The following is a 57,671-nucleotide window of genomic DNA, read 5'->3' as shown; positions in this document are numbered from 1 at the left end:
TGGATAGATGCCAAATTTAAGATATGCAAATTAAAAATTATAATTAAGTCGACCTCAGATTGAAGAATTTATAAACAAGATGGAATATTTTTAACAAATTCTTTGAAAAATCCGAGTTCAACAAAAAAAGAATTGAGATAATTCAGATTTGAGTCGGAGATATATAAATAGGTTTCAAAAAAGCGTTCAAATTAAAAAAGATGAAATTTACTCATAAGAAAAAGAGATATGAAAAAATTTATTATGAATTAACAATTGCATGTGAAAACCCTTACAATAAAATATGCGATTATTCCACTTAAAGGCTTCAGTACCTTTATTCTCTCACCTTTAGCAAAAAAATCAATTAAATCTATCCATCTTTTTAATTAAAATATCTTTATTTTCATTTTACAAGCTGACTTTTTTTTGGAAAATGTTTATTCAAAAAAAAACGATTGCTTAAAAATCCACCCCATGCACAAGAAAACATCGCAAATGCACCTATTAAATCTAATAAACCAACAAAAAGTTTTTCTCCATTCATTAAAGCAATGATATAAAATGCCAATTCTATTAATAAGATACTTATAAACGATATCCAAAAAGCTCGTTTCCAAGTCCCAGCAAATAATCCAGTTAAAAAGAAGGGAAATATAATAATAAAAATTATATATTCATAAGATTGTTCATTTATTACTTTTGTTTCCATCAAGTATTGATAAATAGAATTAATCGTTGGAACAAAATAAGTAATTGAAAAAGTTAATCCAAAAAGAAGCAATGCTAAAAGGATAAAGATTGATTTAGTTCTGGGAAGTGTTATTGGAAACTTTCCTCCTCTAGTTATTTCACTAATTGGAAAATCTTCAATAAGATATGAATTCTTTTCTTCATCCTTCGGATATTGCTCGTTGAAAGCTTTCAAGATTTTTCCATTTAGTTTTTTTGCTGGAATTTCCCCATCGCCTTGATCATAAATACCGACTGCAAATCTTTCTTTCATCTTCTTTTCATATGTTAAAATCATAATTCCATTTTCTAATTCTAACACTTGCATTTCATCCATGAGCGTTTCTTTTGAAAATTGAATTAATACTGTAATCAATCCTGAAAGCAATTGAAAATTAATTTGATGCTCCGACACTTCTCGGTGCCATTCATAAATACCAATTCCACTTTGTTCTAAGATGAAAAAATCCTTTAACATGATTATATTATTATTTAAATGAACAGTTATTAAAGAATATCTTCTGTAAATACAAATTAACCCTAACTATCAACATTAGGAATATTATAACAAATAAAGATAAGGTGATTCTTTTTTTAGTGAATTAAGTTAGCTTTGATTAATATCAAACAATTCTACACTAATCTGTATTGATTAAAAAAATCTTATTCTCAGTGAAAATTTAAATCCAGATCATTCGTATAAACAAGATTTACGAAAATAAATTAAATTTTCTTAACTAAATTTTCATAAAAAAGGGTTCTCATTACTGTAAATATCAAAATGGGTCAATTTTTTTATTTATGAGAAGGGTAAATATTCGATATTATTGCAGTTTGAGAACCCTTAGTTATTATCATTCAATTTTTAATTTAAATTCTGATGAACCATTGGTTCCTAATCTCAATTGATTCAATTAATTTCAAATATATTCTTCTTATTCGATAATTAATCTTATTCATTATTTTTTTTTCTTTTTCCAATTTTTAATTCTTTCAATCTTTTTAAATTGTTCATAAAGATAATCCTTAATTATATAACTTGCTTAACTTTCTTTGAAAAATGCCCAAATTAATCCGTATTAATTTAGCAAATAATGATATTCAAATTGAAGAAATAAATGAAGATCATCACTATTATTATTTCGGTGGGAGAGCTCTTTCTTCAAAAATTATATCTGAAGAAGTCAATCCTCAAGTAAATCCATTAGATGAATCTAATAAATTAATTATTGCTGCGGGTTTATTAACAGGAACACCTTGTCCAAATTCTGGAAGAATTTCGATTGGGGCAAAAAGTCCATTAACCACAGGTATTAAAGAATCAAATGTTGGTGGGAGAGCTCCCGCATTACTTGGTCGGCATGATATTCGAGCTCTGATTTTTGAAAAAAAGGCAATTTCATGGAAAATCTTAATTGTAGATGGAGAAGGTAATCTTAAACTTCAACCTGGTGACCATTATCAAGGAATGAATAATTATGAATTAGCAGATGCCTTAAAAAAAGATTTTGGACCAAAAATTGGTTTATTTTCAATAGGAACTGCAGGTGAAAAGCAGTTAAAAGCAGCATCTATTGCTTCAATTGATTTGGAAGGTTATCCTTCACGACATGCTGGACGAGGAGGCATGGGTGCAGTGATGGGCTCAAAAAAATTAAAAGCAATAATTATAATGCCTCCAAAAAAGAATAGGTTGACTTATATAGATTCAAAATCTTTTAAAAATGAAGCAAAATCTTGGGGTTTATCTGTATACAAAGCAAAACGACTTTTTTCGCAATTTGGTACTTTAATCGGTCTAACTACTATGAATTCGCTTAAGGCTCTTCCGACTCATAATTTTAGGCGTGGATCATTCAAGGATGTTGAGAAAATAAGCGCAGAAACACTGTATGATTATATTCAAACCAATCATGGCAAATCTGGTCTTGCATGTTCTCCTGGTTGTGTTATTAAATGTTCAAATTTGGTAAAAAATTCAAAAGGATATCACATTACTTCAAGTTTGGAGTATGAAACAGTTGCATTAAATGGATCAAATCTATTAATTAAAGATATTGAAAAATTAGCAGAAATTGATCGTGCTTGCGACGATGTAGGTGTTGATTCAATCGAAATTGGTAATGCAATGGGAGTATTTATGGAAACGGGAAAAATTAAGTGGGGAGATGCTGATAACGTTATTAAACTTATAAATGAAATTGCTATTGATAACCCAGATAGTCTTACAATTGCAAATGGAGCAGTAAATACTGGAAAAGTGTTTAATATTAAACGAGTGGCTCAAGTAAAAGGGCAAGGAATTCCAGGATATGATCCACGATCGTTTAAGGGGATGGGCGTTACATATCTAACATCACCAATGGGTGCTGATCATACAGCTGGTGCAGCTATTACAGGTAGAGTACCTTATCCAGATAAAGAATATGGAAAAATAACCGAAGCAGAGCACAAAGTTGAACTATCAAAAGGATTACAAATATTCACCATGATCCACGATTCTATTGGTCAATGTTACTTCATGAATCCGACATTTCAATCGACTCCTCATATTGTTAGATTGTTAAATGCAAGGTTTGGATGGAATCTGACACCAGAAAAGCTGATTGAATGGTCAAAAACATGGTTGAAAATTGAAAGAGATTATAATGAAAAAGTAGGACTATCTCCGATAGATCAATTTCCAGAATTTATGATAAATGAACCTCTTGAAGATAACCAAGAGCGAAAATGGGATGTTTCTGAAAGTGAATTAGGAAATTTTTGGGGAGAATTTTAAATTGAATTCAACTAATATTTAATCTTAATTAAGGATCATTGATTAAAATGCGATTTGCAACGATAAATTATAAAAACAGTGAGCAATTGGCTGTATATATAAAATTAAACCAAAATAACGAAGTTTTTTTTATACCAATTGAAGTACTAAACACTTTTTTCAATGTAAATTGGGCTCTATCCATTGAAGAACTCTTGAATTCTAATTTTTTCGATGAATTTTTAAGTTGGATCCAAAAGAAATATCAAGAAATTCAGAGGAATATAATCTCTCAAAATTTAAATGCAATTTTAGCTCAAGAAGTTAAATTTTGTCCACTCTATCGAAATCCTTCAAAAATTTGGGGTATTGGACTAAATTATAAGGATCATGCTAGAGATTTAAATGAAATTGCTCCAGAAACGTTCCCAGCCAGTTTCATTAAAGGAAAAAATACAATTATAGGTTATCAAGATCCTATTATCATTCCTGCACTTTCCCATAGAACTACAGGTGAAGCAGAATTGGGAATAATTATTAAAAAGAAATGCAAAAATGTTCCGCGTTCAAATTGGAAATCAGTGGTGGCAGGATTTGTTCCTATTTTGGATATGACAGCAGAAGATATTTTACGACAAAACCCTCGTTATCTAACGCTAAGTAAAAATTTTGACTCCTTTTTCAGTTTTGGACCCATTTTAATAACTCCTGATGAATTTCCTGAAATAGCTAAGATAAAAGTTTCCACTGTTATAAATGGGCAGATTCATGCCAGCAATTTCATTTACAATATGACGTTTCCTCCAGATTATTTGGTTTCTTTTCATAGTAAAGTAATGACACTTTATCCAGGTGATATAATTTCAACTGGAACCCCGCGTGCAGTGCCATTAAAAGATGGTGATGTTCTTGAATGTCTTATCGATGGATTTCCGACTCTTGTCAATCCAGTCATTAAAGAAAGTGAAAAATAATTCGTGTATTTTAATCAAATTAAATTGTTGAAAGTTGAAAGTTGAAAGTTGAAAGTTGAAAGTTGAAAGTTGAAAGTTGAAAGTTGAAATTTTAGATCTTAGAATAGATCTTCAGCAATATTTTAATCTGTTTTTTTGTAGATAAATTATCCCAATCATCAAGAACAAGATTGAAATGTGTAAAAAGCTGTTTCTTTAGTAGTGTGTAATATTCATGCTCAATTTTACGTTCCTTTTCAACAATTTTATTTATAAATTCAATAGGTAAAAATAACTCATTGTTTTCTTTTTTTTTTTGAGGAAGAGCTTGAAATAAGGAATTAATAATTCTACATGAATCATACATATTATGTAATTGAACAGAATCTTCTAATATGCAATATATAAATGGGAAAAAACGGCATTGGTCAGGGCGCGCAGAATACACATTACATTTTTTCGATTTCGAATTGTAAAATGGGCAACCTTTTTTTTTTTGCATGCGAATAGAAAACACAGGAACGAATTTTGAAATTTCTGTTAATAGAAAATTTTCATCACGAATAAAATATTCATATTCAATTATTTTTAGATATCTTGAAATGAGTAATTTTGGATTTATTTGAAAATTTTTGAGCAAGCGGTGAAAATCTAGTGGAAATATTAGTACATCTCCCTCTTGTGAGGCAGTACAACAATTTCCACAATTATTACATTTCTCCATTAGTTTTTTTCCAAATAGATGATAATTTTCCATAATTAACTCAATAAATTTAATGATAACATAACTTTTATTAATTTATATTTTCTTGTTTAAAACCAAACTTATTCGCACTAACTGGTTGGATAGAGTTCAATTATGGAAATTGAATAACCTTATTATATTTAAATAAGAAATTTATATATTTATTGATTTTAAACTTATTTGCACTAATCTATTCCATAAAAATTAACTAAATTCCAATTCAGGTAAATTACTCAAAATTGTAAATGTATCTTTATGAATGAAAATGCTTCTGAAATGATTTTTTAAGCTTCTCTTGAATTCTTAAGGCGTTTTTTAAAATAACTCTTTATTTGCAGAACAATAAAATAAGAAAAAGAAAAAATGTGTTATAAAATTCTGTTCCAATTAATTTCCAAAGTTAGAAATAGAATTTTTGCATGTAAAATCTTCAAAACAACTTTTATGATACCATTTGTCAGATCTTGCATGGTAGAATAGATATTCACCTTCTATTTTTCTACAAATTACACATGGTTCTTGTTTTTTGATTGCAATTTTGTTTTGTGGATTGTTTGTAGTAATTGATTCTTCAGTCATTCAATAATCCCCTCATAAAAATTTGTCGGCAGTTGTTGGGATTTCCAACAAATCGCTGATATTTTTAGTAGATCGTTCTAAAATAAAAGAATTTCGTTCCAAAGATATTTAAAGGATGAATATTCTATTGTTTATAAAGAAATATCTATGCTCCGACAAAATTATTGCATTAAGTTTGATAAAAATTTCCGAAAGTATAAAAGATCTTTTGAATAAAAAAAAATAATTGAAAATTTCTTTATAGGAAAAAAAAACTTATTCGCACTACATAAAAAATGGTTTTGGCATCTTTACTATTAAAGAAATTGAAAGGAGAATTATTATCATTCTTATGAAATTTTAAAAATTTATAATGGAAAGTAATAAAAAATGATTAAACTAAATGAAAATAAACGGGAGCGGCATTGGGGATATTTCTTTATGGGGATTTATATTTTTATATTTTTATTTTATCTTTTCTTCGATGGTTGGCATTTTGAATGGCTACATTATGGATATTCCGGCGCAAATCAACATTTTGACTTTAATATTTTTGGAGATATGCAATGGGAAATTATAGACGGAGAAAGAGTATATTATTCAACAAATAATTTACATAATTTAGTATATATTTGCTATTGGACAGGTACAATCTCATATTTAGCACTTATTACTGGTAATAAATGGTTAAGACAAGGTTCAGTGGCAACGATGGCATTTCCTGTTATGTCCGCTTTCAGTACAATAAATCCATTTGTTGCATCAGATATTTTTACATGGGATATTTTCTATTATCATTCATATATACTCCAGATCATATATGATTTGAATCATTTATGCGGTATCATTATGGGAATTTATAATTATAATGCTTTGAATAAGAATAATGAAAAAATCAATTTTAAAAAGATAACTCCAACAATTCTTTTTACTTGGTTGTTATTTATTTTAGCAAGAGTTTTTCTACAGAAATGGCCATATTGGGCACCCGGTAATGAATTAGGAATGATAAGTACAAATCAAATCAATAATATGCCGTTTGTTTTTTACGGATTGGAATATATCATTGTTATTGCTTTACTTTATTTCATTAACGGAATTCTTTATTTCGTAAATCCGAAAATAAAACGCACTTGGGTTAGAACACTTGCTCCATTTTTAGTATTTGCGATAATTACAGTAATTTTTGTTCAAGTTGGTCTAATTGAATTACAAGAAATTCCTTATACGGCTTTTATACAGTACTAAAAAAGTAATCTTTTTTATCATATAGATATTTTTTTCGAATTTATTTTATCTATTTAGTTATTTCTTTTTTCTCTTGCATAGTATAGTGATTAAAAGAGTCGTTGCAATTCCAACACTTGCACCAATTAAATATGGTTGATAATCAAAATTAAATATTGACATTGATTCATTATTTTGAAATACTACGAATATTGATATTTGTTGTTGATTACCTGATTTATCAATAGCTATTGCTGTTATATTATGTACTCCATTTTCATAATTTTTAGAATCTAAATTGTAAGTTATTATAGGATATGGATAAAAATCTGACATAATTGATTCATTAATTAAAATACCATCAAGAACGACTTTAATTAAATTAAGCGCTTGATCATCATCAGCTTTTACAGTTATATTGAATCTATCACTGATTCTTGTATTTGAATTTGGACTTTTAATGATTATTGATGGTGAAATCAAGTCTAACGGTGCAATACCTTCATCATTTAAAGAAATTTCTGTTCTAAGAGGTTTTGAACTTTTTCCATCTTCTACTTTAGCTTCAAATAAAATTCTGTAATCTCCCTTTCCATCACCAAAAATTCCCGGATATCTTCGAGTATCTATTGTAATGCTATAATTTTTTTCTCCATTTTTGGATGAATCTTTATTAAAAGTCAGATCAAAATAACTAAAATCTGAGAAATCATCATCAGAAAAGTAATATGTGCGGTTTTCATCTGTTTTGGGTGTAGGCCATTTAAACCACCATGGAAAAATTCGAGCACGAATAAATTCCATCTTAGAGTTATTTTCAGCAACAACCCATAACGTAATATTTTGTTGGTTAAAGGGTAAAAATTTCTTTATACTACATTTAATTAAATTTACATATTTAAGCGATGCAATCGGCGTTCCAAGTGAAATTTCTTCTACATCGTAGCCATCACCACCATTGGGCAAATCTCCTGTAATGCTGTTTACCTCATGTCCGGTGTTATCATGATTGTCATCAATCCATGGTTTTTGAATATCGCTTAATCCCCAAAGATCTACACATTCGGTAGCATATTCAAAACAATAGCCCAATTTATATCCCATTGTTAAAGCGGCCCAAAAATGCTCTGAAAAGACCGCGTGTGTAAGATCTGGATTAGGATATGCATTGTGATATTTATCAGTTGAACAAATGATTATTCTCCCATTTTTACTAATATGTTCAATAAATGATCCTGAATGACATGCTTCATAAATTATTAAAGATCGCGCCATTGTAGTTGTACTTTCAAGAGTATCTAAATAACTATCTAAATTATCTCCACTTAAATCAACCCCTGGAATGCACATTGTATTGAAACCTCCATGATCTAGTAAATAAAGACCAAGCGCGTTATTTTCATCTACTTTATTTTTTGCCCAAGTAGTTATTGCATATTCAATATTTCCTTTTGTTGATTCAGCATCAGCATTAGTTGGTAAAGAGCCATCCCAGTCTGCTGCGAGATAATAAATATCATTTGAAGAAAATCCGAGATTAATTATTGAATTATATACACTATTACAACCTTGTTCAATCATATAATATAAATCATGATCTTCTTTATCACCTGCAACGATTATCCATGCACCTATATGTAATGTATACGCTTCAGCATTTTTTGGAGATGAAGGATTATAAAATGAATCTTTTTCTGCTGAATATGTGGATTTTGATGCAAAAATATCAAAACAAGATATTTCTAAAGAAAGGAAAATTAATAAAAGAATTTTATAGTTGATTTTTCTCAATATTTTTCTCACCACCACAATATTTGATTTTACATATTAATATTTCTTTTTACAGTATAATAAAAAAAGCACCAAATCAGTAATAATTGTTCAAATAATAATTAAAAAAAAAACTAATCTACACTAATATATACTCAATACAAATAGAAAATTGAATAAATTGGATAAAATAAAGGATATAGAAAAAATAAAATGAATTTAGATATAAGATAGAAAAAAAAAATAAGATTTCTTGAATGTAATCAAAAATATCATTCTAACTTTATATAAAAATTATTAATTATAATTCAGAAATAATATTTTTAATTTTTTTATCTAAAGATTTTAGATCGAAAACTAATTTTCCTGCTAAAATTAAAGTATTAGAAAGTTCCATAATCTTTTCGATCAATTCGTCTTCTTCTAATTTATCGAGTATATCAAGAGTTTTATCCAATTTATATACTTGTCTTTGGTAAGAGGGTAAAGTAATTGATTTTGATAATTCTTTTGAAAAAGATGAAATTAATGATCTAACATCTTTTTCATATTGTGGGATCTGTGTAAAAATTTCAATTTTCTTATTTAAATATTGAATAATTCCTTCATCTTCAATTTTTTGAGCGAAATTCAAACAATCTCCCAATAATTTGCGCGCCTGTCTATAACTATGCTCTTTTCCCATTGATTTACTTTTAAGATAAGAAGATACTATTTTTTCAGGAATTGTTTTTGCCAGTTTGATTAAATTTTGAGCTTCATCAAATTTTCCATTATCAATTAGTTTATTCGCTGAATGGCCTATTTCTTCCTTCAAAATAGTCTCATTTTCAAGTTTCATAAGAATATTATTCCTAAAATCAAAAATTTCTTTAAGGCTTCCATTTAAATCTGAATTTCCATTAATCTCCATTTCTAGATTTTTAGCCATTTCTTCTGAATAAATTTGGGCAATTTCTAATGATTCTTTAGAATCTAGAAGAAAAACTAATAAAATAGAACGATCTTTTTTAATGGGTTGAATAAAATATTTAAAGGGAAAAAGACGGATATTCATTGTATAATTATCATTTGAAGAAAAATACCGAATCATAATTTCATTTACTGTCTCTTGTGGAGGTTCATCCTCTTTTTCAGGGATGTATTGTGCTAAAATTGACCATTTCGGTATTATTTGAGTTGGGTTTGAATAATTGTCTCCTTTATGTCCTTGTATTTTATTGCTATTTTGGTCATTTGATAACATTATTTGAACAGAAAACAGTATTAGTCCTTTAATCATCTGGATCACTTTTCCTTTCCTATTTCTAATCAAGAATTCATAACTAATTAAATATTACTTTAAAAATAAAGAAAAAATTAGATTTTTGAATTTTTGAATTTTTGAATTTTTGAATTTTTGATTTTATTCAACTAAAATTTTTTACCCACATAAGCCAATAATAAAGTGAAGATTGGAAATTATACTATTTTTATTTCAAAAACAATACTAAGCTGGGTGAGAAATATCGGGAAAAAATCAATTTATAAAACTGCATTTATGAAAGCTCAAAAAACTATGGATATTAGCAAAATTAAAGAAATTCTTAAAAAGAATCTACTTTTGGTTCACGATAATACTGAAAATTACACAGAAAGGGATGCCCAGCATATTGAGTTTATTATGAATTTATTTACAAAAATAAGAAAATTACGAGAAGAAGAAGTTTTATTAATATTTTCAGAATGTGAGGAACTTTATTTAACAAAAAATTTCGAATTGGCATTATATTTAATTGGTTTTGCAAAAACGATTGTAAATCAATCAGGATTACATAATTGGTTTCAGAAAATTCATGTATTAGAACGTAAAATTGCCAGAAGTTTAGAAATTGTTGAAAAATATAAATCTTATTTTTCAATAGACTTGAAAAGTATACCCATTATTCAAATCCAGCAAATTCATAATCAATTAGAAATGCAATTCCAAGAATTAGAAGAAGATCAATCTCGACAAGATGCAATTCATCCAGATATAAAAAATGATTTTAAAATAGTATATTCCAAAATAGCAAAATTTATGGAAGATCATGGAATTCCTCGTTTAAATATAGAAGATACAAAGAATTTAAGTATGTGGGGTTCTACAAAAAAGAATTTAGATTTAAAAAGTAAAGAAATGAAATTTAAACGATATTATTCTAATGCAGAAAAAATTCTAAAAGAAAATACTCCTGAATCATTTCAACAAGCTCATGAAGAATTCCTAAAAGCATATAAAATCGTCCAAGAAAATCCATTCACATTCTCGTTACGCCAAAAACAAGAAATAATTGAAAAATTAGATAAGATAAATTATCAAAAATCTCTTGAAACAAAAAAAACACCCCAATTATTCCAAGAAATTAACCAATTGTGCAACAATTTTCAATTTGATGTTGCTTTAAAGAAGCTAAAACAACACAAACAAAAATTACAAGCTATGGGTGTAAAGCAAGATGATATAGATCTTAATGAATTTGAAAATCGCATTGAAAAAAATAAGGAAATCTATTTGAAATTGCAAAAAATCGAAGAATCTTTACAAAAAGGTGATATTTTAGGCGCAAAAACTAAAATTATACCTTTTAATCAATATTTTTCTCAAATTCGTAATAAGATAAATATATTTTCGACATTACTAAATCGTATTATATTAATTCAAAATTCCCTTCAATCATCTTCAACAGATTCATCTAAACAAGTTAAATCTTCGTTTTTATTTGATCCTTTTCAAGATGAAATACCTAAAAATGAACAAGATTTGGATAAACAGGAAATTTTCTCAAAAAAAGAAATATTCAAGCAAATTTTAGCAGAAAAGGGACAAATATCCAAAACTGAAATTTCAAAGATACTTAATATTCCAACAGATGAACTTCTCCATTTTTTAATGGAATGTAAATCAAGTATTGATTTTACTGTTCAAGGACCTCTGATTTATTCAGAAGATAAGCAATTTTCTGTTAAAAACAAAAGAATACAACATTTAAATTCAAAGCCAATATCATCAGAAACAAAAAAGACCAGAATTAGAAAGGAAAAGGAAAAAGAAGATGAAGATCTTCTGGATACTCTAGAGAATCTTTTAAATGATGATTAATAGAGTGATGAAACTTTTATAATACATTGTGTTTTTTCAAAAAACTTTTGATTGTATCTTCATCTTTATTGAAGATTTCAGAAATAACTGTAATTGTGGTACTTTCATTCATCCCCATATTTGTATAATCTTTATACAATTGGATCCAAGTTTGTTTGTCACTTGCATATTCTTTTGGATGTGTTTTTTCAACATGGCGCCAGTATGGGCGTTCCGTTAATATTTTACCGCAATATGGACATTTTCTGGTTGCTTCGGGAATTTTTATCACCAAATATTTCTTTTAATATATATAAATCAAACATCTTTATCTTAAATGTTTTCGGATGAGAGTTATCAAGAATCAAAGTCCAGTTGAATTTTTATTATTTATATTAATTTAAGTTTATTAAGAAGTTATAGCAAAGTTTTCCCGCATTATAGATAACTTTACCAAAAGGATTATATTTTTCTTTTATGAAGCTTTCATTAGCTTGTTTCCTGTTGTATTTGGAAAATTTTTAAAGTTCTATGCCGAAATGTTCTTGTGAAAAAATAATGGAGGCTAAAGAAAACGTTTTTAGAAACATATAATTTTTCCTTAAAAACAAACAGACGAGAAGAATTTGTACAAATAACTCAAAAAATAAAAAAAATATTAAAAGAAACCAATGTTAAAACAGGATTTGCAAAAGTATTTTGTCCCCATACTACTGCTTCTGTTTCTATAATTCAAAATGCAAATCCTGATGTTTTACGAGATATAAACACTATTTTACAACCACTTATTCCACATAAACAATTACTAAATGTGGAAGGAAACTCAGATGCTCATTTTAAATCAACACTGTTTGGAAGTTCTCTTGATATTCCAATCGAAAATGGTGAATTAATTCTTGGATCTTGGCAGGGCATCTTTTTCTGTGAATTTGATGGACCTCGTGCAAGAAAAGTCTATGTGCAGATTTTCGGTGAAAATGTTTGATTCTTTTAATCAAAATATAAAAATAAAATACATTTTTAATTGAATTCTTTGAATTTTTTTTTTAATGAGGTTTCGCAATAATCTTTCTCTCTTATCTATCACTCTGATAAAATAGCATTCATTTAGATGGTGAAGATTAATGTGAAAAGTCATGTTTTTTTTTAATAATTAAATTTCCATTTTCAATACTATTATTATTTTTAAAAATAAAATAATTTTAGTTGATTATTTATGCTCTTTCAAATGAAAAAGTACTCAAGTAAAATTCTATCTCCAATTGGTCGAAAATGCCAAAATATACCTGCAAATTATTTTACACTTGCTAGTTGCTTAATTTCAATTATCGCAGGTATTGGATATTATTTACACAATTTAGTAATTACATTTAGTGCACTACTTTTTATCGAGTTTTTCGACCAATTAGATGGTATTATTGCAAGATTACAAGGTCCTACAAAATTTGGTGCATTTTTAGATTCAACTTTAGATAGGTACGGCGATCTCGCAATTATTATTGGAATCTGGGCGGGAAATTATTTAGAAAATTGGTTTATTTGGTTTATCCTTTTAGGTGTGATAATGACGTCATACATGAGGGCTCGAATCGAAGCATTAGGAATTAAGTCGTTGGGTGGAGTCGGGCTTTTTGAAAGAACGGATCGTATTCCACTCTTATTATTTGGCGTAATTGGTCAAATCTTTTATTCTCAATCAATTCTGATTTCTTTAATCATTCTAGCAATTGGTAGTAATATAACAGCTATTCAACGATTTTTATTTGCACGAAAGCATCTGAAAATAATTCAAAATTTAGAATCTAATTCCCAAGATTGATTAGATTTTTCTTTTTAATATTTTTAATCTTTAGAACAATTTCATTAATTCTATTTTTTAACCAATCATCATTTGGTGTTTTCTTAAATTTTTGAGTGTATTCTACTATTTCTGCAAACAAGGGATAGTAGAATAATTTTAATTCATCTGATATGTCTGAAATTTTAAAATATATCTGATCTGACTCATCTAAATAATTCTTTGAAAAAATACAACGATATGGTTTTGCATTTTTCCAAGTTGTTCCAAGTAATTTATAAATTTCATTATTATCTGATATATTAAAAAGAGGTTGGAGAAGTTTTATATTATGACTGCGAAGAAATGGTGGAAAAAGAGAGAGAACTTCAGAAACTTGATTCAATTTTAATCGTGAACCATGAGCTGAGCGTTCTCCAGATACTAAAATAGAACTTCCAATATGGTGAAGAAGGGGAACACGCATCATATGAAAAAAAAGATGGCAGGCAGGACAAGGTGAATAGGCACCAAATAATTTCTGAACAATAGTCATCGGTCGAATAATCACTTTTTCAAATAATTCAGCGACATCTATATAATAAAATCGCATTGGTATTTTGCAGTATCGATTATAAATGATCTCCTTAATTTTCTCAAAATGTTCTTTTGGTTCATTGAAATTTCCATAAAAAGCAGTATGATACATTCCAAATCCAACAATTTCAGAAATAGAATCTTTATTAATTTCGCTAAATTCATCTAAAATTTTAATTATCGCTGCTACACTATCTTTACCTGCAATCTCAACGCCCATTCGTGTTGATTTAGGGTTTTTTGAAGGTATCTCTTTTAAAAATCGATCTATTGTAAATAATTGAGTGAATTTAACTTTAGGTTCTGAGTTTTGATTTTCCATTGAATAGCTTCCTTTTTTCTGTTAAGTTTTAAATCAATTTTATCAATTTTATTAATTTTTTTACTCATTATACATTAATATTTCTATTTTTTTAACTCGTTCCCAAAAATCGATTAATTCTTCGTCAACAAAATTTGGACATATTTCTAACACAAAAAATCGCTCTTGTGTGGTTGGTACTTTCAAAATTTTTTCAATCCACTTTAAAACTTGATGACAATTTTCGAAAAATCGTTTGTAGTCAAAGGGAAATCGGTTATGTTCAGGTAAATTTTTAGTGTATGGTAAAAGATGTTGATCAGAAGATCCGTCATTAGCATGAACATGAAATACTTGAACATTAGGGAGAAATGCTGATGAAAAATGGACCCAGTCATCAGTTCCCATACCATCCCTTTGTTGAAAAAGCAAATAGTACCCAAAATCAAAGCAAAATCGGAAATGATTAATAAGAATTGTGTACCCTTTTTTTTTTAAACTTTGTCGGATTTTTTTTCTAAGTTCTAGCAAATGCTGTAAAGATTGGAAATAAGCACCGCTTTCTTGAGCATTTTCAATATATAAAGTAATATTGTTTTGATGAATTAAATCTAAAATTTTTAAGTGGCATAAATTTTCGACAAATTCATCACCCAAATCTTGTGGTTTTTGAGGTGGATGTATTATTATTCCGTTAGCATCGTAGTTTCTGCACCATTTTATTTGTTCGAGAAGTATATTATGAAAATTTTCGCTTGGTGGGAGAAATTCAGTTGTACTTGGAATATGAAATAAAATTGCTGGATCAAAATTAAGTTTCTTTTTTGCATTATTGAAAGCTTGCGATACTTCATGGTTAAAGTATTTTCTTCCACCATTTTTGAAATGTATTGCAGGTTGAATCCAGTCAGGAATATTAGCTTTTTTTTGAATATTAATGATCCATTCAAATAATCTTTTGAAGGTAATTTCGATGGTATTTTCTAAATTATTCTCATGAATCTTTTTCATTAAGGGTGATTTAAAAAAATGTCTATTCCATTTGGATTGCGGTTCAAAGAGTGAAATATCTAATTCATATCCAATATGTATTTGCTTATTTGATTTGAAATTCATAGAAATCAGAATTATGGTTATAAGAGATATAAAAATTTGTTGTTATAATAAAGTCAAGAAGAATATTTCAAAAATTGTGAGAGGACGATTAAAATTTGCAATATAATAACTATCTAAATTAATTGCATTATCAAATTCATATGTGTATTTTTTAGTGAAAATCTCGCAAATTTCAGGTTGTCTTGAAATAAAAAGACCAATAAGTGCATTATCTGGAGAGGTAGAATACTGAATTAATTCTTTATTGTTCTTTAATAGAAAATTAGTTAATACATTTTTAGTTACTTTTATTTTAATTGAATCAAATTTAAGTTCATTTTTTACTAAATCTTCAATAAAAGAAATCTCCTTTTCTTTGAATATCTCTAATTTATTGTGTAAATATTCTTCTGTTATTAAAACTTCTAAAGTAAGGGAAGGAATTGCTTTTTTCCATTCTTTACAATATGAAAGAAAGGTATTTTGTGATTTTGAATCAGAAACAGATAAATTCTTAATTACAATTTTAAAATTTTCATTAAATGAAGTCTTTATTATATCACCTTTTGCTATACGGAAAGATTTAGCTTTGCCAATTATTTCATTTTTAAAAAAATCTGGTGTATAATCATCAGAATTTATATTTACAAATTCAACAGGAGGGACTGAAATACTTTCTGGATTTAATTTATACTCATCTACAAAATTATGAAAGCAAATCTCACAATTTTCTATTCTCCGGTCTGCTTCTGTTCTAATCTGCTTTATTTTTTCTGAAATCAAAATTTCCCATGATGTTATTGGATCCTTTATATTGACAATCATTGGTCGGTTATAAACTTGAATTAGACCAAGTTTTTCAAGTAATTGGATTACTTTATAAGTTCTTTTCAAACTTAGTTCGCTATTATCAATGAATTCCTTAATATCTTCAACACTTTGCTTTTGAAGGAGTAGATCATAAATATATTCAATTCCTTTTTCGCGAATATCAATTGAATGAAAAAGATCAACCAAAAATGCAATTCTTCCCTCTATATTCATGATAACCCCACTTAATGTAATTTTAGGAGTTCAACCCTTTTTAGCATATGTTCTGTCAAACTTTGAAAAATAAATTCTACATTCTCGCCGGATTTTGCTGATGTTTCAATATATTCGGTCAAATTATTTTGGATTGCGGTTTGAATCCCGTGATCTTCTGGAACCTTTCGAATTGATGTCAGATCTTTTTTATTTCCAACTAAGAAAATTGGTATTTGACTATTTTTTTCTCTAACGATACTAATCCAAGAATCAAGTGCATGTAACGTTTCAGGGCGTGTAAGATCAAATAAGAATATTGCACCGGATGATCCAAGACAATAGGTTGGAAGAAGAAAACGAAAACGTGATTCTCCGCCGAGATCCCAAATCTGGAGTTTAATATATTTATCTTTATAATGAATTGTCTTTACAAAGAATTCAACTCCAACTGTAAGTTTAATATCTTCGGAGAATATTCCATGTACGTATCTATCAGATAAAGATGATTTACCTGTAGAGGCAGACCCAAGCATAAGAATTTTGAACGTATAATCAATATCTCTTGACATTTTTTTTCACTGTTATCATCGGCGAGAATAATAGAAGCCACTTTCAGAACAGAATTATGTAAGTGTTTAAATTATTTTATATGTATTAACAAAAGTTGGTCAACTTCCTTAATTAATTTAGTGTTCTTTAATCAAAAAATTTATCATTTGCCAATTTCTAAGTAAGAAATATATTATGGTTGAAATAAAGTTCGACCCAAATTCTCCGTACAGAATCAATATTATTCGTAACTGGAAAGATAATTTGGAACAGATTTATTCTATAAGCATATTCTTGTTAATTTTTCTTATTTTCTCCATTTTTGCTTGGATTAAAGATCATCCTTCTGGTTTGGCATTATTACTTTGGGATATTATATTTTTAGGAATATTACTTTGGTTTTTTTTACCTACTAAACAAATGGTTATAGATCTTGATAAAAATGAATGGAAAATTCAAATAAAAATAACCTTTTTAATAATTCCAATTTTTTCACAGAAAATTTCAGATCTTAGTTTTATTTTAGTAGAAGATATAACAGAAGATAATCGAGACACGAATAAAAAGCTCACCTTAAATGATCTAAAGTATCATTCATCTCTGCAATTTTTAGGATTTGCAAAAAATGAAGGAGAATTTAAAGATTTTCGAGAAAAATGGATCTTCTCAAAAAGAAATACTTCAAATTTCCGCGTTCATTTACGCGAAATTAAAGAAAATACACGTATTGCACAGACTTTAGTAGAAATATTTCAAGGATTGAATATTCCAATCGAATTAATGTTGAAACGAAAAGTTTATCAAAATGGAAAATTAATTAATCAAAATTGAAAATTAATTAATCAAAATTGAAATAAAGGATATTACCATTTTTTTAATTGTTCTTGAATAATTAATTTTAATGGAGGGTACTCTTCACGAATAAGAGTTTGACTGAGAATCTGTTTTGCTTTTCTACCCCCTAATTCTGAAAGCGCTTCGATTGCTGCTTTTCTAACTGCCATATCATCGTCTTCTAAATATGGAAGAATTTTCGTAATCCATTTTCTATCTCCTGTAGTTCCTAAATTTTTTAATGCTTTTACTCTTATAAGAAAATCAGGGTTATTTAATTCTGCTACAGCTAATCTTATATTATTTGGATTTAACTGATTAAGAACTTTCTTAACAATAGTTAATTTCTTTTCACTTCTTGTTCTTAAAGCATTTTCTAAAATAGGTTCGCTAATTATTGGAAATTGAATAATTGTTTTTATAGCTTCTTGCTGCAAAGGAAGATGTGAATGATAAATAAGTGGAATTGCCAAAGGAATAAGAGATTCATCATTAATTTTTTGAATAATTTGTAAACCCTTGATTTGATAAATAGGTCGGTTAGCATGAATTAAGAAATTGATACAATTTTGCTGAAACCATTCAGGATCATCCGAGTGAATTATATTTTCTAAAAAGAAAGGTAATATTTTTATTGGTAAATGAGAAAGAATTTGATTCATATATTCTTTAAAAATCGAGTAATTTTGGTTTTCCATATCATTTATCAGCAGTTTTAGAAGATATGTAAGTTGATTATCTGACATAGATGATAGAGAAGTTTTATGCCATTGATCGAGATATTGGAAAGCTTTTGTGGGATGGTTAGGATGGTTAAGTTTTTTATTCATAACTATAGCGTCCTATAGATGAAATAATTTTTGATTTATATTCTTAGTACAATGAATTATTTTGAGCTTGATATTTAACTGTTTTATATATTTCTCAAAGATTTAGTACTAATTTATTTTATAATGTTCTAAATTTGAAAAAAATTTAAATTCTTTATTATTAGAGCCTTGTTCTTGAAAGACTTTTTATAATGGTTTTTCTTTCTCCAACGATAAATCCTTAAAAAAATATAAATTTAATTTTATGGATTATGAAATAATTGCGATATTTCAAAATATTTTGAAATCTTATATAAAACATTTATAAAAAAAACATGAAATAAAACATGAAATAAAACATGAAATAAAACATAAAATAAATTATCAGTAATTACAATAATGTATTAAAATATTAAATATCATATATTATTATCAGCAACTTAAATAATGATTATTTAGTGCGAATAAGTTTTTAATAAAAAGAGAAAGAGAAAAAACAAAAAAAAGATTAAATAAGTGAGTTATCAAATGGAAAAAACAGATTGGAAACTAAACACAATTGATATGAGTATCTTTGAGTATATTGAGAAACCAGTCTTGGTTTTTTCCAATCATGGTGATATTATCTTTGTGAATAGTTTTACTGCATGTTTTTTAGAATATAACGCAGAAGAATTAGAAAAACATTCAATATTTGAATTTTTAGAACAAAAATCAATAAATATCATTAAAGGAATAATTGAACAGGAATCTTTTTTAGAATCTGAAGTTTTAGAACTTACAATTAATACATTTTCACAACAGTACTCAATTCTTGCTCATTTATCACTTGCTCATCAAAGTTCTTCACAAAAATTATTTCTATTTATAATTGAAAATTATAATGATTCAAAAAACAAAAAAGACAATAATACTTCGAATTCATTTTCTCAAATATCTCGATTTTTAGAAGATAAAAGATTATTTGATAAAATTATTGAATTAAATCCTTATGCAATTGCAATTTTCGATCCAAAAGGTTATTTTTTACATGCAAATAAAGCTTTTTATCAAATCTTTCTTCAAGAGCCTTCAGATAATTATTCATTATATGATGATTTGATATTATTACAGAAAGAAGGATTTTATGAAGGAATGCGAGAAATTCAGAAGGGAAATTCCTTTGTTTTAAAAAAAGTTTTTCTAAATTTTGAAAAAAACAACATTAATGAACAAGCAACAAATAATTTAAACAAAAAATGCTTTAATCTTACCTTTTTCTCTTTATATGATAATGAAGAGCAAGTCTATTATCCTGTTATTATTTTTGAAGATATTACTGTTCAATTACAATTTACTCAAAAGTTGGAAGATTATCAAAAAAAATTAGAAGAACGAATAAAAATCGAAACAAAAACTCAAAAAGATTTCTTTCACCTTAATCCTTATGGAATTGCCATATTTGATAAAGAAGGAAACTTTATAGAATCAAACAATGCTTTAATTGAAATTCTTGGATTTCAACTTCCTCCAGAATTCTGTTTATTTGATATATCAAATATAAAAGAGTATAATTTAGAAGAAAAATATCAAAGTCTACTTCAAGGAAATACAATAGAAATTCCTTTGCTAAATTTGAAAAAGCATCAATTCAATAGATATCCTCTTTGGGATTTATCACTAAGAATTATAGCTTTTCCAATATTTAATCATCAAAAGAAGATTGAAAGAATTATTTTCATGTTTGAAGATAAAACACAACAGACGAAAGTTAAGGAAGAACTAGATTTTGAGCGTGAGCAATTGCTTTCTATTTTTGATAGTTTTCCTGAAATTACTTACGTTTATCAACCAAATCAACAAAAAATTCTTTTTGCGAATCAAAAGTTGAAAAACTTATCTATTCATTTTGGTCCTATTGATGATATTGTTTTTGATTTTCAACAAAAAATAACTCCTGCATTATCAAAAATGGGTGAAGATCAAAATTTTGAAAATCTATCGATCCGTTTTGAACATTTTAATTCTTTTTTACAAAAATACTATCTTTTATCAACGCGATTAATTAAGTGGGAAAAAAAAACTATTGCACATATGGTTTTTGCTATTGATATAACGAATCGCATGAAAATTGAAAAAGAATTAGAATTTCGTCTTAAATTCCAGCAAAAATTAGCTGAAATTTCAGCGAAATTTATTAAATCTTATGATTTTTCAAGAGTAATAGAAGAGTCTTTTGCAGATCTTTCTGAATTTATTAATTGCTCAGAAATTATGCTTTTTGAATTCAAAGAACACCAGAATAAAACAATTAATAATATTATTCCAAATTCAAATAATTCTTTTTCTATTGATTCAATAAAGGTAGATCTTATTAATTATTGGATAAAAGAAGGATATGATTATTCTTTTATTGGAAATCCTTCGTTCTTATTAAAAAAGAAATCACCCTTTTTTAAAATTTTACAACGTGAAGAATGGATTTCTTTCCGTTATACTAAGAATCACCCTCTATATCCACTAGTATTTCAGGATATATTCCGAAATATTGATGAATCTTTTTCGGTTTTCTTTCCAATTCGCCATCAAGATATGATTATTGGAATGTTACTAATTAGATTTGAGAATCAAATTGTCAATAAAGATTATTTTACTTTATTAAAAATCTATACTGATTTAATTGGAAACGCTTTGGAAAGAGAATCTATTGAAATTCAATTGTCACAAGAAAGGCAGATTTTGGAAAATGTTATTAATTTTAATCCATTTGGAATAACCATTTTTGATGGAAATGGTAATTTTGAATCATGTAACCCAGTTATTGAAAGATTGTTTGGACCCAAATTACAAGAAAAAAATACTGAATTAAATTTGTTCAAAGATAGAATTCTAATTAAATTAGGTTTAATGGATAAAGTAAAGAATGTTTTGAAAGGAGAAATTGTTAAAATACCTTTAATTAAATTGGATAACAACTTAGTTTCACGCATTCCTATAAATGATAGTCGTGCTTTTAAATTAACAATTTTTCCAGTTTTAAAAACAACCAAATCAAAATTGATTAATTCATCTGATAATAATGAAAGAAATGTAGAGCATATAGTCGTAATTACAGAAGATTTAACATCAATGACTAATACCCAGGCAATTTTAACTGAAACTGAGAATAAGTATAAAAAGTTATTCCAAGATTCACCAATTGGAATTTCTATTATCGATACGAATGGACATATTTTTGAAATAAATGAAACTCAATTAAAATTACTTGGATGTTCACGTGAAGATGTAAAAAATATTGATCCCAGGAGACTATATGCAAATTTGGAAGAACGAAAAATTATTTTAGATCTAATTGAAAAAAATGGACGAATTGACAAATATGAAATCCAATTTAAAAATTTTTTAGGTTCAACATATTGGGCGTTAATTTCAGTAACAAAATTCGAAAGCGAAAAGGGGCCATTATTATTTGTATCTCAAGTCGATGTTACTAAAGAAAAATTAGCACAAATAAAATTAGCTGAAAGCGAACGCAAATTTCATGCTTTAGTAGAAAGTAGCAGTGATATTATATGGGAAATAGATATACATGGAAATTTTATGTATGTCAGTCCAACTTGTTATAAAATTCTTGGATATTCTCCAGATTACTTTATTGGACAATCTTTTGATGTCCTTTCTCTTAAACCTGAAATAAGAAAGAAAATATGGAAAGATTTTTCTAATAATAATAAAGGTTTATTAATTCAACAAGGTCATCATGGATTTCAAAATTATATCTTTGAATGTTATCATAAAAATGGAAATATTGTCTATTTAGAGACTCATGGTGTTGGGATTTTAACTCAAGATGGAAAACTCAAAGGATTTCGAGGAGTAACCAGAGACATTACAGCGCGCAAGAAAGATGAAGAAAAAATCAGGGAATCTGAATCCAAATATCGAAATGTGGTTGAAACTTCAGATGATTTAATCTTTATTATAGAAGAAAATGGCAGAATATTATTTGCAAATAATAGTGTTTATGAAAAACTTAATTATTCAAAGGAAATTCTTACTCAACTAAATCATCATAATTTAATTCATCCAGATGATAAAGACTTATTTTTAGGAAATCTCAAGAAAATCAAATCAGGTAATAATAAGGACTCAAACATAGAATATAGATTTAGAAAACAATCTGGAATTTATTTATTACTTCAAACAAAAACCAGACCTTTAATCAATAGTGAAGGGGAAATTATCTCTTTTCTTTGTGTTTCCCGGGATATTACAGAAATCCGAAGAAAAGAAAAGGAATTACGGGATCGAGAATTAAATCTACAATATGCTAATGTTATTTCTATGATTTCATCTATGTTAATCCATGATTCTCATCATTCAAAAGTAAATATTGCCCCAATTCTTCGAACTTTAGGGAAAACTATAAAGGTAGATTATATTTTTGCACTAGAACGAGATTTTTCATATAGAGATATCACATATGAAATTCGTGAAATTTGGCAAAAATATCCAGATAACCATCAAGAATTAAGTTTACTGGAAATGCCTATTCTAAATTACTTTGAATTAATTGCTCATGAAAAAAGGCCATCTGAAATTATTCGTTCATTAACACCAAAAGATTTTCCACCAGATGCTAAGTCAATTATGGAACATTTAGGCTTTAAAACAATGATAGAAGTTCCTATCTTCAAGAATAATATCATTGCAGGTCATTTAATCATAATTTCAGCTCAAAAATCTTTTAAATTTACATCTCATATACGAAAATTAGTTCTTAATGTGGCTATACTTATTGGTTTTGCATTAAATAAAAATCAAAAATTCAATAAATATGGTGAAATAATTGAATTTTTTAGAGATATTGAATATCCAATTTGTATATTCGAAATTAAAAATGATAATAATTTGAATTTTCTTTTTACAAATATTGCTTTTCAAAATGAAATGAATAAAAATGAAATAAGTTTAAACATGACTCATAGAAATTTAAAAAGAAATAAAGGAAAGAAGCTAGAACCTTTATTACAAAAAAGAATGAATATATATATTCAAATTTTAAAGAAATTGAAAACATTAAAGATAGGAGAAGTTTTTTCTGAAAAAATAAAAATAATGACATTAAGTGGTGTAAAAGAGTTTAATTTAAGTGTGATAATGGTTTCCATGAAGAATAGACAAATATTTTTTGCAATTTTTAATGATTTAATTCAAGATGATTAATAATATACTATGTATTTTTATTTCTTTTTTCAACCAATTTTAATTTTTTCATTCTTTTCCGCTAAATTGAAAGCTAGACACTTATAAATGTCCTACACACTTTTCATAGTACCTATAAATCCGGCATTGTATTTGGAGGCATGCCTAATATGATTTTTTTAGGTTTGTATCTTCATGTATGAAATTGCTATTAACAATAAGTTTAGGTTGAAAATTATGGAATATAATAAAGTTGAAGCCAAGGATATTGAATATTTCGAATCCGTTGTAGGCAAACGTTATGTGAGTGCAAATCCCGCAGTAACTGCCGCATATATGTCAAGATCTGTTATGGGTTTAGAAGCTGCCATTTCAGATTGCGTGGTTCGCCCTCGTTATACAGAAGAAGTACGGAAAATACTTATCTGGTGTTCAGATCGTAAAATTCCTGTTTCACCCATCTCAGCGGGTCTTTCAGGAGGTTTTGCCTGTCCTGTAACACGACCTGGTGGAATTGTGCTTGATATGAGTCGAATGAATCGTATCATTGAAATTGATGAAGATAATCGATATGCAATTATCGAACCAGGTGTTACAAATGGAGAATTATGGGCTTATATGAAAAAACATCATCCCGCATATATCCCACCCATTGCAGATGGTGCACCTCCTGCAGCTACAGTACTTGGTGATGGAATAGATCGTGGATTTAGTTTAGTGACTTCAAGTATGGGCCCTCAAGGAGAAATCTTTATGGGTGCTGAAGTAGTTGTTCCAGTGGGTGATATTTTAAATTATGGGTCAATGGCACTAAATGGTGCAAAACCATTTTATAGATGGGGTTTAGGTCCAGAATTATTCTCAACATTAATGGGTTCTCAAGGAACTATGGGCGTTGTTACAAAAGGAATAGTAAAAATCTTTCCTCATCCTCATTTTAAAACAATTAAAGCCTATGCAATGGGAAATCCAACAGACATGCAAAATCTCACATTAGAACTTGGAAAACTTGAATTTGGAATTGCTCACAATACAGTAATGGTTCAAGGAGGGAATTGGCCTTTAGTTATGACTCGTTGGCCAAAAGATAAGGTTCCTCACGATTATAGTTTTTATAAAAAAATCGGTGTACCAAAATGGTGGATGAATTGGGAAATTTGGGCTCAAACTCAAGAAGAGATGGATAATGTCATAAAGACTATCGATAAGTATGCCGCTGAATTCAAGAAATCAGATAAATGTATTGATCCAGATTCAATTATTGAATGGAAACTTCATCCTAAACAAATTGAATCACGATTGAGAAAACCAAACAAAATTGCTATTCCTTATAGTTATTGGGAAGCAGGATTTTTATTCATTACCTGGTATACTCCTTGGAACGAAAGTGCAGCTTTTGCAGAATATTATAATTCTGTTTTGAAAAAATATGGATTTCCTGAAGTGATGTGGATAGCATCTATAGAAAGATGTCGCCAAGCTATTTGCATGCCTATTGTGTGTTTTGATTCTAGTAACCCTGATGATTTCCAACGGGTTCAAGATATGAATCGAGAAACAACTGAATACTGCTTACAAAAAGGATGGATAAATTATCGACCTGATCCATATGTGCATGCACCATCAACCTACTCTAAAGCAGGGACTTATTTAAAATACTTGCGAAAAGTGAAAGAGATGTTTGATCCAAACTACATATTACACCCAGGGAGGTTAATGTTACCTTAAACCACATGTTTTGCACATGATCGGAGAAGGTATAATTAGAAATTTTATATATTAGGTGAACATTATGGAACGATTAAAAGAATTAAAAAATGATATATATCGCTGTATTCACTGCAAAGCATGTCGATTTGCTTATTCTGGCGATCCTAATAGAGAAGGTATTGGTGAATTCACTGGAAATACTGGAAATACTGTATTATATGAAGGAATGGTTAATGCATGTCCTGCAGGAATTGAATATGGATGGGAAGCATATTGGAATGCTGGAAAAATATGGATCGCACGTGCAGTTCTTGAAGGAGACTTGGATTTAAAAACCCAAGGTCAAGAAATTGCTGATGTTGTTTATCCTTGTATTACATGTGGAATGTGTGGTGCTCAATGTGAAAATCAAGTTAGAACAGTTGATGTCATAGAAGCTTTGCGCGCTGCAGTTATAGAAGCAGGTTTAAAACCTTTAAGTAAGCATGCATGGATGGAAAACGCATCTAAAACTAAGAATAATCCCTATGGAGGTCCGAAAGATCAACGAACTAAATGGGCTAGTGATGCTGGATTCGGAAGTATTTTGAATAAAGATGTAAAAATCGCATATTTTGTTGGTTGCACTGCTTCGTATAGACAAAAAAATATTGCTGTCGCTACTGCTGATTTAATGAATAAAATAGGATACGATATCACAGTTCTTGATGATGAAATCTGTTGTGGTTCTCCATTTTTCCGTACAGGTTTAATCGATGAAGCAAAAAGAAGCATGAATCATAACTTAGAATTATTCGGAAAATATGATATTGTATTATTCAGCTGCGCTGGATGTTATCGAACATTTACAATTGACTATCCAAAATGGACAGGAAAGCCTAATACATTCAAAACAATTCATGCTATGGAACTTATTTCTGAAATGATTGCTGAAGAAAAAATTAAACTAAAAAAGAATCCTGAATTAGATGGAAAAGTGGTAACTTATCATGATCCTTGCCATACAGGTCGTCATTTTGGAGAATGGTTTAAAGAACGTATTATTGACAAATCTAACAACCTAATGCTTGATATGCGAAAGGTGGATCAAGTTGTTAATGAATGGTTTGAAATTCCAAGACGTATTATTAAAGCTGTTCCTGGTGTACAATTTAATGAAATGTATCGAATAAAAATGGATTCATTCTGTTGCGGTGCTGGTGGTGGTGTTCGAGCACAGTACCCTGAATTTAGTATTAGAACTTCACACTTAAGAATGGATGAAGCAGATGCTGTGGGGGCTGATATCATGCTTACTGAATGTCCTTTCTGCTGGCGCAATTTATATGATGCAAACGAACAATATGGTCATGGAAAACAAGTTATGACCATATTAGAGATGATCAGTAAATACGATATGATTGAAAAATTTGAAAAAATCCCAATAGAAGATGCACTTCGCGATAATCATGTTGAAAAAATTATCGATGGAATTGGGAAGAAAAAGAAAAAATAAAACCATAGTAAGGTTTTTTTCCTATTTTTTTTTTTTGGTAAAACGTTGAAGGGTAGGTTATACATCATAGAGTACCACCTTACATATGTACTCATTTCCTTTTGAATTTTTAACTTTTTTCTCGGAAGATTTTTATTAAAAGGGTGAAAAATATTTAAATATCCATTTTCTTTTTTGTCAATGGAAATTTGGGAAATGTTGGAAATCTATTGTTTTTAACATTTTTTAAAAGGTTTATCGACGTGATGGTTATGAAAATAAAAAGAATTCTATTATTAAGTTTTCTTGCGAGTATTTTGTTAATTAATTCGCAAAATATTGGATATTTTAATTCAGTTCAAGCAGAGACACCTCAATTTGCTTGTTCTGGGACAGTTTCAGGATCAGATACAGGGGATCCAATTTATGGTGCTACTGTAAAATTATATTGGGATGATTCTGGGATTTCTCCTACTGGTATTGATGTTCCTCAATCATCCGGAGTGACATTGGTTCAAACCACAAGTACAGATGCATTAGGAAGATACAGCGTCTCATATGGTGCGATCTCAGGTACATTTATTGTAGAAATTTCAAAATCAAATTACCAAACATCAACCCGTACCTATGTAGAAATTGGAACATATGTATGGAATCCAGTACTCACAGCGGTCTCTTCACCGTTTACTTGTACTGGTTATGTTACGATGATTGGAGGATCTCCAATTTCATCTGCAACTGTTCGAGTAAAAACAGAAAGTGGAACCACGATTGCTTCAGATTCAACCGATTCAAATGGATACTACAGTGTAACTGTCTCAAATCCAGATTCATATTCAGGAACAACTTTTACAGTTGAAGCTGTAAAAACCTATTTTGGCACACAAAGTTCTTCTTTTACAAAATCAGGAAGTCATACTAAAAATTTCCAATTACAATGTTCACTAGGAATGCATTATTATGGATATGTAAAGGATTCATCTGGTACTCCTATTCAAGGCGCAACAGTATCAATTACAAATTTAGGTTCTGATACAACAGATTCAAGTGGAAAATATGATATTATTGGAGATTCAGCAGATTATGTAATATCTCCATTTGAAATTACCAAATCAGGATATCAAGATTACCACTCTCTTGTAGAAATAAGCAGTGGTGATCAACAACGAGACGCAACTCTTTCATATTTGCCTTCATATGAACTTCAATGGTCTTCTCCTGCAGCAGGTACATCAATAACATTCGGACCGGGTAGTGATCCTTTTCTGTTTAATTTTAGTTATACTTATAACGATATTTCAGATGTTCATCTCTTTCTGAATGATCATGATTATGGGAGTGTTTGGGGAGATAATCAAATTTCATTAAGTTATGATAGTAATATTGATGGTGATATAGTTGCTACTTTGGTTGGTTATGACGGTTCTGGAACTGAACAAGTTTCTAGTGTTCGTAATTTTCACTTTACTTGGATTTACTTTCAAGCAAATGAAACTTTAGAAACTGGAAGCGAAATAATGCCTCAAGAATTATATACAATCATTCATGACCCTTGTGGAGATGGTTCTACTTCGACATTTGAACAAAGTAGTACATTTACTTTAGGTGTTGGTGTTGAATTAACTGCAGGTGCAACTGCAACTTTTGAGATAGGCGCGGAGGGGAGTTTATTTGGAGTTGGTGTTGGTGCTTCTACCAAATTATCATTATCTCTTGAAGCAAGTTTAGGTTATGATTTTGAATATGAAATGACAACATCAGATGAATTAAGTTCATCAGATGTGTCTGACGATCCTGATTTTATTGGTCCAGGATATGGAGACATTTATTGGGGCGAAGGATGGACTTATATTTATAATATTGTTGCGAAAAGAATTGAATATTTTAATGGTACAATAAAATATACAGAACCAAAAATATTATATGGAATTGAAAGAAGTAGTGAACTCATTGTTAACTCACTTCATGCTCCACAAGATTGGAAAGATTTAAATCCAGTTTTAAATGGTTATGATGGAGTAATCTTCGATGATCAATCAAAAACATTTGATGGCGGTCATTCATATACTTTTACTAGATCTTCAACAACAACCAATACTTTATCTCAATCATTAACAATAACTCTAACTGATGAACTTAAAACAAAGATTGGTTGTGAAGAAACAACACTTGAAATATCTGTTAGTTTGAATGTGCATGGGTCTGAATCTTGGGAAAATATGGTGCAGACCAGTTATACATTAGCAGACGACGAACCAACAGATATTTTTATGGTTGAAATCGGAACAGATCCATTGTATGGAACACCAATTTTTAAAACAGTATCTGAGAATTCCTTAAGTTCAGCACCTTTAGAGTACGATACAATAGATTATATTCCTCCTGAAATATTAAATCCAATTGCTTATCTCGATTCTGATGGTGTAGAACCAAGCCCAAGTCAAGATGATACTCCAAAAATTCGAGCCACAATTACAGATGAAGGTGGAATTGCAACAGCAAAAGTTTATTATTCTATTGATGGAGGGAATTTTTATTATCATGTTGATATGACTCAAATTCCAGATACAGATTTGTGGGAGGCAAATATTCCTTCTCAAGATCATGGAACAACTGTTTATTGGTATATTAGAGCAGGAGATAATTCAAATCATTATTCAAATGCTACAGATGAATATGGAAATCCATTTACATATACTGTTGTAAATCGTAATCCCAGTGTTTCTCTTATTTCTCCAAATGGAGGTCAAACATATTCCGAATCAATTCAAATTTCTTGGACTGGTTCAGATCAAGATGCAGATAGTTTAACCTATTCTTTGGGTTATTCATTTGATGGAACTATTTGGAATTCAATTGCAACAAATTTAGTAGGAAATACTTATATGTGGGATATTTCTAGCTTTTCAGATAAAGATACTGTTATAGTGAGAGTAATTGCATATGATGGCTATGGAGGTGAAGCTTCAGATGAATCGGATTTTGCATTCGCAATAAATAATCCAGATGTACCTAGTGTTAATTATCTTACACCTCTTGGAGGTTTTTCATATTCAGGAATTATTTCTATCAGTTGGGAAGTAACAGATATTGATGGATTTATTACTTCATTTGATTTAGCCTACTCATCTGATAATGGAGTATCTTGGACTACGATTGTTTCTGATTTATCTTCATCTGTTTATTCATATGATTGGAATTCTTCAAGTTTGATTTATTCTAATCAAGTAAAATTAAGAATAATCGCAAACTACGAGATTGAAGGAACACCTGATGCAACTTTTGATTTATCTGGAATTATGACAATTGATAATCGTCCAAACATGATTGTTTCATTAATATCTCCAAATGGAGGTGAACGATTTGAAGATAGTGTATCAATTGCATGGGATGTTAATACTCTTTCTGAAGTTGTCTATGAATCAACTTTAGAATATACTGTAGATGGTTCAACCTACAATACTATTGCAACAGGCCTAACTGGTACAAATTATGTCTGGAATACCCATTCAATTCCATATGGCACAAATTATCGAATAAGAGTAACAGTTAGTGGAACTTATTTAGGATATACATTAACAGATGAATCAGATATTTCTAATGGGGCCTTTACAATTGACCCCGATGTATTAGCACCAGAATTTACATCCACACCAAGCAACCATGTATATGAATTCGCTGAAAACGGCCATACATTAATTTGGACTGCAACTGATCGGAATCCAAAAGAATATAGTTTAAAACGAAATGGTGAATTCTTATATGAATCAGTTACATGGACAACATCACCAGGAACATTTGAATTTTCATTAGATGGTTTAGCTGTTGGTGATTACACATATGAATTTAGTGTGATGGATATTTGGGATCAAATATCAACTGATACTGTGTATATAACGATAACTGATTCAAGCGCTCCAATTTTCCATTTTAATACACCAACAAATGGATCTAGCTTTGAATTGGGAACAAATATTGAGTATTCATATACTGCATCAGATCCATCAAGTTACAGCATTGAACTGAAATTAAATGGTTTAACTATATCTGATACAGGAGTTTTAAGTGGATTGAATCCAGGATCATATAGTTTAGTTGGTTATGCGACAGATGTATATAATAATATCGCCATTGAAAGAATAGATTTCATGGTTATTGATAGTCAAGCTCCAATTGTTGAAATTTTAAATCCATCTGATGGTTTTGTGTTTGAATATGGTTCAGATGTGAGTTACGATTACACAGTTTCTGATTTAGATTCATTCACGACTGCAGTCTTTCTAAATGGCGTTGAAATAACAGATAATGGTATGTTAAGCAGTCTAGCTATAGGCTCATATACTCTCACTGTAAATGCTGTTGATAATTCTGGAAATACTGGTTCTGATTCAATTTCATTTACTATTTCTGATACCACAGCACCTATCGTTGAGATTATACTACCAACAGATGCTTCTGTGTTTGAATATGGTTCAGATGTGAGTTACGATTACACAGTTTCTGATTTAGATTCATTCACAACTGAAGTTTTTCTAAATGGCGTTGAAATAACAGATAATGGTATGTTAAGCAGTCTAGCTATAGGCTCATATACTCTCACTGTAAATGCAGTTGACGGTTCTGGAAATACTGGTTCTGATTCAATTTCATTTACCATTTCTGATACTACAGCTCCTGTTGTTGAGATTACACTGCCAGCAAATAGCTCTGTGTTTGAATTCGGTTCAGATGTAAGTTATTCATATTCTGTTTCTGATCTTGATTCAATAACAATTTCAATTTATCTTAATGGTATTGAAATAACAGATACTGGTGTTTTAAGCAATTTAGCGATAGGTTCATATACTTTAACTGTGAATGCTGTTGATAGCTCTGGAAGTACCAGTTCTGATTCAATTACATTCAGTGTTTTAGATACAACTGACCCTGTAGTGTCAATATTATCTCCAGAGTTTGGATCTGTAGCTGAATTTGGAGAAAATGTGGAATATTCTTATGAAGTTACTGATTTAAGTGATTACTCAATTACTGTATTGCTAAATGGTGATGAAATCATTGATTCAGGAATAATGAATGATTTACTAATAGGTAATTATACATTAAGGATCGTTGCTACTGATGAGCAAGGAAATTCGGGATATGATGAGATTGTTTTCTCTGTAGTTGATTCTATTGCTCCTATCATCAACATACTCTCTCCAATTAATGGAACTATCTTTGAATTTGGGGAATCAATAACATATTCATATGAATTTTCTGATATGGACGACGTAATAATCGAACTATTGCTAAACGGGGATTTAATTGAAGATGTTGGAACATTTGAAGGATTAAATATTGGAGAATATAATCTTGAAATTAGAGGTACTGATAATTCTGGTAATGTAGGAACAGATATGATTACATTTGTTGTAGTTGATACAACAGCGCCTGTTGTAGTAATCAATTCACCTGAGGGAGATTCAACATTAGAATTTGGTTTGAATATCACATATACATATGAAGTTTCTTCAGAACAAGAGATTTCTATCCATGTATTCTTAAATGAGGAAGAAATAGAAGATACTGGCATACTTACTGGTCTTGAACTAGGTGAATACACTTTAACAGTTGAAGCTGTTGATGGTTATGGTAATACTGGCTCTGATAGTGTTACTTTTATTGTTCAAGATACAATTGCACCAGAAGTTTCGATTTTAACACCAGAAAATGGTGAAGAATTTGCTCATGAAAGCAGCGTCAGTTATTCCTATTCAATTTCTGATTTGAATGAATATGAAGTATATATTTATTTAGATTCGAATTTAATTGAAGATACAGGCATATTTGATGATTTATCAGATGGAGAACACACTTTACGTGTTGTTGCTATAGATTTAAGTGATAACACAGGATTTAGTGAAATAACATTTATAATTCTTGAAGATAGTGAAATTCAAATTACAGTAACCAGTCCTAATGGTGGTGAAATTGTAAGTGATTTATACAATATAACATGGGAAATAGTAAATCCTCAGGCTCTTGATCTCTGTTATAATTTGTATTATTCACTCGATAATGGTATCACTTGGATTTCGATAGTAAATAACACATCTGATACATACTATTATTGGAGTACAAATGATATCGAAGGAACCTTTACAAACAGTCTTATTAAAGTAGAAGCACACATAGTGAGTGATTCGATTATTTTAAGTGAAGATACATCTGATTATACATTCACAATTGTGAATCAAGCAGGTGGTGGAATTCCGGGATATTCTGGTTTAACTTTAGGTATTTTTGGTCTTTTTACTTTGATTGCAGTTTACATATTCCAATACAAACAGAAACATCAAAAATAAACACAAAAAATAGTTAGTCTCTATTTCTTTTTTTATTTTTTACATTACTAATTTTTTTTTCTACTTACAAAAATATAAATAATTACGTTTTTATTCGAATATTACGCGTATATTAATATATCGCGTTCAGATTCCAATCTACAGCATACTTTCAATACTTTATTTCTTAAAATTAAATTTTGTTTTTTAAAATAATCAAAAGGTTGGAAAAAATAAAAAATATGCATTAAAGTAATATGAGGGATTTATCTAATGAAGCAAAAAAGGTTACGACTTGTCAATATTGGAATTATTTTGACAATATTTGTGTTTTCATTTGTAGATTTGAATTTTTCAAATGTTTCAACAGAAAATGACAATACATATAAAAACAATGAAATAACCAATCAGAGAATTTCAAACATTGATGAAAGAAAAGTATTCGCAGATTTCCTTGCACCGAAAGTGGCATATGAATCTGGATATCGAGAAGAGTTATATGTTGATATAAATCTTGAAGGAAATATTTATTCAGAATATTCCTTTGGGGGTCCTAATATACAATTAGGAGGAGAAATTCTTGAAATGATTAAAAACAATTTTCCTGAAGTATTTAGTGCTTTTCGTTGGGGAGATTGGTGGCTATCTGAATCTATGGGTCCTTGGGATCATAATTCAAGGATACAATTGACTTTTGAGACTGCAGATCATGAACAAGCAAGAGATTGGGCAAATTGGATGATGGGTTTTGTCAATTTCTTTGTCTATAGTGATTATTATGAAGATGGTATATGGTCTTGGGATGAAGAATGGGATGGAACTTGGCACACACTCACATCGGTTTCATTTTCCACAAGTGTTCAATGGCCACTTTTAATGGATGATTATAATAGCCTAATTCCAAAATCTTACGGTGGTATAGCAGAAACTATTGATATTTCAAATGCCTCTGCTCTACGAATGTGGATGTGGAATGGAGGAGATAGAATTTATCAATCATTTGGAGCCAGCTGGAATCATGATGTTGAAAAATTAATCGGTGGGTTTTATTATGAAATTAGGGATATCATACCATTTACGATATTACAACGTTCTCCTTATCAAAATCCTGATGATCCTCTTCAGATTCAATGGCAACTACCTGAACTTTGGAATCTTACGTATTCTCCAGGTTGCTGGTCAGAATATCATCCAAATATTGAAGAACCTTGGAATTTACATGATCAATATTCTGTATTTTTACAAATTAATGAGGGAGATACATATACAGAGTGTTGGGTAGATTTTGATACACAATTTCATCCTTATGATACTCTACCAATGGAACGTGCTTCAGTAGAGGTGAATCCATATGGATATGATTTATCCGTTATTCAAGTTAACCATGAACTCGCCTATTTTATTGATCTCATGCCATATACAATTTCTATGCCTGAATTATTTAAAATTGACCTAAATATCCGAAAAGCAGACCCTTGGCATAATCGTAATGATTCTGTAGTAAAAATTGATCTTAATTTTATTCAACCTGGTAATCATCAAACAGAAATTAACTCTTTCATTGCAAATCTTAGCACAACATATAATTGGAATTTAGTTGAATCATATAATGGGTCAGATTGGCAAGAATGGAGATTTGATGAAGCTTTTGAATCAGATCATTGGGAAATTTTGTTGAATACATCAGATACTTCTTTAAATTGGACAGATTACTTAATAAATTCATGGATTTATAGCCAAAGCGAAATGCTACAGAATTCTGAACTAAATAAAATGGATTTCTATCGTGAATCAATAGAATTTGACCCCCATATGGGAGGATATTGGATTTCAAACATAGAGTGTTATTGGAACTCAATTGATGTTATGACAAAAAATCCTGTAAAAATCTATTCTGAAAATGATTTAAACCCACATTCATTTGATTTTACAGATTATTTTGGGTGGAGTAGATTGAATGTAAGCACTGGTTTTTATAAAACAGAAGCACAAGTCAAATTACCGATTTCTGATGAATGGAATGGTTTTAATTTGACTTATCCAGAATTCAATAACGGTTACGGTTTTAATATTTGGTATTGGTGGAATTGGGATGAGAATAATGTTGAAAATTTGAATCTACATTTGGAGTTATTTACCAATGATGCATTTTACGAAAAAGATGGAACCAATCATAGTGTTTCAGATTTTTGGTTGGATTTCAACTATAATTTCCATCCTGATTCAGATGATTTAATTGCTCCAGGTGGAAGATTTGGATGGTTCAACACAACTTCACAAGAACCAGTATTTGACTATCAACCAGAATTTTGGAACAAAGGTACCTATTCAAATGTAGAACGAATTACACTCGAATCTTGGGATAATTCTTGGTTAAATTGGTGGGGCAATGACGTCTATAACGGCACTGATATTTATGGAGACCCACAATTTTATCAACGATTTCCAACATCAGAAATAGTCAACGTAACATATGATATTTGGTGGGGTGATTTACCAATCCCACATGAAGATTTTCACTGGGCTTATCAAATGTACTTTAATTCAACTAATAATTACTGGTATCGTGATTTAAATACAACTGAGTTAGCTGATGGATGGTATTATATGAATGCACTTATTACAGATGCAGCAGATAATGTTGGTGGTTGTGGATGGGGCATTGAAGTTGATAATTTCAATGAATCATTTGTAACACCAGCAACAATCGAGTTTTTAGATCCAACTCCTATTAATGGGAGTGCTGTAAACGGTACTGTTACTTTTAAAGTTAATTTAACAGATGATATTGGTGTTTTTGCAGCTGTATATACTAAAGACGGAACTGGTTATGTTTTAGATGCTGATAACTATGTCTCTGAAGGTATTTATGAATTCACATGGAATACATGGGCTGAACCCGAAAACAGTTGGCATCTTTTCAGCTTGACTGTATGGGATATGGAAGGTCATAAATCTATTGTCTATTATAACTTAACAGTTGATAATTTCCATCCTGGAAATGAACCGTTTGTTGAGATCGTTTCTCCAGCCACAGCTGATGAAACACTGCAAGGTTTTTATACATTTGAAGTAAACATTACTGATGATTGGGGTATCTCTTCTGTACAAGGTAGAATTGACGAACGTGTAAATAAAAATCTAACATATAATAACATAACAAAATTATGGGAATTTGATTATGATCTTTCTACTTTAATACATGGAACGCATAATTTTACTGTTCGAGTCATTGATATTGATGATCCTCATCATACTCGAGAAGAATCTATTGCTTTCTTTGTAGATAAGCTGCCTAAGATAGAATTCGTTTCACCATCTGAAAATGATTTGGTTTTAAGCGGAGAAATTACTTTTACAGTCAATATTTCAGATGATGAAGGTATTGACATGGTTCGTGCTCAATTTGATTCAGAACCTTTTGAATCAATGATATTCAATTCAGGAACGGGATTATATGAATTAACGCGAAATGTAACTCTGTTAATCAACGGAACTCACACATTTACTGTTGAGGTGCGTGATATAGATGCGTATCAGAATATTGTTACAAAAACACTTACATTTATTGTAAATGATTCAGTAACTGTTCCTATTAGTGATCCTCCAGTAGTTACCTGGATATCTCCTAATGAGATCGGCGAACATCTTGATGCTGTTTCATACACTTTTGAAATATCGATTACTGATGATTATGGTATCGATTCTGTAGTTGCACAAATTGATGATGGGAGCATTCTTCCAATGATTTTCAATTCTGGAACAAATAGTTGGGTTTTATCATATAATTTAGCTACCCTTTCTTCAGGAACTCACACAATTACAATCTCTGTTACTGATACTGATCCTGTACCTCACACCATTCAAGTCTCACGAATATTCTATGTGGATTACAGCACACCTCCATCGTATAAAAATGTAGTTCCTGGAAACTTCACCAGTGCAGATGATATATTTACAAGTCCTGTTGACTTTTCCATTGATGTATTTGATGAAGATGGAATCTCTTCAGTACAAATTCAAATCTATGAAGTAACTGGAGTAAATCCTACAGATATAAATACCCCAGGAGATGTTGATTTATCTGATGTGCGAATTTTAACTGGATATCCTATGGATATGACAGAAGGAAATACTATAGATAATTGGACCACATATACTAATACATGGGATATTTCCAAATCCAATTCTGGTATATATTTAGTAGAAATAACGATTGCGGATAGTGGTGTCATTCAAGGGACAACAACAGTTAAAATGCTAGTAATTATTCAAAATTCCAGTATAGCTGAAAATCCTTTTGGTAATATTCCTGGATTTCCGTTAGAAATATTTATTGCCATGTTTGGAATTGCAATAATCACATTATATAAGCGGTTTAAGCGAAAGTAAACAAACATTTCGCTTTTTTTGTTTTTAATTACTATTTTTTATATTATAGAATTTTTTTTTGATTGTTTTTCTTTTTTTCCCATTCTTGTTTTAGGATAGAACTTATTTGGAGATTCACAAATTCTCCGCGCTCAAATTCATAATCTCTCAATATTCCTTCTTTTTGAAAGCCTAATCGCTTAAGAAGTCGAATAGATGGTAAATTCCTTGGATCGACCAACCCTTCAATTCTATTGATATTCAACTCTGTAAATGCATAATTTAAAGCAGCATTCCCCGCCTCTGTCATAAATCCTTTTCCCCAAAAAGAGCGCTTTAATTTATATCCAATTTCGCATTTAAAATGATTTTTTTTCCAATTATGAAATCCTATATCGCCAATGCATTCATTTGTATTTTTTAATGCAATTATCCATCTTATTCCTTCACCTTTTTCAACCAAATCAACAAACCATTTTAATTCATTCCTCACATCATCTAAAGTTTTAAAAGGTTCCATACCAATGTAACGCATTATTTCTTTATCTTGCAAAATTTCTTTTTGAATTTGTTCATCATCTTTTTGGGGTTTTCGTAATTTTAAACGCTCTGTATGTAGAATGGGAAATTCAACCATGAATTGAAAAAATAATTCTGTTTTAAAAATTTTTTTTGTTAAAATCTATTTTGTTCATTTTTTTTAATAATTCAATTAAGTATATAGAAGATTTCAAGCGTTCAAACTAAACGAAAGAATCGAGCTGAACCGTAAGAAATTTCTTTCACTTTTGAATTCGCTCTTAATTCAGAAATTATTTGTTCTTTTAATTCTTTGATTTTATCAAGATTATCAATTATTCTTCCATGTAAAAATGTTTCAATATCTTCTTCTCTCATGGGGTGCCTTCCTATTATATCTATGATAGCTTCAATAGGATTTTTTTCTAAAGAACTAAAATTTCCAGCAGGAAAATAGTCCATACGGCGCGCATTTAGTATTTCACGTGCTTTATCTATATTCTCTTGATTTGGTATTTTTACCCATGATTCTGCTGGCGGTCTAACAGGAACATTAACAAATACTACATTTGGATGGATTTTTTCAATTAGTTTTGCAATTTTTGAGACTTGTTCTTCATTATCATTTATTCCTTTAACTAACATTACTTCAAGATATAATATTCCGGAAAATTCTTCTCTAAATTTTAAATAACCTTCATATCGCTTTTTGAAATTAATTGATTTTAACGGACGGTTAATTTTTCTAAAGCTTTCTTCATTCCAACTATCAAAATTGAGAAGAACAACATCTGCGAGACATAAATCTTGTCGAACCTGTTTATTAAACAATAATGATCCATTAGATATTACTGCAACTGGCTTTTCTTGAATATTTTTAATTTGATTTATAAGTTCACCTAAACCTTCATAAAGTGTAGGTTCTCCATCGCCTACAATCGTGATAATATCATATTGTGCTTCACTAATACTAGATAAGTAATCTTGTAGTTCTTGAAGGATTCTGGTAATTGGAAAAAATTTACTGCGATTTTTTGTGTATTTCTTTGTTCTTCCAAGTTGGCAATAAATACAAGAAAAATTACAAGTTTTTTTAGGAATTGGGCTAATACCAAGTGATTGGCCCAACCTCCTCGAAGGGACTATTCCAAAAACAGTGTGAATTGTTTTATCTTTTGTTGTAGATATTTTCCTCAAAATAAATCAAGAATTAAAAGTACTCAATCAAATTAAATAAAACTTATTCGCACTTATCGCATTTATCGCACTGAAAATTTCAAGTGTGAATAAGTTTTGTAATATATATCTTTTTTAGGTTATAGTTACTTGGTTACTTAGTGATATTGTTACTATGTCAACAATAAAATTTGATCATCAAAATGAGCTAGATGAATTAATTGCACGGATTTATCTCGATACTAAGATTAAATTGACAAAAAAAGAATTATTATCACTAATTTTTAAAATTGGTAAAGAGAATTATCAAACTATATTAGATATTCTTAAAAATAGAGAAAAGACGAGTAACTCTAATATTCGTGATGAATTTATTAATTTCTTTTCAGGAATTTTGACTGTAAAAGAACCTGATGAAATTAATCCTAAGGAAATTTGGAATACTACGGAGTTGGATTGACATTACAGATTATTTCGTTGATACAAATATTCTTTGGTGGTATTTGGTTGCTAATTCCAAGAATCATAAAATTACTAAAATATATTTTGATGAATTGATTAAAATTCCAGATAATGAATTTTTTATTAATGAATTTATCATAATCGAATTATCTCATTTATTAATAAAAAAAGTGGGAGAAAAAGGCTTCAATATTGCAAAAAATTTACTTAAATCGAAATTTCCTTTTTTTAAAATATTTTTTGACATAATTAATAAGGGAGATCTAGAAAACACGCTTGATTTTTTATATAAATATGGCTTAAAAACAAGCATAGGTGGACGCGATTCAACGATTTTACATTCAATGAATCTTCATAATATTAATAATATAATTACAAATGATAAGGCATTTTATTTTATAGAAAATATAATTGTTCACAATCCATTTTCAAATAATTAAAAGAATCATAAGTAAAGCTAAAAATTTTAAATTGCAATTCTATTGCATTATTGATCACACTTATGAAATTTAAAAATAAAAGAGTAAAGAATAAAATATCTGATACACCTCATAAAAAAATGAATAAAATAAATGCTCCTTTTATTGGCAGGCAACTATCACGTTTTAAGCTTGGCATGTCGTATTTAACTTTAGGAATGAGTTCTATTACTGCTGTAATGACAACAAAATATGCATACGATTCACTTAGTATTTGGCTTATTTTAGCTGTTTTAGTGCCTGTTGCTTTAATAGGAACAATATTACTCGGTTATTTTCTTGATAAACTTGATATATCGACGCAAGATCAAAGAAAAAGTAATGAAATGACTCATCGCTTTTTATTAACAAGTGATATAAAAAATCAAGAATTTCAACTGCTTCAAACAAAAATATTATTGATGGCGCTTCAAAACATAAAAGATAAGAAGGATATAGATATTCAAAGATTAATGGATGAATACACAATATATTTAGATAAATGGAAATCACCCGAACAAAAATAATCTCTTTTTTACTTGATATTTTACTTAAAAATTTACTTGATTTTATAATTGATTTGTTCTTATATATCATGATAAAAATGGATATTATTTTTCAACCAATTGGCACAATTTATACACCATATATTGAAAAAGCACCTTATCAACCAGTGACAAATGATAAAGGTATTTTCTATATTGAACTTCAAAAGGCTTATCTTAAAGGACTACAAGGTTTGGAGAAATTTCGTTATATTTTTGTTATTTTTTATATTGATCGATTGAACAAAAAAGAATACATTAATACCGTTCAACCACCTTGGGTTGATAATATGGAAGTTGGGGTTTTTGCATCGCGTTCCCCTCATCGTCCAAATCCTATAGGACTTTCTATTGTTAAATTGAAAAAAATTGAGGATAATAGAATCTATACTTCAGGTTTAGATGTATTTAATAATACTCCTTTATTAGATATCAAGCCCTATATTCAAGATTTAGATGCAAAAAGCGATGCAAATTATGGTTGGTTACAATTTAACAATCGAGATGATAAAGAACACTTACTTCTTCATATTAAAGGTGTTCCTCATTGATTTAATTAAAGTAAAATAAAAAAAGAAAAATAAAGAAAAACTTATTCGCACAAATACAATAATTATGATATGATTTTTAATGAGTGACCAACATTTTCTATGATCTCTAAAGCTTCATCAATATCTCGCTTTGAATGAGTAGCAATAATACTACTTCGTAATAATTCATGACCAATTGGCACTGCAGGAATCATATAAGGATTAGTATACACTCCATTATCCAGTAACCCACGCCATAATTGAAAATTCTTTACTTGTTCTCCTACAATGATTGGTACAATAGCAGATTCACTGTAAACTGTGTTAAATCCAGCATTAACTAATCCTTTACGATAATGTTTAAGTAAATTTCTTAGATTTTCTCTCATATCATCACCATTTTTAATTAATTCTGTTGCTTTTATAACACTAGCACAAGATGCAGGGGGCATAGATGCACTGAAGAGAAAACTTCTTGCAGTATGTTTCAGATAATTTATTACTTCTTCAGAAGCAGAAGCAAATCCACCTATAGACGCAAAAGATTTGGAAAAAGTACCAGATAATATGTCTACATCATCCTTCTTTAAACCCAGATGATTTGGTGTTCCTTCTCCATGTTCTCCAAGAACACCTGTTGCATGAGCATCATCAATCATAACTTTTGCATTATATTGATGAGCTATTTCAGTTATTTCTTTTAATGGCGCCAGATCACCTTCAATGCTAAATACACCTTCTGTTATCAAAAGTTTTCCTGCTTCTTTTGGAAGTTCACGAAGTTTCTTTTCAAGATCTTGAGGATCATTATGTTTATACACAATAGTTTTTGCTTTCGATAAGCGACATCCATCAATAATTGAGGCATGATTCTTTTCATCTGAAATAACATAATCCTTTTTAGTAGTTAATGCCCCTATAATTCCGATATTCACTTGAAATCCAGTTGAAAATGCGATAGTATCATCATATCCTAAAAATTTTGAAAGTTTTTCTTCCATTTCACTATGTAAATCAAGTGTTCCATTTAATAATCGAGATCCAGTGCATCCAGTTCCAAATTGATCAATAGCATTTTTTGCAGCTTTAAGCATTTCTGGATGAGAAGTCAAACCCATATAATTGTTACTTCCGAGCATTATTGTTTCTTTTCCTTGAATAGAAGTACGTGGTCCAATAGTTGCACTAAATTGAACAAAATATGGATATAATCCAAGTTCTTTGAATTTTTGTGGTTCAGTAAATTTTTCTGCCTTTGTAAAGATGTTTTTCATTAAATCACTCTCATTTATTTTACTTATTTGGTAATAAGTTTAACTGATAAGTATAAAAATATATAGTTTGAAAATTTTAATATTGAAATTAACAAAAAATACAAAAATACAAAAATACAAGAATTCTCCTTTTATCAATTTAGAAAATAAATACAGAGCCAAATATTATTTATATATCCAAAATTATTTTCAAAAGGAACGAAAGTAATATGAATGATTTACATTTTATTCAAGAATATAAACCAATCTCTGTTGCATTTCATGACTATGAGGATAAAAATGGAAATAAAGAAGGAGAAATGCAAATCACTTATGAAAAACCTCTTTTTTGCTCAATATCGAAAATTCTGCAAATAAATAAAGAAAAAGAATTTACCACTGTTCTTTTAGTCGATACAAATGGAAAAGAAATTTTTGCGTTTGTTTATAAAGATATTGCCAAGATATTAGCTGAACTGCCAAAATCATTTTTTCCGATAACAGTGGTTATAATTAAGGGAATATTTAAGATTCTTCCATCAGGACAGCGTTATTTGGAAATTCATCATGTAATTTTAGATAACTTTACATATATCAATTCTAGTTGGATTGGAGGTTATGAATACTGCGAAATTCAGTCTTTTCTTGATCTTTATTTTAATGTAGCAAGTGAAGCAAATGAATACATGATGTGGGGAAATTTAATTCATGATTATCTTGCGATACTTTTTCCCAAACTAAAATCTTCAAATAATTTCCGGATTCCCACTAAACAAGATATAATAAGCGCTTTTCAAATTGCAGTCTCGCAAAATTGGCAGTATTTTGTGATTTTAGGAAAATTAGAAAAAAATATTATTAATGAATTCTATGAAAACTTTTTAGAAAATGAATTGGAATTTATAAGAACTCATTTACAAGATTATCAAAAAAAATATTCACGTTTTGATATATTCTGCGAAAAATTTGTTCAATCACCTGTGATTGGATTACAAGGAAGGATTGATAGATTTATTTTAGATTTAAAACAAGAACGATGTACTATTATAGAAACAAAAACAGGAAGAAGTAAAAGAGCTTCTCAAATGATTGCATATTATCAAGGTTTGACTTATGGGGCAATTTTGCAAGATTTATATCAATGGAATATCGAAGAGATTCTTATTGAATATCCACGACATCCCCCAAATGAGCGTTTTTCACATTATTCATTAAATCCATCAAACAAAAACAAAGAAATTGCATCCAAAAGAGCCATAGCGCTGCAATCTCCCGATTTTTTACGAATATTGAAAATTAGAAATAAATTATGGAGTTTTTTAGTAGGAATTACTCCTTTAAAGAAACCAGATACACCTTGTGCTCAATGCAGTGCAAAAAAAAAATGTAAAATTTACTTAAATTTATATAAAGATAAATTTTATCAATTAGGTTTAAAATCTGGGACATCAGCTAACGAACAAACTATTAATGATATAATTTTTCAAACAAGTTCCATTTCTGAATCTACATCTAAAAAAGATCTAAAACTTATCCGATTTTATGCAGATTGGTTTCAATTTTTAATTGATCACGAATTTTTGGCTGTTAAACGTGATATGCTAAAGAGTTTTAACGAAATTGAGATTCAAGAAGAGAAAGGTGTAGCAATTGGGGGATTAACCTTATTATTTAATGATTGCTTACCTTCAAATTCAAAGAATTTGGTAAATCAATCATTCCAATATCAATTTTCTAAACCAGCTGCCAATTCAAATCAAAAAACTCGATTTCGCCCAGGGGATTATATATTAATCACTCCACAGACATTAAACAAGTACAAGGTAGGTAGTATAAGTGGAATAATAACTGAAATCAATTCAGAAATCATTATCGTTCAAACTTCACAGACATTAGAAAAATTTGGAAAAGATTTTAAAAAACAAAAATATCGAATTGATTTTTCTTTTTCAAATTATCATATTTGGCAGTATAAACAAGCATTAGATATATTTATCAGGGCATCATTTAACCCAGAACAAAGTCATGAACAAATTTTCAAAGATTTACTCCTTTTTAAAGAATATCCTAAACTAATTAAAAATATTCCATCGATTTCTGAGCTTGAAAAAGAAAAAAAAGAAAAAAATGAGATAAAAAATAAATTAAATCAAAGCCAAATACAAGCAATTAATAGTGCATTACAAGCTAAACGACTAGCACTAATTCAAGGTCCTCCTGGCACTGGAAAGACAACTGTAGTCATCGAAATCATCCATTATTTTCTTAAAATATACCGATCCAATCACCTACAAAATAAAAATCTACCTAAAAATCGAGTAAATGCATTAGATCGTTTTATTAAAACACGAAAACGCTATATTCCTCCAAAAATTCCTGTTTTAATTTGTGCTTTTACAAATAAAGCTGTTGATATTTTAGTAGAGAAATTGATTCGACGTTATCCAAAAATTAAATGTATCCGTATTGGCAATGTTCATGGTTCTAACTCTAAAATTGTTAAAAGCCATAATTTAGAAATTTTATGCACATATAAGAAAAAAATACAGAATCAAAACGAAATTTTGGCTGTTGATCCTCTAAAAGCGCGTCTGTTGCTAGAGAATGTAGATGTAATTGCAACAACCACAACTATGGCTGGATCATTATTACTTGAACCGTACTACTTTGCTATGGTAATTTTAGATGAAGCAGGACAGATTTTGGAACCTGGGGCAATAATTCCTTTGCTAAAAGGAGAAAAAGGAGTTTTAGTAGGAGATCATCAACAATTACCACCAATAACTCAATATAGAATTCTTAATTATGATAAAAGTTTAATAAATTTAGATAGTTTAATTAACAATCCACTATTTGCAAAATTAAATTTTGACTATCAATCTGGATTAAATAAAACACTTTTTAAACGACTTCTACCTCGATTTCAAAAAACTTCGAATTTTACATTACTACAATCACAATATAGAATGCATAAAACGATTTCACAGTTTATTTCACACACATTTTATGAAGATAAATTAATTCCTGGTACAATTAACGGAAAAAATATTGGAGATTTTACATGGTTAGATTTTCTTTTTCGATTTTTTCCAAATACTACACAAATCGATGAGATCTTCCTCACAATTTCTAATCTGGGAAAATTTGTATGGAATTCATCTAACAGTATGATTTTCTTAGATACAAAAAAATTGAAAGGATATGATTCATCTAATAATCATTTAGGTACTGGAAATGAATCAAAATACAATACAACTGAAATAGCTACGATCAAAGTTATTATAAAAGAATTAATATCTGCACTTCATGATTCAAATCTTAAGCAAATTGCAATTAATGAAATTTTAGAAAATATTGGAATAATTTCTGCATTTAGAGCGCATAATGCAAAAATATCTGAAATGATAAATAAATTTCAAAAAAAAATAAGAAATCAGCAAACTGAAGAAATTCAAATGAGTAATAAAAATATATCTTTTAATAACATTACAGTGGATACTGTTGATAGATTTCAAGGAAATGAGCGAGAAGTGATAATCTATAGTTTCGTGGATTCAAGACCTGATTGGGAGTTAAGTTCATTAAATTCTGATTTTCATCGACTAAATGTTGCAATCAGTCGTGCTCGGACTAAAATTATATTTATCGGTGATTCAGCCACATTATGTTCTAATTCCTCAAATAATTCCCCACAAACAAAAAAAATTAAATCAATTCATACCCAGCTTCTCTTACATATTAAAAATTCAAACGGATACTGGTTACTTTCTCCATTTGATTTAGAAATCAAAAAAAATATCAAAAATTAAAGAATTTGGAGTATTTAAAATTATGAGCACTTTAGTCATTTCTGAGAAAAATAAAGCAGCACAAGCAATTGCTGAAGCATTGGGACCAACAAAAAAAGTGCGAGTGAATAAATTAGTATCTGTTTATCAAATTCCCTCAAGAAATATATATGTTTTACCTTTACGGGGACATATTCAACAATATGAAAATACCCCTCCATATAAAAAATGGACAGCCAAAGATCCTCGAGATATTATAACCGATCCCCAAGCAATTGCAAAAATTCCCACAACTTATGCAGGTGCTTATATTTCAGCTCTGAAACAATATGGAAAAAAATGTGATACCTGTATTATTGGAACAGATGCTGATGTTGAAGGTTGTAATATTGGATTAATGGATGCTATTCCTTTTGTTAAGCAAGCTAATCCGCAGATAAAACTGGCACAATTATGGTTAAATGATCTTCAAAAAAAGACAATTCAACAAGCTTTCAACCAATTGATTCCTCCAAAATGGTCATGGGCATTTTCTGGCGAAGCAAGGGCTCAAATTGACGCAATTATTGGTTTTTCAGCCACAAGAGAAGTTTCTTTGACTTTAAAGAATATACTAAATTCCCTTAACATTAAATTTGCTTCTATTGGTCGTGTCCAAACCTCTCTACTATATCTTATCTATTTACGGGAGGATATAATTAGAAATTTTAAACCTACTCCATTTTGGAGTATTTCTGCAGATCTTAAAGTCGGAAATACAAATTTACATGTAAATCATCAAAATAATAATTTTGTTGATAAAAAAATTGCAGAAAAAATATATAACACAGTATCTAATGAAAAATTTGCACAATTAGAGCAAATTTCAATGAAAACTAAGGAAATATTACCGCCCACACCTTTAAATACTTCCCGAGCACTCCAATTAATTACGAAAAATCTTAAGATCACTGCCAAACAAGCTCTAAAAACCTTAGAAGATTTATATTTGAACAAATTAATCACATATCCTCGAACTGATTCTGATGTATATTCTTCAAATTATGATCATAAAAGCGTACTTCAAAAATTCTTAACTCATTCGCTTTACGGAGGTTATACCACAGATTTATTCAAAAGCAATCGGATTAACCCCAGGCAAGGACGCAAAAATGCAGGAGATCATTCTCCAATCAGTCCCTTAAAATCACTTGAGCCATCAGCAAATATTTTTGAAAATAAACTACAAGAACAGGTATATAATCTTATTACTCGACATTATTTAGCATTGTTTGGTGAAAAAGCCAAAGAATCTGAAACACGAGTATTATTCGATATTAAGGGAGAGAAATTTCTTGGACAATTCAAAACTTTATTAAAACAAGGATTTTACATTATTGCACCATTTCTTTCCCCAAAATATAAAGATCCAATGCCAATGATAACTCAATATATTGATTCAAACTTGAAAAAACCTAAATTTCCTATTAATAAAATTAATTTTGAAGAGAAAGAAACTCAACCACCACCTCGTTATACTGATACAAGTTTACTACAATTGATGGAACAAAAAAATCTTGGAACTAAATCTACCCGACCTGCGATTATACAGATTTTAATTGATCGAAGCTATATACAGCGCAAAGGAAGATCTATATATTTAATGGATTTGGGATTTTTATTAATTGATGCGCTTAAAAACATTTGGAAACCATTTTTAGAACCATCTTTTACTGCTAAAGTTGAAAAATTATTAGAAGAAGTAAAGAATCAGCAAATAAAATACAATAATGCAGTAGATTCCATTAAATTAGAATTTTTGAAGTTATTCGATTTATTTCGAGCCCAAAAATCACAAATTGTTTCAAAAATTCAGCCGATTCAAAGCACGGGTAATATAATTAGAGGTAGAAATAATAAAATTATCACTTCTTCTAAACAAAAAAGTGGTTCATCAATAAATACAAACCTAAATACAAATAAAAATAAAAATAAAAATGTAATTTCATCTCAAAAAAAAGGTTCGACACATGCTTTATCAACTTCATTTTGCCCAAAATGTAAAACTCATCATATGAAATTAGTAATCAGTCCTCAAAAAAAGAAGAAGTTCTTAGTATGCGAAGATCCTAAATGTCAGACATATTTAAGTTTACCAAAAAAAGGAACTCCACATTTACTAAAAGCAACTTGTTCTATATGCTCTTTTAACATTGTAAAAATTAGTACTTCAAAGAATGGTCATCGGTTTTATTACTATATCTGTCCTCATTGTTGGACTCATGGCTTGAATAATCAAACTGGTGAAGGATTTTGTAGTAATTGCAAATCTTTTTATATAGTTAAAGGGAAATGTGTAAAACGATAGCTTTTTTTTAAAATTAAATAAATTAATTTTTATCGTAAATTCAAGTGAACCAAATAATCTATAGGAAAACACCTTTTTTTTTCTATCAACGTCTAAATCAACACCCTAAATAGAAGAGAAGATTTATGCCTAAATCGAGAGAAATATATCCTTCAACAGAAAGCAATAAAAGACTTTCATCAATTAAAAAAGAAAGTATGAATTCAAAGACTTCAGAATTTAAGAAAAGACTGATTATCCTTGGGAAATTTATTACACGAAGCTTAATGTTAAAAGTATTTGTAGTTGTATTCTCATTGAATTTGGTATTAGCTGCAATCTATTCTTCCCTCGAAGGAATTCCATATTATTTAGGGTTATATTGGGCGACAGATACCTTAACTAATACCGGTTCTGGCTTAGTTCCACCAAGTAGTATTAGAACATGGCTATTAACCACCATTTTTATGTGGATAGGTTTAGGAATCACATTATTATTCGTAGAATTTGTATACGTTCATATTTTTCAAAAATTAAAGGGGGATCATGAAATTAAATTCTCAAATCATATTATTTTGATTGGTTGGAATCCAAAAGTTCGACATTTTCTTAGAAATTTGCCTGGTGATCTTGGCGGCGATCACAATTATGTTTTAATTTCAGATATTGCAGACCGTCCGTTTGATTTACCAAAAGTTGTTGAATTTGTTAGAGGAAATCCTGAAGAAGAACGAATATTAAAAAGAGCTGGAATTGAAAAGGCACAACAGGCAATTATTGTTGTTGAAGATGATGCTGAAGCTGTATTGATTGCTATGACTATTCAAAGTCTAAATATCGATGTAAGAATAAGTGTGAATTTACAAAATGAAGAAAATATTAAACATTTGAAGAGATTAGGAATAGAACAAATTGTTTGTGATGAAGAATTAACTGGTAATGCGCTAATTGAAGCGTTTTATAAAAATCAAGAAGATTTCTTTCTTTAAGAAATGATGATAAAAGTATTTTAAAAAAGAATATTTAAAAATTCTCCGTTCCCAGTAAAAATATTGTTTCAATCTGCTCAATAGGAAACATCATAAAATGTTCATAAGAAATTAAGATATTTGATTCAAGAGAAGTTGATTTTTGAATATTATCTGAATTTTCTAATTGATGTTCATTGAATCTTTGATCTTGGATCTTTTGTTCTGATTCAATAGATTTATCAGATTTATCTATATCTTTTTCTTTTTCATCCATATATGGTATACCTCCTATGATAATACAATCATAGAAGACTAAATGCATATCTTCATCTCCTACTAATCGGTCCCCAATAATTAATCCATGATTCTTTAAAATGGCTACTGGTCGGTGTAAAATTTCACCTGCTACAAAATCTAGATGATCAATTATTCGATAACTTGATTTATGATAAAGTAAAGCAGTATGCATTAAACGTACGATATTTGGATAAATTGCTGAAAATCGTGCATTATCAAATTCTTTAATAATTTCTGGTTCCAAACGGACAATATAGATTATATCATTAAAGGAATTTAAATGTAAATTTTGTTCAGAAGAAAATCCGCTTCCATTGCGGATTCCTACTGCTAAACCTGAAATATCAATTGACTTTTCTGTTAATACTACATGATCGGAGAAAATCATTTTAACAATCTGATTTTGCAATTTTATAATTAACCCGCCATTATATTCCCCAGGATGAGATATTTTGGCATATTTATCATAGATTACTATGGGATCGGGGACTTCTTCTGGTTCCATTATGATGTTTTCTCCTACAATAAGTGTTCTTAATTATCCCTTACCTATATATTTTTAGCGCTTGAGAGCATGAATTACTTATGGAATATTCGGAAACTGAGAAAGCCCTTCTTCACCATCTTCAAACATCATTAGGACCTTTTGAAAAGTTTGTCGCGAAGGTGGATATCGAAGAAAATCTTCCTTTAGTTCCCGATCGAAGGTATATAATAGAGAATATTGCCGATTTACTTATGAATGCAAAAAAAAATGTAATAATCCCAATTGTCGGAAAAGTAGGGTTTGGAAAAACTCATTTATGTTGGCAACTTCGGAAATCATTAGAGATCAAATCAATTCCAATATTTTTAGAAGTTCCTGAAGAATCTAAATTCTTTTATTATAATCTTTATACAGAATTAGTTGAAAATCTTGGAGCAGAACGTCTTCGTGAGTTATCAATACAAATTTCTGATCTATGGGGCGCCCAAGAAAAAAAATATGGTCTTTTTCGAACTAGTAATGTTGAACGAGTACTTGCACGCGCCAAAGTTAGTCCTGAATTTCTTCATAGTAAGCATCCAAATGAATTAGAAGATGTTATGCGGAGTATAATTACTCATGCAATAGATCCAGACAAGTCACATTCTGCTGAACGATGGTTACTTGGTGAAATCATGGATCCAGACGAACTTTATTATTTAGGATTGTCTTTAAATTTAAATGCAGAATTTGTTGCAATGGAGTTGTTAAAACTTCTTTTAAATTTTATTCCTGAAGGTTTATTAATAATCATTGATGATTTAGATGAATCATGGGCTCGTTATAATAATCCGCAATATATTGAAGATGATTGGGCATTATCATCCTCTTCATTTCAATCTACTGAATTTAATCATGAATTGGGATCAGAACATCAAAAAAGTAAAAAAAGTCAGATTAAAGAAGAAAACCAGATTTTAAATTTAAGCAAGATTCCTGATTTTTTTCAAGATTTATATCAACTTTTTACTGTTTTTCCTAATATACATTTAGTTTTTACAATTAAACCTAAAAATGAAGCTGAAATAATGGCTTATTTCGAACCTATTACTGAAATTACTGAATCTATTACTTCAATCATATTATTTCCATTTTCTATGAATGATTTAAAGGATTATTATAAATTAGCAATTAAAGAATATTGCAAACAAAAAGGATTACAGTTTTCAAAAATATCTGAATATTTTCCATGGAATCTTGATTTTTTTCAATTGATTTATGAAAAAACACAAGGAAATCCTCGGTTAATTATAAGGAAATTCCAAGATGCATTTGATTATTTCTTATATGATCGAGAACCAATAGAAAAAATTAAAGAATTACTTTAAAATCGATAAAAATAAAGATAACGATGATATCAATTGAATTTTCGCAACAATTACATCAACAAGATGAGAATCTTTTTCTTATAACTTGGGAAATCAATGATCTTCTTATTTTTAAGCAAGACTATGATTTTTCGCCAATCACTTCAGTTATAAATCGACAAATCAATCAAGAAATGAGCATTGAAGAAGTTAAAAATCAACCAATTTTTCAAGCTTATCGTAAATTTTACTGGCGGCAGTTACATGTTGATCCTACAAAAATACGTCCTTCAAGCGAAGCTTTAATTCGGCGTATTATAAAGAAAAAATCACTTCCAAAGATTTCTCCTGTTGTTGATGCTTATAATTGGGCCAGCGCGCTTTCTTTTATTCCAATGGGTGCATATGATGTTGATCAAATTCAACCACCTCTACAACTTAGATTTTCCCTAAATGGAGAAAGCTTTACTCCAATAGGAAAAAAATCTGTAAAATTACCAGTAGATACACTTATATTAACTGATTCTCATAATATCATTTTATCACAATTTCCTTACAGAGATTCTCAATTGACAAAAATCACCTATTCCACCCATTCTATTTTAATTGTTGCTTGTGGAGTGGCTTCTGTACTAAAAAAAAGCGTTGAATATGCCTTAGCTAAGACTAAAGAGTTTTTAAATTGGTTTAAATTACAAGGGATTCTTGATTATAAGGATGGAGGATTCCATTATTTTGCTTAGTAATAATTAATTTTTGTAATACAAATCTTTTTTAAATGGGAATATTTCAAATTCTCATATGACGGAAAAGCATTCAAAATCAACTACCACTTCAAAAACTTCACCTTTGTCTTCTTCTCAAATTTCCTATAAGGGTATTACTGTTCGAAATTCTGAATATTCTGAAAGTTTTGATGAATATCTTGAATGTATTTACCGTCTTTCTTTAAGAAATCCAGCAGGATGGGTAAAGAATAATCAAATTTCTAAACGACTTCAAGTAAAAGCGCCATCTGTTACAAATATGTTAGAAAAATTATCTAAAGCTCAATTGATTGATTGGAAACCGCGAAGTGGAATTCGTCTGACTGATATTGGGCGAAAAAGAGCAAAAGAAGTTGTATTTTACCATAGTATAATGGAAATTTTCCTAAACCGTATTTTAGGAATGACAGATCCTGAAAGGATAAACAAAATTGCATGCGATTTTGAACACCACTTGACCAGAGAATTTAGTGATCGATTAATTGAACTTATGGGTATTTCAGGAGACTTGAAAAATGTTGATAATTTCATCATGGAAGATCGTTTTCCAACACATATCGAGACTCGACCAATATATTCAGAAAAAGCTGTTTTAAAAATACTGGAAAAATTCTACTCGAATCTAAATAAAAGAATTCAATCAAATGACCTCTCTGAAAATGAATTAAATGAAGAATACAAGATTATTCTTGAAGAAATTGCCTCAAAATAATCATGTTAATACTGAAAAAAAAATACTCATCATTTTTCTCTTAAAATTTCAATTTCATATGCATCGATTAAAGGACTACAACCTCCACATCTAATGCAACCTGCTACATTTTTTCTGGGATCTAGATTGTATTCAATGCATTTTTTAGCAGCAAATCGCAAAATCTCTAGAAAATTATTTACATCTGTCTGATGAGGTTCTAAATTTGTACCAGGAATTATTCTTACCGGAGTTATTACAGGTAAAACACCAATTTGTAATATTTTATCTAATTCTTGTTTAAATTTATTAACATTGTTTTCAAAACCAGTAATAATGAATGTGCTTACTTGATTAGGACCAAAAACACGAACAGCTTCTTTCCAATGTTTATAATATATATCTTTTGTTATTTTGCTTTTTCCAGGACACATTTTACGACGAACTACATCATCTAATATTTCTAAATGAATTCCAATCGTATTTGTTCCTACATCTTTTAAAATTTGATACCACTTTAAATCTTGCATAGGCTCAATTTGAATATGAATAGGTATTTTGGGAAATTGTTGATGAATTTTTTGGACTATTGCTTGATAAATATGCATTCCTTTATCTGGTTCAGGCTGTGTTCCAATTGTGAGAGTTATGTGGTGTACAAATTCAGGATTTTCTTTCTTTGCAATTATAATTGTCTCAATTATCTGTTCAGCTGATTTAAACTCGATTGTTGCGTTTTGTGCTAATGATAATTCTACTCCACAAAATTTACATTGTTGATTTCCTCGCCAATAACGACAGCGTTGGTGTACGGTTGTGGCAAAAGTATGATTACCATGCATTATAGCTATTTTTTTAAAAAGAATACCTTCAGAATTACGTAATGTATAGAAATTTGGAGTGGGAATTAATTCTATTTTCGGAAAAGAGTTAGAATTATCAAAATCAGAATAAATTTTAAGAGATCTTTTATTTTTTTTCAAGGGTTTTCGCTCTAATATGACTTCTAAGTTTTGAGAACTTTTCTTAATATCTTGAATTTTAAAAGTAGAATAAATTGAAGGAGAATGATAAAGAGGTGTATTTACGATAGTTCCATTGGAAAATTTAAAATATCTTCCACCAGCTGGCCCAGCACCTCCTTTTCGACCAAAGTCAAAAGAAATCCCCCGTGCTCGAATACGGTTAATGGTTTCATCCGAAATCTCTAACCCATTACATAACATATCAGCTTTCAATTCTAAGATTAAATTTAACTCTTCAATATTTTGCTTGGACATATTCAACTTTCCACAATAATAATAACTCCCTATCTGGTTAAAATTTGCTGATTTTATTTCAGAAGGCCATGTATAATATATAGAAAATATATCACTTCACTTTATAAATGCTTTATCGAATGAAATACCTTGTTGTTTTGCATTTTGAATGAAATACTCAAATTTTTCTTCAATAACACCTGAATATTGAAGTATTTCATCATTTTCCTTAATATATTTAATATATTTGGGAATTTCATCCATAACTTGCGTAAAATGTTGATTCGTTATTTCTCTGATTTTTTTAATTGATATTTTTCCTTTTTTATACAACTTAGCTAAATAAGGATACATAATTTCATTTAGACCTTTAAGAAATATTTAATTCGCTACAGATGTTTTAGATTTATTCTCTAATTTCGTACGTAAAGCAAGAAATTTCTCAATATGACATTAAACACGAAAATTTATTTGGGACATCCTAGCAATTAATAGCAATTAATATATAATTTGAGGAATATTGTGAAAAAACAATTGAATAAAATAAAAAATTGGCCCAAATTCTTTAAATCAAATGAAGATAACAAGCATATTCTAAATTAAAATAAGGGATTAAATCAGAAAAAAAAAGATAAGACTAAAAAAATTATGCAATTATAGAATCGAGGGTAATTATTCCATGCGCAAATACCTCACTTTTTTGGAAATTTTCTTGAATTTCTGAAGGATCCATCTGAGATATTTTAAAAAAAAATGAATAGACAATTTTTAATGCAGAGATTTGAATTCTTATTTTTTCTCCATAACGGTGCGAAAATTCAACTAACTCTTCCATTTTCAATTTTCTGATAATTTGACAAGAAAACTCTTTTAATTTTTCCCAAGAAACTTCATCATAGACCATTTGGGTAATTTCACCAAAAATAGATTTCATTCGCTGAATATTTACACTCTCTTTAAATTTTGTATATATTTCCTGGAGATGAAAGAAGGGAGAAATTTGTTCCATTTTTTGAGAAAGAGAAGAATTGTGAGATAATTGAAATCTCTGATGAAAATTTTCCCAATCTACAATTGATTGTATTCTAACAGCCATATTTTTGATAATTGGCCAATTTAAAAAGTATTCTTTCCATTCATCTTTACGAAGTTTCACAAGGGGTAAGATTTTATTCCAAATAATAAATAAATATGGTGCTCCTTGATTTGTCAAGATAATTATTTCATAAAGAAGAAGATTTAAGCCAGAAGGTCTTATTTTTGAAAGCCATAATGGAAACTCCATGGCAAAAGCTTGAAAGCATCCTAAAGCAAAGACGTAGAAAATTACCTTTGGATCAAAACTGTGAAATAATTTGGTCCCATACAAAATTATCATCAAAAAATAACCCACAATCACCACTATTATCTGTGTTGTGAATTGTGTATCCATATGGCGCAAACTGACGACTGGAATATCATTAATATGAAATAATTGAGAAAAAAATGGAGTTATAAGCCAACTTCCAAATAATAATGTGGAATAAAGAACTATTTCTTTGATATTTTTAGAAAACCAACTTTCAAACATTATCCACAGCCATGTAAAAGCAAAAAGAGAATAAGAAATGGTCATCATGAAATCTGCTGAAAACTTCAAGATGGTTAAATTATTCCATCCGTGTTCAACATAGTTGCCCCCTATCCAATATTCACGAATATTTCTTCCTGGAAAATTAGGACCTGCTGGTGAGTTCCACCATATTACCGCATCTATAAAGTAAACTAAAACTGCTATAATTAAACCTGCATATAGAGCAGATAATTTTTTATTTTTAATAATGATAAAAAGCCAAATGACTAAAAAGAAAGAATCAACATATATATAATCAAACTGAAATTGTCGCATAACCTCAGTTAATTCATCTCTGAGCATAAATTTTCAATTAATTTAGTATTTTCATATTATTAAATATTTTTTCAAAATATTTGTTTATTCAAACAAAGATAAAAAAAAACTTCTCTTAATAATATAGAGAAAAAAAATTATTGAAATTTGAAGAATCTAAGCCAATTTCCAGCAATCTTGTCTTTTTTTCAAAATTCAATATTGACAGATTTAATGATTAAATGACAAAAGCCATATTCTCTTTCCAAAAAAAAAATAAGAAAAATTCTAAGACTTTTCTACAAAAATAGCTCCACAATATCTTTAAATAAGTATTTGTGAAATTATCAATAGTATTCAATCAAATCAATTTAGTTGATCAAAATACAATAATATATAAACAAAAACAAAATAATTGAGAGGAGCACAAGATGAATGTAGCGAAAAGGCTCTTATATAGTTTAATTACGCTTATTATTGCTTTAGTCGTCTTTATGCCAAATTACATGTCAGTTGGAAGCACTAAAGAAGGAAACAATGTAGTAAATTTTGATGATGGAAATTTCTCCAATTTAAATATCACAAATCAAGATGCAACAGATAATTTATTTGTTCAAAACGATGAAATTGTAGAGATTATCAACCAAACTTTTATGAATATTTATATTTTTGATTCTGCACAAGTTACTTTACGGAACGTTTCAGTTTCAGGTGATATTGAAGTTTCTGGTGAATCAACCCTGCTAATAACGCAAGGTGGAAAAATGAACCGATTGTTCATATCACAGAACGCTATTGCTACACTTGATAGCATTAATTTCATTGAACAAAGTGTCACAGCTACAGGAAACGGCACTTTGATCCTTACTAATTTTATTAATTCATATGTGTCTTTTGATATGAATTTTTATGATACTACTCATTTTCAGGTTAGCAATTCCACGATATATGCAAATCACATTGAATTATATGATCATTCTTCAGCGATTTTTGATAATTGTAGCAATATTGGATATATTGTCGGTATGTATTCAGATAGTTATCTGTCAATGAATAA

The 57,671-nt window shown here is 29.2% G+C and carries 40 protein-coding genes and 1 pseudogene; 23 read left to right on the top strand and 18 right to left on the bottom strand.

Going from position 1 to position 57,671, the window contains the following annotated elements:
• Nucleotides 1–385 precede the first annotated feature (385 nt).
• Nucleotides 386–1,189 (bottom strand): hypothetical protein, encoded by an 804-nt coding sequence (locus tag ACXLDF_RS13230; protein ID WP_457559012.1) that lies wholly within the window; start codon nucleotides 1,187–1,189, stop codon nucleotides 386–388.
• 582 nt (nucleotides 1,190–1,771) lie between these two features.
• Here ACXLDF_RS13230 and ACXLDF_RS13225 point away from each other — a divergent pair.
• Both ACXLDF_RS13225 and ACXLDF_RS13220 read left to right on the top strand, forming a co-directional pair.
• A complete protein-coding gene (locus tag ACXLDF_RS13225; RefSeq protein WP_457559011.1) occupies nucleotides 1,772–3,490 on the top strand; it encodes an aldehyde ferredoxin oxidoreductase C-terminal domain-containing protein in 1,719 nt (572 codons plus the stop codon).
• 47 nt (nucleotides 3,491–3,537) lie between these two features.
• Nucleotides 3,538–4,443, top strand: coding sequence for a fumarylacetoacetate hydrolase family protein (locus tag ACXLDF_RS13220; RefSeq protein WP_457559010.1), 906 nt, complete (start codon nucleotides 3,538–3,540; stop codon nucleotides 4,441–4,443).
• Nucleotides 4,444–4,534: 91 nt separating this feature from the next.
• Here the strand turns inward: ACXLDF_RS13220 and ACXLDF_RS13215 are convergent, their stop codons facing one another.
• A complete protein-coding gene (locus ACXLDF_RS13215; protein ID WP_457559009.1) occupies nucleotides 4,535–5,179 on the bottom strand; it encodes a YkgJ family cysteine cluster protein in 645 nt (214 codons plus the stop codon).
• A 375-nt stretch (nucleotides 5,180–5,554) separates the two neighbouring features.
• Nucleotides 5,555–5,746 (bottom strand): hypothetical protein, encoded by a 192-nt coding sequence (locus ACXLDF_RS13210; RefSeq protein WP_457559008.1) that lies wholly within the window; start codon nucleotides 5,744–5,746, stop codon nucleotides 5,555–5,557.
• A 369-nt stretch (nucleotides 5,747–6,115) separates the two neighbouring features.
• Here ACXLDF_RS13210 and ACXLDF_RS13205 point away from each other — a divergent pair, with 369 nt between their 5' ends.
• Nucleotides 6,116–6,973, top strand: a complete 858-nt coding sequence (locus ACXLDF_RS13205; RefSeq protein WP_457559007.1) for a hypothetical protein — start codon at nucleotides 6,116–6,118, stop codon at nucleotides 6,971–6,973.
• Between the two features lie 57 nt (nucleotides 6,974–7,030).
• Here ACXLDF_RS13205 and ACXLDF_RS13200 read toward each other — a convergent pair whose 3' ends face one another.
• Both ACXLDF_RS13200 and ACXLDF_RS13195 read right to left on the bottom strand, forming a co-directional pair.
• Nucleotides 7,031–8,743 (bottom strand): C13 family peptidase, encoded by a 1,713-nt coding sequence (locus ACXLDF_RS13200; protein WP_457559006.1) that lies wholly within the window; start codon nucleotides 8,741–8,743, stop codon nucleotides 7,031–7,033.
• A gap of 280 nt (nucleotides 8,744–9,023) precedes the next feature.
• Complete coding sequence (locus tag ACXLDF_RS13195; RefSeq protein WP_457559005.1) at nucleotides 9,024–10,004, bottom strand: hypothetical protein; 981 nt, start codon at nucleotides 10,002–10,004, stop codon at nucleotides 9,024–9,026.
• 165 nt (nucleotides 10,005–10,169) lie between these two features.
• Here ACXLDF_RS13195 and ACXLDF_RS13190 point away from each other — a divergent pair, with 165 nt between their 5' ends.
• Nucleotides 10,170–11,843: a hypothetical protein gene (locus ACXLDF_RS13190; protein ID WP_457559004.1), complete on the top strand. Its 1,674-nt coding sequence runs from the start codon at nucleotides 10,170–10,172 to the stop codon at nucleotides 11,841–11,843.
• A 16-nt stretch (nucleotides 11,844–11,859) separates the two neighbouring features.
• Here the strand turns inward: ACXLDF_RS13190 and ACXLDF_RS13185 are convergent, their stop codons facing one another.
• On the bottom strand, nucleotides 11,860–12,114 hold the full coding sequence (locus ACXLDF_RS13185; protein WP_457559003.1) for a hypothetical protein: 255 nt from the start codon (nucleotides 12,112–12,114) through the stop codon (nucleotides 11,860–11,862).
• A gap of 315 nt (nucleotides 12,115–12,429) precedes the next feature.
• On the opposite strand from ACXLDF_RS13185, the pseudogene ACXLDF_RS13180 reads away from it, so the two are divergent.
• Nucleotides 12,430–12,807 (top strand): annotated as a pseudogene (locus ACXLDF_RS13180) (secondary thiamine-phosphate synthase enzyme YjbQ); the annotation flags it as partial.
• Nucleotides 12,808–13,050: 243 nt separating this feature from the next.
• Nucleotides 13,051–13,641 carry a CDP-alcohol phosphatidyltransferase family protein gene (locus tag ACXLDF_RS13175; protein WP_457559002.1) on the top strand — a complete coding sequence of 197 codons (591 nt, stop codon included), beginning with the start codon at nucleotides 13,051–13,053 and terminating at the stop codon, nucleotides 13,639–13,641.
• Here the strand turns inward: ACXLDF_RS13175 and ACXLDF_RS13170 are convergent.
• From ACXLDF_RS13170 to ACXLDF_RS13155, 4 genes are read right to left on the bottom strand one after another with little or no spacing between them, the layout of a single operon-like run.
• On the bottom strand, nucleotides 13,625–14,518 hold the full coding sequence (locus tag ACXLDF_RS13170; protein WP_457559001.1) for a hypothetical protein: 894 nt from the start codon (nucleotides 14,516–14,518) through the stop codon (nucleotides 13,625–13,627). The genes ACXLDF_RS13175 and ACXLDF_RS13170 overlap by 17 nt on opposite strands.
• Nucleotides 14,519–14,578: 60 nt before the next feature.
• Nucleotides 14,579–15,613 carry a hypothetical protein gene (locus ACXLDF_RS13165; RefSeq protein ID WP_457559000.1) on the bottom strand — a complete coding sequence of 345 codons (1,035 nt, stop codon included), beginning with the start codon at nucleotides 15,611–15,613 and terminating at the stop codon, nucleotides 14,579–14,581.
• 42 nt (nucleotides 15,614–15,655) lie between these two features.
• On the bottom strand, nucleotides 15,656–16,636 hold the full coding sequence (locus ACXLDF_RS13160) for a hypothetical protein (RefSeq protein ID WP_457558999.1): 981 nt from the start codon (nucleotides 16,634–16,636) through the stop codon (nucleotides 15,656–15,658).
• An 11-nt stretch (nucleotides 16,637–16,647) separates the two neighbouring features.
• Nucleotides 16,648–17,187 carry a Rab family GTPase gene (locus tag ACXLDF_RS13155; RefSeq protein WP_457558998.1) on the bottom strand — a complete coding sequence of 180 codons (540 nt, stop codon included), beginning with the start codon at nucleotides 17,185–17,187 and terminating at the stop codon, nucleotides 16,648–16,650.
• Nucleotides 17,188–17,362: 175 nt separating this feature from the next.
• Here ACXLDF_RS13155 and ACXLDF_RS13150 point away from each other — a divergent pair, with 175 nt between their 5' ends.
• Nucleotides 17,363–17,998: a hypothetical protein gene (locus ACXLDF_RS13150; RefSeq protein WP_457558997.1), complete on the top strand. Its 636-nt coding sequence runs from the start codon at nucleotides 17,363–17,365 to the stop codon at nucleotides 17,996–17,998.
• Nucleotides 17,999–18,030: 32 nt separating this feature from the next.
• Here ACXLDF_RS13150 and ACXLDF_RS13145 read toward each other — a convergent pair whose 3' ends face one another.
• Nucleotides 18,031–18,831: a HEAT repeat domain-containing protein gene (locus ACXLDF_RS13145; protein ID WP_457558996.1), complete on the bottom strand. Its 801-nt coding sequence runs from the start codon at nucleotides 18,829–18,831 to the stop codon at nucleotides 18,031–18,033.
• 507 nt (nucleotides 18,832–19,338) lie between these two features.
• On the opposite strand from ACXLDF_RS13145, the gene ACXLDF_RS13140 reads away from it, so the two are divergent.
• From ACXLDF_RS13140 to ACXLDF_RS13120, 5 genes are all read left to right on the top strand, one after another.
• The gene (locus ACXLDF_RS13140; protein ID WP_457558995.1) at nucleotides 19,339–24,015 is read left to right on the top strand and encodes a PAS domain S-box protein; all 4,677 of its coding nucleotides are present in this window, start codon (nucleotides 19,339–19,341) and stop codon (nucleotides 24,013–24,015) included.
• A gap of 216 nt (nucleotides 24,016–24,231) precedes the next feature.
• A complete protein-coding gene (locus tag ACXLDF_RS13135; RefSeq protein ID WP_457558994.1) occupies nucleotides 24,232–25,722 on the top strand; it encodes an FAD-binding oxidoreductase in 1,491 nt (496 codons plus the stop codon).
• A gap of 64 nt (nucleotides 25,723–25,786) precedes the next feature.
• Nucleotides 25,787–27,199 (top strand): (Fe-S)-binding protein, encoded by a 1,413-nt coding sequence (locus ACXLDF_RS13130; RefSeq protein ID WP_457558993.1) that lies wholly within the window; start codon nucleotides 25,787–25,789, stop codon nucleotides 27,197–27,199.
• A 251-nt stretch (nucleotides 27,200–27,450) separates the two neighbouring features.
• Entirely contained in the window at nucleotides 27,451–33,522 is a 6,072-nt protein-coding gene (locus ACXLDF_RS13125) for a hypothetical protein (RefSeq protein WP_457558992.1), read from the top strand.
• A gap of 252 nt (nucleotides 33,523–33,774) precedes the next feature.
• A complete protein-coding gene (locus ACXLDF_RS13120) occupies nucleotides 33,775–37,893 on the top strand; it encodes a Loki-CTERM sorting domain-containing protein (RefSeq protein WP_457558991.1) in 4,119 nt (1,372 codons plus the stop codon).
• Between the two features lie 43 nt (nucleotides 37,894–37,936).
• On the opposite strand, the gene ACXLDF_RS13115 is transcribed toward ACXLDF_RS13120, so the two are convergent.
• Nucleotides 37,937–38,509: a GNAT family N-acetyltransferase gene (locus ACXLDF_RS13115; RefSeq protein WP_457558990.1), complete on the bottom strand. Its 573-nt coding sequence runs from the start codon at nucleotides 38,507–38,509 to the stop codon at nucleotides 37,937–37,939.
• 101 nt (nucleotides 38,510–38,610) lie between these two features.
• Complete coding sequence (locus ACXLDF_RS13110; RefSeq protein ID WP_457558989.1) at nucleotides 38,611–39,519, bottom strand: radical SAM protein; 909 nt, start codon at nucleotides 39,517–39,519, stop codon at nucleotides 38,611–38,613.
• A 223-nt stretch (nucleotides 39,520–39,742) separates the two neighbouring features.
• On the opposite strand from ACXLDF_RS13110, the gene ACXLDF_RS13105 reads away from it, so the two are divergent.
• From ACXLDF_RS13105 to tsaA, 4 genes are all read left to right on the top strand, one after another.
• Nucleotides 39,743–40,027 carry a hypothetical protein gene (locus ACXLDF_RS13105; protein WP_457558988.1) on the top strand — a complete coding sequence of 95 codons (285 nt, stop codon included), beginning with the start codon at nucleotides 39,743–39,745 and terminating at the stop codon, nucleotides 40,025–40,027.
• A complete protein-coding gene (locus ACXLDF_RS13100) occupies nucleotides 39,981–40,469 on the top strand; it encodes a type II toxin-antitoxin system VapC family toxin (protein WP_457558987.1) in 489 nt (162 codons plus the stop codon). Before ACXLDF_RS13105 ends, ACXLDF_RS13100 begins: the two co-directional genes overlap by 47 nt.
• 176 nt (nucleotides 40,470–40,645) lie before the next feature.
• Nucleotides 40,646–41,014: a hypothetical protein gene (locus tag ACXLDF_RS13095; protein WP_457558986.1), complete on the top strand. Its 369-nt coding sequence runs from the start codon at nucleotides 40,646–40,648 to the stop codon at nucleotides 41,012–41,014.
• Nucleotides 40,990–41,583 (top strand): tRNA (N6-threonylcarbamoyladenosine(37)-N6)-methyltransferase TrmO, encoded by a 594-nt coding sequence (gene tsaA / locus ACXLDF_RS13090; protein WP_457558985.1) that lies wholly within the window; start codon nucleotides 40,990–40,992, stop codon nucleotides 41,581–41,583. The genes ACXLDF_RS13095 and tsaA overlap by 25 nt, the downstream gene beginning before the upstream one ends.
• 62 nt (nucleotides 41,584–41,645) lie before the next feature.
• On the opposite strand, the gene ACXLDF_RS13085 is transcribed toward tsaA, so the two are convergent.
• Nucleotides 41,646–42,836, bottom strand: coding sequence for an aminotransferase class I/II-fold pyridoxal phosphate-dependent enzyme (locus ACXLDF_RS13085; protein ID WP_457558984.1), 1,191 nt, complete (start codon nucleotides 42,834–42,836; stop codon nucleotides 41,646–41,648).
• Between the two features lie 209 nt (nucleotides 42,837–43,045).
• Here ACXLDF_RS13085 and ACXLDF_RS13080 point away from each other — a divergent pair, with 209 nt between their 5' ends.
• The 3 genes from ACXLDF_RS13080 to ACXLDF_RS13070 all read left to right on the top strand — a co-directional run bounded on the left by ACXLDF_RS13080 (nucleotide 43,046) and on the right by ACXLDF_RS13070 (nucleotide 49,918).
• Nucleotides 43,046–46,624, top strand: coding sequence for an AAA domain-containing protein (locus tag ACXLDF_RS13080; protein ID WP_457558983.1), 3,579 nt, complete (start codon nucleotides 43,046–43,048; stop codon nucleotides 46,622–46,624).
• A 22-nt stretch (nucleotides 46,625–46,646) separates the two neighbouring features.
• Nucleotides 46,647–48,950, top strand: coding sequence for a DNA topoisomerase (locus ACXLDF_RS13075; RefSeq protein WP_457558982.1), 2,304 nt, complete (start codon nucleotides 46,647–46,649; stop codon nucleotides 48,948–48,950).
• Between the two features lie 125 nt (nucleotides 48,951–49,075).
• The gene (locus ACXLDF_RS13070) at nucleotides 49,076–49,918 is read left to right on the top strand and encodes a potassium channel family protein (RefSeq protein ID WP_457558981.1); all 843 of its coding nucleotides are present in this window, start codon (nucleotides 49,076–49,078) and stop codon (nucleotides 49,916–49,918) included.
• Between the two features lie 34 nt (nucleotides 49,919–49,952).
• Here the strand turns inward: ACXLDF_RS13070 and ACXLDF_RS13065 are convergent, their stop codons facing one another.
• Nucleotides 49,953–50,702, bottom strand: coding sequence for a hypothetical protein (locus ACXLDF_RS13065; protein WP_457558980.1), 750 nt, complete (start codon nucleotides 50,700–50,702; stop codon nucleotides 49,953–49,955).
• 80 nt (nucleotides 50,703–50,782) lie between these two features.
• Here ACXLDF_RS13065 and ACXLDF_RS13060 point away from each other — a divergent pair, with 80 nt between their 5' ends.
• The 3 genes from ACXLDF_RS13060 to ACXLDF_RS13050 are packed head-to-tail and all read left to right on the top strand — an operon-like array spanning nucleotide 50,783 to nucleotide 53,509.
• Nucleotides 50,783–52,051 (top strand): P-loop NTPase fold protein, encoded by a 1,269-nt coding sequence (locus ACXLDF_RS13060; RefSeq protein ID WP_457558979.1) that lies wholly within the window; start codon nucleotides 50,783–50,785, stop codon nucleotides 52,049–52,051.
• Nucleotides 52,052–52,074: 23 nt separating this feature from the next.
• Nucleotides 52,075–52,773 (top strand): B3/B4 domain-containing protein, encoded by a 699-nt coding sequence (locus tag ACXLDF_RS13055; protein ID WP_457558978.1) that lies wholly within the window; start codon nucleotides 52,075–52,077, stop codon nucleotides 52,771–52,773.
• A gap of 58 nt (nucleotides 52,774–52,831) precedes the next feature.
• Nucleotides 52,832–53,509, top strand: coding sequence for a metal-dependent transcriptional regulator (locus ACXLDF_RS13050; RefSeq protein WP_457558977.1), 678 nt, complete (start codon nucleotides 52,832–52,834; stop codon nucleotides 53,507–53,509).
• Between the two features lie 29 nt (nucleotides 53,510–53,538).
• On the opposite strand, the gene ACXLDF_RS13045 is transcribed toward ACXLDF_RS13050, so the two are convergent.
• The 3 genes from ACXLDF_RS13045 to ACXLDF_RS13035 form a co-directional block, all read right to left on the bottom strand.
• Nucleotides 53,539–54,768, bottom strand: coding sequence for a radical SAM protein (locus ACXLDF_RS13045; RefSeq protein WP_457558976.1), 1,230 nt, complete (start codon nucleotides 54,766–54,768; stop codon nucleotides 53,539–53,541).
• Between the two features lie 96 nt (nucleotides 54,769–54,864).
• Nucleotides 54,865–55,101: a hypothetical protein gene (locus tag ACXLDF_RS13040; protein ID WP_457558975.1), complete on the bottom strand. Its 237-nt coding sequence runs from the start codon at nucleotides 55,099–55,101 to the stop codon at nucleotides 54,865–54,867.
• A 292-nt stretch (nucleotides 55,102–55,393) separates the two neighbouring features.
• Nucleotides 55,394–56,662 carry a hypothetical protein gene (locus ACXLDF_RS13035; RefSeq protein ID WP_457558974.1) on the bottom strand — a complete coding sequence of 423 codons (1,269 nt, stop codon included), beginning with the start codon at nucleotides 56,660–56,662 and terminating at the stop codon, nucleotides 55,394–55,396.
• A 383-nt stretch (nucleotides 56,663–57,045) separates the two neighbouring features.
• Here ACXLDF_RS13035 and ACXLDF_RS13030 point away from each other — a divergent pair.
• Nucleotides 57,046–57,671, top strand: a 626-nt coding sequence (locus ACXLDF_RS13030) for a hypothetical protein (RefSeq protein WP_457558973.1), incomplete at its 3' end; no start/stop codon positions are given.

The organism is Candidatus Harpocratesius sp. (assembly GCF_054039255.1).
The sequence above is the reverse complement of the archived record's forward strand: the minus strand, read 5'-3'. Positions and strand labels throughout refer to the sequence as shown.

Bases quoted from the DNA above. Each gene is read 5' to 3' on its own strand.
- ACXLDF_RS13130 (WP_457558993.1), top strand. From the start codon at position 25,787: ATGGAACGATTAAAAGAATTAAAAAATGATATATATCGCTGTATTCAC.
- ACXLDF_RS13215 (WP_457559009.1), bottom strand. From the start codon at position 5,179: ATGGAAAATTATCATCTATTTGGAAAAAAACTAATGGAGAAATGTAAT.
- ACXLDF_RS13035 (WP_457558974.1), bottom strand. From the start codon at position 56,662: ATGCTCAGAGATGAATTAACTGAGGTTATGCGACAATTTCAGTTTGAT.
- ACXLDF_RS13065 (WP_457558980.1), bottom strand. From the start codon at position 50,702: ATGGAACCAGAAGAAGTCCCCGATCCCATAGTAATCTATGATAAATAT.
- ACXLDF_RS13105 (WP_457558988.1), top strand. From the start codon at position 39,743: ATGTCAACAATAAAATTTGATCATCAAAATGAGCTAGATGAATTAATT.
- ACXLDF_RS13220 (WP_457559010.1), top strand. From the start codon at position 3,538: ATGCGATTTGCAACGATAAATTATAAAAACAGTGAGCAATTGGCTGTA.
- ACXLDF_RS13150 (WP_457558997.1), top strand. From the start codon at position 17,363: ATGGTTGAAATAAAGTTCGACCCAAATTCTCCGTACAGAATCAATATT.
- ACXLDF_RS13140 (WP_457558995.1), top strand. From the start codon at position 19,339: ATGGAAAAAACAGATTGGAAACTAAACACAATTGATATGAGTATCTTT.
- tsaA (WP_457558985.1), top strand. From the start codon at position 40,990: ATGGAAATCACCCGAACAAAAATAATCTCTTTTTTACTTGATATTTTA.
- ACXLDF_RS13230 (WP_457559012.1), bottom strand. From the start codon at position 1,189: ATGTTAAAGGATTTTTTCATCTTAGAACAAAGTGGAATTGGTATTTAT.
- ACXLDF_RS13115 (WP_457558990.1), bottom strand. From the start codon at position 38,509: ATGGTTGAATTTCCCATTCTACATACAGAGCGTTTAAAATTACGAAAA.
- ACXLDF_RS13045 (WP_457558976.1), bottom strand. From the start codon at position 54,768: ATGTCCAAGCAAAATATTGAAGAGTTAAATTTAATCTTAGAATTGAAA.
- ACXLDF_RS13195 (WP_457559005.1), bottom strand. From the start codon at position 10,004: ATGATTAAAGGACTAATACTGTTTTCTGTTCAAATAATGTTATCAAAT.
- ACXLDF_RS13080 (WP_457558983.1), top strand. From the start codon at position 43,046: ATGAATGATTTACATTTTATTCAAGAATATAAACCAATCTCTGTTGCA.
- ACXLDF_RS13175 (WP_457559002.1), top strand. From the start codon at position 13,051: ATGAAAAAGTACTCAAGTAAAATTCTATCTCCAATTGGTCGAAAATGC.
- ACXLDF_RS13225 (WP_457559011.1), top strand. From the start codon at position 1,772: ATGCCCAAATTAATCCGTATTAATTTAGCAAATAATGATATTCAAATT.
- ACXLDF_RS13050 (WP_457558977.1), top strand. From the start codon at position 52,832: ATGACGGAAAAGCATTCAAAATCAACTACCACTTCAAAAACTTCACCT.
- ACXLDF_RS13145 (WP_457558996.1), bottom strand. From the start codon at position 18,831: ATGAATAAAAAACTTAACCATCCTAACCATCCCACAAAAGCTTTCCAA.
- ACXLDF_RS13125 (WP_457558992.1), top strand. From the start codon at position 27,451: ATGAAAATAAAAAGAATTCTATTATTAAGTTTTCTTGCGAGTATTTTG.
- ACXLDF_RS13160 (WP_457558999.1), bottom strand. From the start codon at position 16,636: ATGAATATAGAGGGAAGAATTGCATTTTTGGTTGATCTTTTTCATTCA.
- ACXLDF_RS13135 (WP_457558994.1), top strand. From the start codon at position 24,232: ATGGAATATAATAAAGTTGAAGCCAAGGATATTGAATATTTCGAATCC.
- ACXLDF_RS13155 (WP_457558998.1), bottom strand. From the start codon at position 17,187: ATGTCAAGAGATATTGATTATACGTTCAAAATTCTTATGCTTGGGTCT.
- ACXLDF_RS13095 (WP_457558986.1), top strand. From the start codon at position 40,646: ATGTCGTATTTAACTTTAGGAATGAGTTCTATTACTGCTGTAATGACA.
- ACXLDF_RS13165 (WP_457559000.1), bottom strand. From the start codon at position 15,613: ATGAATTTCAAATCAAATAAGCAAATACATATTGGATATGAATTAGAT.
- ACXLDF_RS13170 (WP_457559001.1), bottom strand. From the start codon at position 14,518: ATGGAAAATCAAAACTCAGAACCTAAAGTTAAATTCACTCAATTATTT.
- ACXLDF_RS13085 (WP_457558984.1), bottom strand. From the start codon at position 42,836: ATGAAAAACATCTTTACAAAGGCAGAAAAATTTACTGAACCACAAAAA.
- ACXLDF_RS13060 (WP_457558979.1), top strand. From the start codon at position 50,783: ATGGAATATTCGGAAACTGAGAAAGCCCTTCTTCACCATCTTCAAACA.
- ACXLDF_RS13055 (WP_457558978.1), top strand. From the start codon at position 52,075: ATGATATCAATTGAATTTTCGCAACAATTACATCAACAAGATGAGAAT.
- ACXLDF_RS13100 (WP_457558987.1), top strand. From the start codon at position 39,981: ATGAAATTAATCCTAAGGAAATTTGGAATACTACGGAGTTGGATTGAC.
- ACXLDF_RS13040 (WP_457558975.1), bottom strand. From the start codon at position 55,101: ATGTATCCTTATTTAGCTAAGTTGTATAAAAAAGGAAAAATATCAATT.
- ACXLDF_RS13120 (WP_457558991.1), top strand. From the start codon at position 33,775: ATGAAGCAAAAAAGGTTACGACTTGTCAATATTGGAATTATTTTGACA.
- ACXLDF_RS13205 (WP_457559007.1), top strand. From the start codon at position 6,116: ATGATTAAACTAAATGAAAATAAACGGGAGCGGCATTGGGGATATTTC.
- ACXLDF_RS13075 (WP_457558982.1), top strand. From the start codon at position 46,647: ATGAGCACTTTAGTCATTTCTGAGAAAAATAAAGCAGCACAAGCAATT.
- ACXLDF_RS13070 (WP_457558981.1), top strand. From the start codon at position 49,076: ATGCCTAAATCGAGAGAAATATATCCTTCAACAGAAAGCAATAAAAGA.
- ACXLDF_RS13210 (WP_457559008.1), bottom strand. From the start codon at position 5,746: ATGACTGAAGAATCAATTACTACAAACAATCCACAAAACAAAATTGCA.